The 57,671-nt window shown below is 49.1% G+C and carries 52 protein-coding genes and 1 tRNA gene (2 of these 53 running past the window's edge); 42 read left to right on the top strand and 11 right to left on the bottom strand.

Going from position 1 to position 57,671, the window contains the following annotated elements; translation table 11 throughout:
* The 12 genes from JT719_RS05455 to JT719_RS05400 form a co-directional block, all read left to right on the top strand.
* On the top strand, window positions 1-319 hold the 3' portion of the coding sequence (locus tag JT719_RS05455; protein ID WP_207431477.1) for a hypothetical protein. It extends 185 nt beyond the left edge of the window; 319 of the gene's 504 nt are visible here — the last part of the coding sequence; its start codon lies off the left edge, out of view; it ends in the stop codon at window positions 317-319.
* 102 nt (window positions 320-421) lie between these two features.
* Window positions 422-838: a hypothetical protein gene (locus tag JT719_RS05450; RefSeq protein WP_207431476.1), complete on the top strand. Its 417-nt coding sequence runs from the start codon at window positions 422-424 to the stop codon at window positions 836-838.
* A 109-nt stretch (window positions 839-947) separates the two neighbouring features.
* Window positions 948-3,272 carry a glycoside hydrolase gene (locus tag JT719_RS05445; protein ID WP_207431475.1) on the top strand — a complete coding sequence of 775 codons (2,325 nt, stop codon included), beginning with the start codon at window positions 948-950 and terminating at the stop codon, window positions 3,270-3,272.
* An 86-nt stretch (window positions 3,273-3,358) separates the two neighbouring features.
* On the top strand, window positions 3,359-3,916 hold the full coding sequence (locus tag JT719_RS05440) for a hypothetical protein (protein WP_207431474.1): 558 nt from the start codon (window positions 3,359-3,361) through the stop codon (window positions 3,914-3,916).
* A gap of 124 nt (window positions 3,917-4,040) precedes the next feature.
* Window positions 4,041-4,415 carry a VOC family protein gene (locus JT719_RS05435; protein WP_242693079.1) on the top strand — a complete coding sequence of 125 codons (375 nt, stop codon included), beginning with the start codon at window positions 4,041-4,043 and terminating at the stop codon, window positions 4,413-4,415.
* A 207-nt stretch (window positions 4,416-4,622) separates the two neighbouring features.
* Window positions 4,623-5,471: an alpha/beta fold hydrolase gene (locus JT719_RS05430; protein WP_207431473.1), complete on the top strand. Its 849-nt coding sequence runs from the start codon at window positions 4,623-4,625 to the stop codon at window positions 5,469-5,471.
* Window positions 5,472-5,634: 163 nt separating this feature from the next.
* Window positions 5,635-6,234 (top strand): hypothetical protein, encoded by a 600-nt coding sequence (locus JT719_RS05425; RefSeq protein ID WP_207431472.1) that lies wholly within the window; start codon window positions 5,635-5,637, stop codon window positions 6,232-6,234.
* Window positions 6,235-6,334: 100 nt separating this feature from the next.
* Entirely contained in the window at window positions 6,335-7,159 is an 825-nt protein-coding gene (locus JT719_RS05420) for a WG repeat-containing protein (RefSeq protein WP_207431471.1), read from the top strand.
* Between the two features lie 97 nt (window positions 7,160-7,256).
* Entirely contained in the window at window positions 7,257-7,853 is a 597-nt protein-coding gene (locus JT719_RS05415) for a hypothetical protein (protein WP_207431470.1), read from the top strand.
* 58 nt (window positions 7,854-7,911) lie between these two features.
* Window positions 7,912-8,442: a DUF6896 domain-containing protein gene (locus JT719_RS05410; protein WP_207431469.1), complete on the top strand. Its 531-nt coding sequence runs from the start codon at window positions 7,912-7,914 to the stop codon at window positions 8,440-8,442.
* 43 nt (window positions 8,443-8,485) lie between these two features.
* Window positions 8,486-9,676: an alpha/beta hydrolase gene (locus tag JT719_RS05405; protein ID WP_207431468.1), complete on the top strand. Its 1,191-nt coding sequence runs from the start codon at window positions 8,486-8,488 to the stop codon at window positions 9,674-9,676.
* A gap of 33 nt (window positions 9,677-9,709) precedes the next feature.
* Complete coding sequence (locus JT719_RS05400; RefSeq protein ID WP_341350756.1) at window positions 9,710-10,204, top strand: SMI1/KNR4 family protein; 495 nt, start codon at window positions 9,710-9,712, stop codon at window positions 10,202-10,204.
* Window positions 10,205-10,622: 418 nt separating this feature from the next.
* Here JT719_RS05400 and JT719_RS05395 read toward each other — a convergent pair.
* Window positions 10,623-10,697 (bottom strand) — tRNA-Arg (locus tag JT719_RS05395).
* Window positions 10,698-10,879: 182 nt separating this feature from the next.
* Here JT719_RS05395 and JT719_RS05390 point away from each other — a divergent pair.
* Window positions 10,880-11,299, top strand: coding sequence for an organic hydroperoxide resistance protein (locus tag JT719_RS05390; protein ID WP_207431466.1), 420 nt, complete (start codon window positions 10,880-10,882; stop codon window positions 11,297-11,299).
* Window positions 11,300-11,380: 81 nt separating this feature from the next.
* Here JT719_RS05390 and JT719_RS05385 read toward each other — a convergent pair whose 3' ends face one another.
* Both JT719_RS05385 and sucC read right to left on the bottom strand, forming a co-directional pair.
* Window positions 11,381-12,223 carry a transglutaminase-like domain-containing protein gene (locus JT719_RS05385; RefSeq protein WP_207431465.1) on the bottom strand — a complete coding sequence of 281 codons (843 nt, stop codon included), beginning with the start codon at window positions 12,221-12,223 and terminating at the stop codon, window positions 11,381-11,383.
* Window positions 12,224-12,350: 127 nt separating this feature from the next.
* On the bottom strand, window positions 12,351-13,550 hold the full coding sequence (sucC, locus tag JT719_RS05380; RefSeq protein ID WP_205502200.1) for an ADP-forming succinate--CoA ligase subunit beta: 1,200 nt from the start codon (window positions 13,548-13,550) through the stop codon (window positions 12,351-12,353).
* A 387-nt stretch (window positions 13,551-13,937) separates the two neighbouring features.
* Here sucC and JT719_RS05375 point away from each other — a divergent pair, with 387 nt between their 5' ends.
* A complete protein-coding gene (locus tag JT719_RS05375) occupies window positions 13,938-14,624 on the top strand; it encodes an ABC transporter ATP-binding protein (protein WP_207431464.1) in 687 nt (228 codons plus the stop codon).
* 134 nt (window positions 14,625-14,758) lie between these two features.
* Here JT719_RS05375 and JT719_RS05370 read toward each other — a convergent pair whose 3' ends face one another.
* On the bottom strand, window positions 14,759-15,988 hold the full coding sequence (locus JT719_RS05370; protein ID WP_207431463.1) for an MFS transporter: 1,230 nt from the start codon (window positions 15,986-15,988) through the stop codon (window positions 14,759-14,761).
* A 114-nt stretch (window positions 15,989-16,102) separates the two neighbouring features.
* Here JT719_RS05370 and JT719_RS05365 point away from each other — a divergent pair, with 114 nt between their 5' ends.
* From JT719_RS05365 to JT719_RS05350, 4 genes are all read left to right on the top strand, one after another.
* A complete protein-coding gene (locus JT719_RS05365) occupies window positions 16,103-16,411 on the top strand; it encodes an HNH endonuclease (protein ID WP_207431462.1) in 309 nt (102 codons plus the stop codon).
* A gap of 110 nt (window positions 16,412-16,521) precedes the next feature.
* On the top strand, window positions 16,522-17,595 hold the full coding sequence (locus JT719_RS05360) for a DUF6687 family protein (protein ID WP_207431461.1): 1,074 nt from the start codon (window positions 16,522-16,524) through the stop codon (window positions 17,593-17,595).
* A 124-nt stretch (window positions 17,596-17,719) separates the two neighbouring features.
* Window positions 17,720-18,118, top strand: a complete 399-nt coding sequence (locus JT719_RS05355) for a hypothetical protein (RefSeq protein WP_207431460.1) — start codon at window positions 17,720-17,722, stop codon at window positions 18,116-18,118.
* Window positions 18,119-18,223: 105 nt separating this feature from the next.
* Window positions 18,224-19,078, top strand: a complete 855-nt coding sequence (locus JT719_RS05350) for a universal stress protein (RefSeq protein WP_207431459.1) — start codon at window positions 18,224-18,226, stop codon at window positions 19,076-19,078.
* A 171-nt stretch (window positions 19,079-19,249) separates the two neighbouring features.
* Here JT719_RS05350 and JT719_RS05345 read toward each other — a convergent pair whose 3' ends face one another.
* Entirely contained in the window at window positions 19,250-20,032 is a 783-nt protein-coding gene (locus tag JT719_RS05345) for a transporter (RefSeq protein ID WP_207431458.1), read from the bottom strand.
* A 176-nt stretch (window positions 20,033-20,208) separates the two neighbouring features.
* On the opposite strand from JT719_RS05345, the gene JT719_RS05340 reads away from it, so the two are divergent.
* Both JT719_RS05340 and JT719_RS05335 read left to right on the top strand, forming a co-directional pair.
* Window positions 20,209-21,060, top strand: a complete 852-nt coding sequence (locus JT719_RS05340) for a M28 family peptidase (protein WP_207431457.1) — start codon at window positions 20,209-20,211, stop codon at window positions 21,058-21,060.
* Window positions 21,061-21,310: 250 nt separating this feature from the next.
* Entirely contained in the window at window positions 21,311-22,270 is a 960-nt protein-coding gene (locus JT719_RS05335) for a WD40 repeat domain-containing protein (protein WP_207431456.1), read from the top strand.
* An 88-nt stretch (window positions 22,271-22,358) separates the two neighbouring features.
* Here JT719_RS05335 and JT719_RS05330 read toward each other — a convergent pair whose 3' ends face one another.
* The 3 genes from JT719_RS05330 to JT719_RS05320 form a co-directional block, all read right to left on the bottom strand.
* On the bottom strand, window positions 22,359-23,417 hold the full coding sequence (locus JT719_RS05330; RefSeq protein WP_207431455.1) for an NAD(P)-dependent alcohol dehydrogenase: 1,059 nt from the start codon (window positions 23,415-23,417) through the stop codon (window positions 22,359-22,361).
* Between the two features lie 229 nt (window positions 23,418-23,646).
* Window positions 23,647-24,498 (bottom strand): metallophosphoesterase, encoded by an 852-nt coding sequence (locus JT719_RS05325; protein ID WP_207431454.1) that lies wholly within the window; start codon window positions 24,496-24,498, stop codon window positions 23,647-23,649.
* A 167-nt stretch (window positions 24,499-24,665) separates the two neighbouring features.
* Complete coding sequence (locus JT719_RS05320; protein ID WP_207431453.1) at window positions 24,666-26,285, bottom strand: catalase; 1,620 nt, start codon at window positions 26,283-26,285, stop codon at window positions 24,666-24,668.
* A 530-nt stretch (window positions 26,286-26,815) separates the two neighbouring features.
* On the opposite strand from JT719_RS05320, the gene JT719_RS05315 reads away from it, so the two are divergent.
* Window positions 26,816-28,261 carry an NAD-dependent succinate-semialdehyde dehydrogenase gene (locus JT719_RS05315; protein ID WP_207431452.1) on the top strand — a complete coding sequence of 482 codons (1,446 nt, stop codon included), beginning with the start codon at window positions 26,816-26,818 and terminating at the stop codon, window positions 28,259-28,261.
* A gap of 5 nt (window positions 28,262-28,266) precedes the next feature.
* Window positions 28,267-28,932 carry a hypothetical protein gene (locus JT719_RS05310; protein WP_207431451.1) on the top strand — a complete coding sequence of 222 codons (666 nt, stop codon included), beginning with the start codon at window positions 28,267-28,269 and terminating at the stop codon, window positions 28,930-28,932.
* Between the two features lie 248 nt (window positions 28,933-29,180).
* Here JT719_RS05310 and JT719_RS05305 read toward each other — a convergent pair whose 3' ends face one another.
* Window positions 29,181-30,440: an exonuclease SbcCD subunit D C-terminal domain-containing protein gene (locus tag JT719_RS05305; RefSeq protein ID WP_242693078.1), complete on the bottom strand. Its 1,260-nt coding sequence runs from the start codon at window positions 30,438-30,440 to the stop codon at window positions 29,181-29,183.
* Window positions 30,441-30,601: 161 nt separating this feature from the next.
* On the opposite strand from JT719_RS05305, the gene JT719_RS05300 reads away from it, so the two are divergent.
* From JT719_RS05300 to JT719_RS05250, 11 genes are all read left to right on the top strand, one after another.
* Entirely contained in the window at window positions 30,602-31,234 is a 633-nt protein-coding gene (locus tag JT719_RS05300; RefSeq protein ID WP_207431450.1) for a hypothetical protein, read from the top strand.
* 257 nt (window positions 31,235-31,491) lie between these two features.
* Window positions 31,492-33,042 carry an amino acid permease gene (locus JT719_RS05295; protein ID WP_207431449.1) on the top strand — a complete coding sequence of 517 codons (1,551 nt, stop codon included), beginning with the start codon at window positions 31,492-31,494 and terminating at the stop codon, window positions 33,040-33,042.
* A 208-nt stretch (window positions 33,043-33,250) separates the two neighbouring features.
* On the top strand, window positions 33,251-36,304 hold the full coding sequence (locus tag JT719_RS05290) for an amidohydrolase family protein (protein WP_207431448.1): 3,054 nt from the start codon (window positions 33,251-33,253) through the stop codon (window positions 36,302-36,304).
* 57 nt (window positions 36,305-36,361) lie between these two features.
* Complete coding sequence (locus JT719_RS05285; protein WP_207431447.1) at window positions 36,362-37,669, top strand: amidohydrolase family protein; 1,308 nt, start codon at window positions 36,362-36,364, stop codon at window positions 37,667-37,669.
* A gap of 331 nt (window positions 37,670-38,000) precedes the next feature.
* Window positions 38,001-40,988 (top strand): PAS domain S-box protein, encoded by a 2,988-nt coding sequence (locus tag JT719_RS05280; RefSeq protein ID WP_207431446.1) that lies wholly within the window; start codon window positions 38,001-38,003, stop codon window positions 40,986-40,988.
* Between the two features lie 234 nt (window positions 40,989-41,222).
* Window positions 41,223-41,789 carry an RNA polymerase sigma factor gene (locus JT719_RS05275; RefSeq protein WP_341350743.1) on the top strand — a complete coding sequence of 189 codons (567 nt, stop codon included), beginning with the start codon at window positions 41,223-41,225 and terminating at the stop codon, window positions 41,787-41,789.
* Window positions 41,767-43,176, top strand: coding sequence for a porin family protein (locus JT719_RS05270; RefSeq protein WP_207431444.1), 1,410 nt, complete (start codon window positions 41,767-41,769; stop codon window positions 43,174-43,176). Before JT719_RS05275 ends, JT719_RS05270 begins: the two co-directional genes overlap by 23 nt.
* A gap of 102 nt (window positions 43,177-43,278) precedes the next feature.
* Window positions 43,279-43,746 (top strand): CHRD domain-containing protein, encoded by a 468-nt coding sequence (locus JT719_RS05265; RefSeq protein ID WP_207431443.1) that lies wholly within the window; start codon window positions 43,279-43,281, stop codon window positions 43,744-43,746.
* 73 nt (window positions 43,747-43,819) lie between these two features.
* The gene (locus tag JT719_RS05260; protein ID WP_207431442.1) at window positions 43,820-44,206 is read left to right on the top strand and encodes a c-type cytochrome; all 387 of its coding nucleotides are present in this window, start codon (window positions 43,820-43,822) and stop codon (window positions 44,204-44,206) included.
* Window positions 44,207-44,219: 13 nt separating this feature from the next.
* Entirely contained in the window at window positions 44,220-44,789 is a 570-nt protein-coding gene (locus JT719_RS05255) for a YceI family protein (RefSeq protein WP_207431441.1), read from the top strand.
* A complete protein-coding gene (locus JT719_RS05250) occupies window positions 44,786-45,679 on the top strand; it encodes a DUF5777 family beta-barrel protein (protein WP_242693077.1) in 894 nt (297 codons plus the stop codon). The genes JT719_RS05255 and JT719_RS05250 overlap by 4 nt, the downstream gene beginning before the upstream one ends.
* 109 nt (window positions 45,680-45,788) lie before the next feature.
* On the opposite strand, the gene JT719_RS05245 is transcribed toward JT719_RS05250, so the two are convergent.
* Window positions 45,789-46,718 (bottom strand): alpha/beta hydrolase, encoded by a 930-nt coding sequence (locus JT719_RS05245; protein ID WP_207431440.1) that lies wholly within the window; start codon window positions 46,716-46,718, stop codon window positions 45,789-45,791.
* A 285-nt stretch (window positions 46,719-47,003) separates the two neighbouring features.
* Between JT719_RS05245 and JT719_RS05240 the strand changes: the two genes are divergently transcribed.
* A complete protein-coding gene (locus tag JT719_RS05240; protein ID WP_207431439.1) occupies window positions 47,004-49,370 on the top strand; it encodes a TonB-dependent receptor in 2,367 nt (788 codons plus the stop codon).
* A 93-nt stretch (window positions 49,371-49,463) separates the two neighbouring features.
* On the opposite strand, the gene JT719_RS05235 is transcribed toward JT719_RS05240, so the two are convergent.
* Window positions 49,464-50,720, bottom strand: coding sequence for a PQQ-dependent sugar dehydrogenase (locus tag JT719_RS05235; RefSeq protein WP_207431438.1), 1,257 nt, complete (start codon window positions 50,718-50,720; stop codon window positions 49,464-49,466).
* 349 nt (window positions 50,721-51,069) lie between these two features.
* On the opposite strand from JT719_RS05235, the gene JT719_RS05230 reads away from it, so the two are divergent.
* The 8 genes from JT719_RS05230 to JT719_RS05195 all read left to right on the top strand — a co-directional run.
* Window positions 51,070-51,612, top strand: coding sequence for a hypothetical protein (locus JT719_RS05230; protein ID WP_207431437.1), 543 nt, complete (start codon window positions 51,070-51,072; stop codon window positions 51,610-51,612).
* A 240-nt stretch (window positions 51,613-51,852) separates the two neighbouring features.
* A complete protein-coding gene (locus JT719_RS05225) occupies window positions 51,853-52,377 on the top strand; it encodes a hypothetical protein (RefSeq protein ID WP_207431436.1) in 525 nt (174 codons plus the stop codon).
* A gap of 171 nt (window positions 52,378-52,548) precedes the next feature.
* The gene (locus JT719_RS05220) at window positions 52,549-52,926 is read left to right on the top strand and encodes a DUF3592 domain-containing protein (protein ID WP_207431435.1); all 378 of its coding nucleotides are present in this window, start codon (window positions 52,549-52,551) and stop codon (window positions 52,924-52,926) included.
* 736 nt (window positions 52,927-53,662) lie between these two features.
* Window positions 53,663-54,010, top strand: coding sequence for a hypothetical protein (locus JT719_RS05215; protein WP_207431434.1), 348 nt, complete (start codon window positions 53,663-53,665; stop codon window positions 54,008-54,010).
* Between the two features lie 130 nt (window positions 54,011-54,140).
* On the top strand, window positions 54,141-54,479 hold the full coding sequence (locus tag JT719_RS05210) for a hypothetical protein (RefSeq protein ID WP_207431433.1): 339 nt from the start codon (window positions 54,141-54,143) through the stop codon (window positions 54,477-54,479).
* A gap of 393 nt (window positions 54,480-54,872) precedes the next feature.
* Window positions 54,873-55,316, top strand: coding sequence for a hypothetical protein (locus JT719_RS05205; RefSeq protein WP_207431432.1), 444 nt, complete (start codon window positions 54,873-54,875; stop codon window positions 55,314-55,316).
* Between the two features lie 428 nt (window positions 55,317-55,744).
* Window positions 55,745-56,830: an FUSC family protein gene (locus JT719_RS05200; protein ID WP_207431431.1), complete on the top strand. Its 1,086-nt coding sequence runs from the start codon at window positions 55,745-55,747 to the stop codon at window positions 56,828-56,830.
* 304 nt (window positions 56,831-57,134) lie between these two features.
* Window positions 57,135-57,671, top strand: partial view of a serine hydrolase domain-containing protein gene (locus JT719_RS05195; protein ID WP_207431430.1) — the start only. Its footprint extends 831 nt past the window's final position; the window shows 537 of its 1,368 coding nt (coding positions 1-537); it begins with the start codon at window positions 57,135-57,137; its stop codon lies beyond the right edge, outside the window.

The raw sequence follows: 57,671 nt of genomic DNA, 5'->3' as shown, positions 1-57,671 counted from the left end.
TTTCAAAAAATGTGAATATGAAGTCTTTTTGAATAATATTCATGTAGATGACTACTTCAAGCATCTCAACAGTGAATTAGAGTACTTACCTATTGGGCTCAAGTTGGCGAAAAGACTACAGCAAAAATTGACCTCCAGCTTTGACGCCGACTTTAGAATCATAGTATCCTTCTGCGAGACAACTTTATTTGGGGAAGAGATTGATGTTTACGGCGGGTGCGTAGTCAAATTCCATAAAATACGACCATCCGCAGATGATAAGTTTAAGTTCTCGAATTTGGAGGACTTTGAATCAGAAGCGGTAATAACAATAGAATAACAGCAACTAACACTGTATAAACATCAAGCTACGGCCGACGGCCTTGCTCGTTGTTTATACTAGTCCGTTGGGTGTAATTAATAAAAATTTAGAATTGCCTTCATGAGCTTTAAAAACTCAATCCTATTATTATTTTGTACAGCGTTATTTGGATGCTCTAATTCGCAGGATTGTAAATGCCTTGGCAATAATGAAGTATTGATACAGGAGTTAAAATCGACTGCGAATATAATTAAACTTACGAAAGTAGAACAAGGAGCTTTTGGTAGTACTATAAATTTAAAAGTATGCGATTCTTCTAACATATTAATAGAACAAATTGGATTAAGAGGCGAGGATTATTTGCCGACAGTTGATAGTATTACTGGAAAAAAAATATTTATACATTATTCATTTCCAGAAAACTGCAATTCAGGTCCAACAGAAAAAGGTTTAAAGTTTGAAAGTGTAGTTTTGGGTGAGGCATTACTTGATAGTAGTTCTCTGAAGTTCAGCTATACCTTTATGAATAAAAAATAACTCCACCCAACACTGCATAAACGCCAGCATCGGCCGACGGCCTCGCCGCCGTTTACACTAGTCCGTTAGCCAAAATTTAAGGAATATAAGTCTAAATTTTTAATGCAAAATGATAAAATCTATTAAAGCTATTTGCAGCTTCCTGAAATTTTTAATTGCTGGCATCTTAGCGTTAATAGCATGTCTTATCTCACTAAAATCGCAATCCGAAACTTGTCAGAAAGAAGTAAAGAGCATAGTGCATCTTCCTTTAAAGGATTTCCAGTTTAATGTTGATCCGGAAACTTTTGCCATAAAAGTAACTCATAATGGCATTGAAGAATCAGTGAGTACACCTTTTCCTAAAATGGCTATTAATGGGGTGCAGCGCTCGGCCTCCAGCGTTTCCTGGTTTTTACCCAATAGAAATATTTCCATAAAAGTTGAGAAGAAAAAAGATTTTTTAGATGTAACTATTCATTCGGAGGGGGCAGAAAATTTTACCTGGCCCAAAGTAAAGGCAAAGAGCTATATGCTTCCTTTATGGGAGGGGAAATATATTCCGGCAAACGATTCTTTGTGGCAAGCCTTCCTAAATGGAAAGTCATTCAATTTCATGCAATCATTTTCTATGGGCTTTTTTGCATTAAATAAATCCCGATATACTATTTTATATGTAGCTAAAAACACCTTTAACAACACTATCCGGTTTGACACTGGTCCTGAAGTAAGCTTTTCCTTTTTTCATGAATTCCCCCGCATAAACAAAGAGAAAAATTATGGATTTAGGATTTACCTGACAGAAAATAATCCTGCTGCCATTAGTAAGGTTTACAAGGATTATATCCAGGAAATAGGCAGGTTTAAAACACTGGAAGAAAAGGCGAAGGAAAACCCCAACATCCGGAAATTATATGGAGCCCCCCAGATTTACTTTTGGCCCCATGGTTTGATAGCAGAGAAAAATATTCACTGGAAAATACTACAGACTTCCTGGAAATCTCAAGAATCGCTTTTTAGTTGGATGAAGTATTTGCTAATGACCTATGATGAAGTGGATGCTGCGAATCAGTTTAACACCGTTTGGCAGGAAGCTAAATCACAAACCTACATTAATGAATACCAGAAAAAAGTCATAGTAGGAGCCTTAAATAAAGTTTTGGCTATGAAAGAACTTTATAATCCAAAAGTATTTAATAATACCAAACCTATATCCAATATAAATGAATTAGGCGAACAAAAACTGTATAATTTAAACAAAACACTATTAAAAAGTGCCTTAAAAGAAACAGTTGATGCTCCGCAGGAGTGGGGTAAAAGCAATACCGCGCTTTTAGATGAAATGTATCAATCAGGTATAAAGAAAGCTTGGATTTGCTTCTCGGATTGGGCAGATGGGTTAAAAAATCCAGGATTTGTGGCAAAGGCAAACCAATTAGGCTACCTAATAGGACCTTATGACTCCTATCATGATATCCATAACGAAGAAGATAAATCCTGGCGGGCACCTTGGTTTATGGATACTACTTTATTTGAAAATGCTACCATCACCAATGCTTTTGGAAAAAAATACGAAGGTTTTCTTGGCCGGGGACGGTTATTAAGCCCAACGCTTGCCCTGCCATCTGTAAAACAGAGGGTTCAGGCTATTCTGCAAGGTGGGGTTGCTTACAATATGTGGTTCTTGGATTGTGACGCAACAGGTGAAATATTTGATGATTACACTCCTGGCCATTTAACTACTCAAGAAGAAGATTTTAATGCCCGCTTAAGCAGAATGGATTATATAGCAAATAAGCACAACATGGTAATCGGGTCAGAGGGTGGAAATGACTATGCGAGTCGTTCCTTAGCTTATGCGCAAGGTTTAGAGATGCCGGTATTTGATTGGAGTGACCCGGATTTTCGAAAGAATAGAAACAGTCCATATTATTTAGGTGATTATTGGGCTCCACCTGGAAACATTCCATCCAAATACATTAAAGTAGTACCGGTTAAAAACTTATATCACCACATTTACCTGGAACCTTCCTATTCCTTACCTCTATTTCGCTTAGTATATAATGATGCAGTAATTACAACACCGCACTGGGAATCAGGGTCGTTACGATTCAAAAATGAAGTTAGTACCCGCATGTTAGCAGAGTTACTCTACAATTCTCCACCTTTGTATCATCTGGACCAAGACCAGTGGATAGTAAATAAGGAGCGGATTGTAAAACATTTGAAAGTTTGGAGCCAAACTCATGAAAAAGCAGTTTTGGAGCCTATGACTGCTTTTAATATCTTAACAGATGACCGGCAGGTTCAGCAGACCACTTTTGGCAATAGCTTAAAAATCACTGTTAATTTTTCAGATGAAGACTTTACATTCGAAGGGAAAATTATTAGGCCAAAATCTGCACTTATTCAAAATGGTTCTTCTCAAATAATTTATACGGTAGGCGAAATATAGGCTATTGAACATCCGCTTAATGTGGATTAATTCTAATTTCCAAGAAATTATTAAGCACAACAAGTGAAAATTTAATTATAAAAACTTTGGCTAACCACACCTATAGCACATTAAAACGTGCCATAGCTAAGTACGTTAGCAGTAAGTTAAATATGAAAAAAGCTTTACTACTATTGTTTTGGCTTCTAAATCTAACAGTCTGTCAAGGACAGTCGGATTATGTAATATTAAAAGACCAATCAACAATCTTCGACTTAATAACAACTTATAAAATCCTTCCTCCATCATCGACAACTACAGAGCTATCTGACGCTGAGTTGAATTTAGTGAAGAAATCTTCTCAAGATTATATTAAAGACTTCAATAAAGTAATAAGCGAGGGATTTAGAAAGCGAGGAGAAAAGAAGAAATATGCCAGAATGCATCAAATAATGAATTTAAGTAACTACAAGATCCAATACGTTCCTTATTTGAATGAAAAAGGTGAGAAAGAAATTTGGATAAATGGGTTTTGTAACGACTTTGATGAAGATTGGCGGAGAAAAATTATTCATGTATTTGATGGTGGAAACTGCTATTTCACAATTAGACTAAACCTAACGACAGGCGAACGTTTAGGAATTGGAACAAATGGATACGCATAAAAAACCAGCTGCCAACGGTTAAGCTAAACGCCAGCTAGGCCGACGGCCTTACACGTCTTTTATACGAGACCGTTATTGGCAAGCGCCGAGCGACGAACTCAAATTAACATACATATTAATTATCGTGGAAGAAAACAAACCAACATTCAAATCAATAAGAACCTTTATTGGTTCTGTAAATTTTCAAATTTCCCAATCGTTTTATAAAGATCTAGGTTTTGAGGAAAGAATCATTTCGGAAAAAATGTCTTTATTTATTACGAATGGAATAAGTTTTTACCTTCAAGATTATTATGTAAAGGAATGGCTTGAAAACACAATGGTTTTGCTGGAAGTTGATAGTGTTAACAATTTCTATAAACATTTACAAGAACTTGAACTTGACAAAAAATACCAAAATATTAAAGTAATTCCTGTGCGACAAAACGATTGGGGAAATGAATGTATGCTTATTGATCCGTCAGGTGTACTTTGGCATTTTGCCGAATTTAAAAGCTAGACTTAAAAGCGCCTGCCGGTAACGTTGCATTTACGCAAGAGCTGGTTTAGAGTAAGTTGAACGTTTGTCCTAACCAAGAAAATTCTATCTTAGCGGAGAATACTCTGCTCCTATTTCCGCTCCTGCGCAAATGCAGGGAACGTTGGGTCCTATTTGGAACAGACTATTCAAATACACAAATCAATCAAAACAATTGGTTTAAAAGACTTGAAAAAAACTAATAGAACAAACTACAGGAACAACCTAATTGACAAAATAGAAGGAGTAGTCGAACAAAGAGAGATAACTAGTGGAGGTATTAAAACTAGCTACTTATCAGCAGGGAACGGCAAACCCTTAATTTTTCTACACGGCGCCGGTGCGGGTGCTGTAACTTGGTATCCATCTATTGGTCATATTGCGAAAAGTTTTCAGGTAATTGTGCCAGACATTGTTGGATATGGTGAATCTGATAAACCCGATGGTCCTTATGACCGCCCCTATTTCTCGCAGTGGCTCAAAGGCTTTCTAACAGAATTGAAAATACCAAAGGCTCATGTTGTTGGATTATCCCAAGGAGGTGCTATTGCCTTACAGTTTACCTTAGACAATCCTGAAATGGTTGATAAGTTAGTTTTAGTTAACTCTGCTGGTTTAGGTGCAAAAGTCTCTTTTTGGCCTCTTGTTGGAATGTTAGGGATGAATACTTTTCCATCTTCTTGGGCAAATCGTTTTAATTCTCATTATATCCTTCATAATCCCTCAAACAGAGACCCAAACCATAGTTTCTACTCCATAGCAGTTCTTAAAGATAAAGGTGGAAAAAAAGCGTTTAAACAAGGAAGAGGATCTGCTGTATCGAAAATATCAGAAGTATTATTACAGCAGATAAAAAATGAAACACTTATCGTTTGGGGAAAAGAGGATAAATTGTTTTCTGTTGAATATGGAGAAGCAGCCGCTAAGATAATTCCAAATGCAAAATTTCATATAATTCAGGATGCCGGGCATTTACCATTGATGGATCAGCCAGAACTTTTCAATAAGATTTTGGCTGATTTCTTAAATAACCGATAAAGCGGTATACAACATTGGCTTTGCGTCATGGCGGGTGGAAATATATTCGGCTTTTTGATAGCTATTTAACACTTGCTCCGGATGACCAAACAAAGAATGAGGGAATGGACGCATAGCCCTTGACCGTTATCGGTCAAGCAGACAATTAAAAGGAAGATAGAAAATGATGATAAATCAAGAGATTGCTCGAAGACAAAGCAGGTCAAATATCAATGTCCTTCTTACAGGTATTGTAACTGTTTTTGTTCTCTCCTTACTTATCTGTGAGCATTTTCATGGTGGTGTCGCCAGTCATCATATTCTACAACAACAAAACCTGCCTGCTATCTCCAACTGGTGGAACGGATTGATACTTCCAACTCTTACATGGTTTCTTATAGACAAGACGGAAAAGAGAATTGGCAAACAATCTTCACAGGGACAGCCAACGAACAATCTGCAAAGACAGGCTTTAAGACTTTTTATAACAGGTTTGGGCTTAGGGGTTTTGATAGCAACTTCATTCACGAATGGATACACTGCCTTTTTAGATAATGTTCCTTACATCATATTAGTGCTCAGCTTAATAATTCCAATATATTACGCTGAGTTCATCTTAGGCTTCATTCTTGGCATGACCTATACATTTGGAGCAATATTACCCACCTTTTTTATTCTCATATTGGCAGCTATTGGAATTCTTACCTATGGATTTATCAGACCGGTGATTATGAAGCTGACAATGAAATTGAAAAGTAGTTTGAATAAAGGCCCGAACCGATAACAATGTGTATGGGTAATAGTGGGTGAAGTAATAAATCAAAAGTCTTCGCTTTTAATCAGCTACTGCCCATACACGAGACCGTTACATGTCATAACAAGCAATGAAAAATTTGTTCCTAATTATGCTCCTTTTTATCATCGCTTCTTGTAGCGTAGCAGATGATAAAGAAGTGGAGTTTAGACGGGTAATAGGTGGCATAAGTGAGAGTATCTACATCTACGAGGATAAGGGAAAACAAGGGCTTGTTGATTCAAGCGGAAATGTGATATTGAAGGCGCAATTTGATTTTATAGAAGATTGGCAAGAATACGGGTTAATTCTGGTGGACTCTGGCGGAAGAAGTTATGAAGGAGACGCTGTAGGCCATGAATTTAACAAGTATGGGTTAATTGATGCCAAAGGCAGGGTGCTGTTCAGACCCCAGTTCGATGATGTGAAAATTTCTGATAACTCTGCATTAGTCTTAAAGGATTCGCTTTATGGGTTTGTAGACAATAAGGGGAATTGGCTTGTTGGGCCTAAATACCAATTTGCAGCCCCTTTTTACAAAGGAACAGCTATTGTAAAGCAGCATGATAAATTCTACCTGATTAATAAACAGCAAGAGCCGATTTCCACCATTCCTTTTGACAGCATATGGGAGTTCAAAAATGATGTGGCCGTAATAGAGAAGGGGGAAAAATATGGGTTTATCAACTATAAAGGAGAAATAATAGCACCTTATAACTATAGGGGGATAGGAGACTTTAACTGGTACCACGGATTGATAATGAAGGAAGATGAGAAGTGGTACGTAGTTGACACGACAGGTGCTGTTGTCATTGAGCAACGCTTTGACAAGGTATCAGTTGACAGTGAGCAGGGGGAGATATTTGCCGAAGGCATAGTTGAAGGCAAACCCGTAAGAGTTAAGCTAAAAAATTAAGTCATGTAGCAAAGGGCAGCCTTTACCCTCGCTACGCTTCGGGCTTCGGCTGCACCATACCTTAGCGGTAATGCATAAATAGAATATTGAAGAATCAATGGGGTTATTTTACAAATCTACTGATAAAGAACTTCTGACAATTCGGAATAAGATAGTTACTGAAAGCGCAATTCCTTCTTTAGAGAAGCTTGGATTTAAGAAGTCCCCTTTTTCAACCGCATGGTACGGGAGAAATGAACACGGAGATTTTAATTATGAATTATGTCGGTTTATTGATGGAGAACTACAAATTGTAGATTTGTATGTGGCAAGGGGCGATAGGTATATAAAAGTCCATTTAAATATCTTCAATCTAACCCCAGAATTAGATTCAATTGACCAACTAAATGGTTTGGATGGGGCTCAGTTTCATATTCCACCAAACAGTATTAGCAATATGCACTGGCGTTTGGATGACATTAAAGGCATTCCTCTTTTTAGTTTAAATTATATGTCTGGCCATAAACTAGGAGGCTATTGGACCAAAAGCGGATTAACCAAAGCGAAGGAAAAGCTCAGAAAAACAATCATACATGATATAGCCAACTTTGAATATTTTCACAAATGCTGGCATGCAGAATACTTCCCACTGACCACAACATGGGAAGGCATGAAAATAGAATTGACAAAAAGCACTACCGCTAACAACTTGTAAACGCCAACATCGGCCGACGGTCTAGGCCGCAGGTTAGTTTAAGTAACTAATTATTTAAATGACGAACATTACCCTTGTAGACATAATTAGGGACTATCAGATAGGCGCTGATAAAGCCGTTCACATTTTCAAAGACAAATACCAAGTCAATGATATTCTTGAAGGTTGGCATAACGGAGTTTATGAACAGACAGGAAAATTATTGGACGAAGGACTTTACTTTTATGCTTTTCATGGAATTGGTTTAGCTGCGCATTTTAAAGACAAGATTGTGGACTTTGACTTCGCATATTTTCCAGAACCAAGACACGATGGGTTTGACTTATGGAGACTAACAAAATTTATCGAAAATCAGCGCAATAAGTATCCAGCATATAAAGACAAAGAGAGAATTGAACGCGAGTTTTATGAGCTTGTAAAGGATGGGGTTATTGCGAACCCTAAATTAGAAAACTCAACGACACTTTATTTTTTCAAAAATACGATACCTACTGTCTTACTTGACGAGGCGGAAAGAAAAACTACTGATACCAGAAACTTGCCAAAAGGGGGGCGGACGTGGTGGCAAAAGCTTTTCGGCTCTTCATAACCACTAGTACAGTTTCACAAGTTCGTGCTTCTACAGCCTCAGCTTGTGCAAGCTGAAAAATGATGTAGCCAATTTTTTAACTTGTAACCCGCAATCCCTAATTATCTATTCAGGAACCCAGTACAATATGAAGAATGCCACTTTTCTGATTCTACTTCTTTGCTTCGTTGCAGGCAGATTGGCCGCGCAAACAAAATCCATTAATGAAGAAAAATTCGTTACCATTGGCGGTATAGGGCAGTGGGTTACCATCAGCGGAGAAGACAGATCTAAGCCTGTTATTCTGTTCCTGCATGGCGGACCGGGCAGCACCATGAGCCAGTATGATGACGCTATCTATGGCTCCTGGAAAAAAGAATTTGTGCTGGTGTATTGGGATCAGCGGGGAGCAGGAAGAACCTTTGGCAAGAATGCCCCCGATCCGGTAACCGAAGAGTACTGGATGAAGACCCCTCTGACTGTTGAGCAAATGACAACCGACGGGATTGAGCTTTCTGAGTACCTTATAAACCACCTCAGGAAGAAGAAAATAACCCTTATAGGGACATCCTGGGGTTCAGTGCTGGGAGCCAACATGGCCTTAAAGCGCCCGGACCTTTTTGATGCCTATATAGGCCATTCACAAGTAGTTGATTGGAAGGAAGGATTTCTAAACGCGTTTAATACCGTGTCTAAATTAGCTCAGGCGGCCAAAGACCAGGAATCTTTAGACAAATTGGCAACATTGGGTCCTCCTCCATATGAGGATGCCAGAAAATCAGGCCAGCTCATGCGCATCATCAAAAAGTATGAGCGGCAGAATTCTGTGCCTGCCCCTGCCAATTGGTGGAAAGTAACAAGTGCTTACGACAATGAGAAAGATGCCAACGACAGGTATAACGGGGATGATTATTCTTTTCTATACTTTGCCGGCCATAAAGCAATGGGAATTAAACCCATGGAGGCTGGCGTAAATTTTATGAAGGATGGGTTACACTATAAAACTCCGGTATACTTCATCCAGGGAGAGGAAGATATCTTAACCGCTAAAGAGCTTACCCAAGCGTATTTTGACAAAGTGAAGGCTCCGAAGAAAGAGTTCGTGTTGGTACCGGGTGCTGCTCACGGGCATAACCAGGCAGTCATTGACGCGCAGTATAAAGCTGTAAAGAAGGCTTTAAACCTTCAGGATAAAACTGTTAAGCAGCCTAAAACGGCTATAACATCACCTCAAAAGCATCATAGCACTTTGTAGCCCGATTGATATAAGCCATTTTTATTGAAAAAAGTGCGTCCAGAAACACTAGACATATTAAAGGCTCTATTTGAATCTAATAAGAAGGTAGAAAACTTTGAAGGACTTGAAGTTAGCTTTACTAATAAAGCAGGTGCATCTGAAGAAGAACTTACATGGCATGTTAACATAGATGAAGTAAGTATCCCAGAGGATTATATCTCCTTACTAAGGAATTTCAACGGGTTTACATTATTCCAGTTTGAAGATATAGGTGGATTCAGTTTCTACGGAGCGGAAGAGGTAAACAAAGAGACTAGATTTCTGAAAGAATCATATGAGGAAGATTGGGATAGCTCTTTGATAGTATTCTGCAGCATTATTGGAAACGGTGACTTCATTGCCTTCAGGACATATCCTAAGGGAACCTATGATATCCTTGATTGCTACCATGATGATGTACCTGCAAACTGGATGAAAATATGTGACTCACTTGAAGAGTTTATCGAAAAGCTAATAAGCTCTAAGGGGAACTTATATTGGTTATGATAGAATAGGCTTATCTAATCATGTAGACACTATGCATCGGCCAATGGTCTCGCCGCCTTTTAGCTAATCTTTCGGTAAGAAAGCCAACCGTATGCATGATTTTCTGATTTTTCAGAATACTGGTGATGAACCGAGGAAGATAAACAGCGGGTATACAGGCTTCATCTATGGCTGCTTTTAAGAAGTTTGGATGTACAGTTCTCAAGTAACAGGACATTCATCTAAGCCTAACCCCTCTGAGCTTCTACCACGGCCGAGAAACCGCTGCTCTATAGGTGGAGTAACTTTAGCATTGGTAAACGTATAGGCTTTCTTTGCGTCCTTACCGGCCTATACCGCCCTCCCAAGATTGGGCAATCCCTATCACTGTATCAGCAAAAAAGCCCTCCCAGCATTAAACTGAGAGGGCTTTCTGTTGTGGTGGCCACGCCTGGAATCGAACCAGGATCGAGAGCTTCGGAAACTCCAATACTATCCGTTGTACTACGTGGCCCGGAATTGCGAGGGCAAATGTAGGAAATGCCCGTAAAGAAAGAAAGTACTGTGGGTGTTTTTTGCCTGCTTTTTCAAAAAGCAGGCAAAATCAGAGAAGAAAGGAAGGGCGGGGCTAACATTTTCGGACTGAAATAGTTTAGCATAAGATACTGTGTCAGTTTATCACCAAAGAAACTAACTATGAAAAGAGTGTACACGGCGGAGGTAACCGCCACCGGAGGCCGCAATGGCCAGGTTAAATCAACAGACGGAATCATTGACATGCCCGTGCGCTTGCCCGAAGGCTTGGGGGGTAAAGGCGGAGCCACCAACCCCGAGCAATTGTTTGCGGCAGGGTACTCCGCTTGCTTTCAGAGCGCCCTTCAGTTGGTAGCCAGCAAACAGCAGATCAGATTAGATGAAAACTCAACCGTAACCGCGCATGTAGGCCTGGACCAGTTTGACGACGGACGCTATGGTTTGTCTGTACAGCTAGACGTGAAAGTAGACGGCGTAGACCGCGCCAAAGCCGAAGAGTTGGTAGCCCAGGCGCATGAGGTGTGCCCTTATTCAGTGGGTACCAAAGGCAACATAGATGTGAAACTGAACGTGCTTGACTAAAGTTTTAAGCCTGTTTCCACTAAAATAAATCAAAAACGGGAGCCCTGTTCAGGAGCTCCCGTTTTTGATTTATAGCCGTTCTTACTTCACGGTAGGGTAGAAGTCTGCAAGAGAGTGCGTGTAGGTAAAATCAGTGAGCGGTCTGATGCGCTGGAAAACCGTTATTTTCTGGGCTCCTGTTGGTACTAGAATTATGTTCCCGGGCTTCAGCTCTATGCCGTAGCGGTTATCAAGACGGGTGTCAAAGTAAAAGGGGTACGGAGCAATCCACTGGAAATAGTCGGTGGCTTGCGTGCCTGAGAAAGAAACTACCTGCAGGTTTGGAGAGCCTGCGGCAAGGGTCTGGTGCATTTCTACGGCATTCAGGGGTTTTCCTTTGAGGGTAGGAATGACGTCAAACTGCCCATCTACCAGAATCCATTTTTTCTGGTCGCGCAGGTAAGCTTCTGCCACCACGTGCCCGGCCCCGTACTGAATGGTGTCTGCATGTTCCATTTTCAGAGCCAAGGTGCGGGCTGGTATTCCCAGCGAGTTCAGCGCGCCATTCAACACTACCCCGTACTCCACACACCGGAAGCTCTTGCCGGTAGCGGCTTCTTCCAAGATGGTGATAGGGTCATTTTTAAGGGGCGTATTGATGCCGTTGTGCTCCCACAGCTTTCGGACCCAGGCACAGACGGCTTGTACCCGTTCAAAATATGTTTTCTTGCCGGAAATCAATTTGTCTAACCCGTACGTGGTGCGTAGTTGAGTAAGGTAGGGATTGTCTGGGGTACTACGCAGGTATTCTGGTTTCACCTGAGGGGAAGAGTCAAACCTGAGCGTTCTGGCTTCTACTCTGTCTTGGGCCTCGGCAAGGGAAACGCAGCCAAAGGAAAGCAGAAGAGAAAAGAGAAACGGGGAGAGGGTACTTCGTTTTTTCATAGGTAAGGGTTAAGTAGCAGATGGTTTAGGGAAGGAGCTTAGTAAAGGAGCAAAAGTTGCACCAGACAGCAAAAAAAATGCCCTCCTGTTACCAGGAAGGCATTTTGATGTGATAAGTAGGTGATGCTTAGGCTAGTTCAGCCAACACGTCTTTTACTTTCTGAGCAGCTTCTTTCAAGGCTACGGCAGAGTATACTTTCAGGCCAGACTCGTCAATAATACGAGCGCCTTCCTCGGCGTTGGTTCCTTGCAGACGCACGATGATTGGAACGTTGATAGTGCCTATGTTTTTGTAAGCCTCTACCACCCCATTGGCAACGCGGTCGCAACGTACGATACCACCGAAGATGTTGATCAGGATAGCTTTTACGTTAGGGTCTTGCAAGATCAGACGGAAACCAGCTTCTACAGTTTGCGCGTTGGCTCCACCTCCTACGTCTAGGAAGTTAGCCGGCTCACCGCCAGAAAGCTTGATGATGTCCATCGTCGCCATGGCCAGACCAGCACCGTTCACCATACAGCCAACGTTACCGTCCAGCTTCACGTAGTTCAGGTTGCTTTTGCTCGCTTCTACTTCCAAAGGATCTTCCTCGGCTAAGTCGCGCAGGTCAGCTAAGTCTTTGTGACGGAACAAAGCGTTGTCGTCTAAGTCTACTTTACCGTCAACGGCCAGGATCTTGTTGTCTGAGGTCTTCAACACAGGGTTGATCTCAAACATAGAAGCGTCGGTGTCCAGATAAGCGTTGTACAGGCTGGTCAGGAATTTTGTGAATTCTTTGAACGCCTCGCCTTGTAAACCAAAGGCAAATGCAATCTTATTGGCCTGAAACGGACGAAGACCAACTGCTGGGTCAATCCACTCTTTGAAAATTTTCTCAGGGGTGTGCTCCGCCACTTCTTCAATGTCCATACCGCCTTCGGTAGACGCCATGATCACATTTTGGCCTTTGGCTCTATCTAATAAGATAGAAACATAATATTCTTTAGGCTCAGAGTCGCCTGGATAGTATACATCCTGCGCCACCAGCACTTTGTTTACTTTTTTGCCTTCTGGTCCGGTTTGGTGCGTAACCAACTGCATGCCAATGATCTGGCTTGCAATGTCTTTCACCTGCTCCAGGTTTTTGGCCAATTTCACCCCGCCGCCTTTACCGCGACCGCCCGCATGAATCTGGGCTTTGATTACGTGCCAGCCAGTGCCGGTTTCCTCGGTTAAACGCTTAGCAGCGGCTACCGCCTCTTCGGGGGTCTCTGCCACGATGCCTTCCTGAACGCGAACGCCGTAGCGTTTCAGAATGTCTTTCGCCTGGTACTCGTGTATATTCATGAGGTTAGGTTGATGTTATTAGGTGCACGAAAGTAAGAGATACGGCTAACTTTTCAAAGCAGACACCGCTTTGCGGTTAGTTCTGAGTCCTGAGTCTTAAGTTCTGAGTGAATATTCAGTGAAGGTGATGCTCCATTTATGACCTGTATTTCGGAGAATTGGCCAAATGTAGCGGCGTAACGCCGTGGTGCTATGGAACTATCTAAGCTCAGCTCCCCATCTTCTTGGCTTTGATACAGCACCTTCTGCTAAGGGTATGTAATCGGAACCTCCACCACGGCGTTACGGTGTAACGCCGCTACGGTTAACTTTAAATGGGATGCTTCGTTTCATGCAAACAAGCCAACCGTTTGCAATTACCGTCCCTTCGTTTTTGTTTTGTAATACATGAGTATAGAGAAACCAGTTTTATTGGAGGCCCGTGGGCTGCATAAATCGTACGGGAAACTGCCCGTGCTCAAAGGAATTGACTTAACCATCGGCGAAGCCGAAGTGGTTTCCATTGTAGGGGCCTCTGGTGCCGGTAAAAGTACCCTGCTGCATCTGCTTGGCACTTTGGACACGCCAGACTCCGGCGAGGTGTACCTGCACGGCCAGAAAATATCGGGGATGAGCAACAAAGAGGTGGCCCGGTTCAGAAACCGCAACATTGGGTTCATCTTCCAGTTCCACAACCTGCTGCCCGAGTTCTCTGCGTTGGAAAACGTGAGCCTGCCCGGTTTTTTAGCTGACCGTCCTGAGAAAGAAGTGGAAACCCGCGCCCGCGAGCTGCTCCAGATGCTGAACCTGGGCCACCGCCTGGACCACAAACCCTCAGAGATGAGCGGGGGAGAACAGCAACGCACCGCCGTGGCCCGCGCCCTCATTAACTCGCCCAAGCTGATCTTTGCTGATGAGCCCAGCGGAAACCTGGACTCCAAAAACGCCGAGGAACTGCACCAGATCTTCTTCAAACTCCGCCAGGACCTGGGCCAGACTTTTGTGTTAGTGACCCACAACCCCGCCCTCGCCGACATGGCCGACCGCAAACTCACCATGAAAGATGGGTTCTTGCTGCAGCCGGAAGAGGTCTAGAATTCAATTAAGTTTCTACTAACCAGAAAAGCCGATTAGCGCCTGTTTTCTGAAAACAAGCCCTAATCGGCTTTCAATCTTTTAGACTAGGTAGCTAGACTCAGAACTCAAGACTCAAGACTCAGAACTACTGGTTAGCTCACCTGCCGAAGCTTCATCACTACGCCCATGGAAACAAAGGTGAAGACCGTGGCAATGATACCTACCGTTCCGAAATGGAGCAGTTCCTGGGAGCCGGGGGCGTTGGTGATTACCAAGCCGGAAAGAAAAGCGGCTAACCCGGAGGCCAGTTGCTGCACCGATGAGTTCACGCTCATGAAGGAGCCGCGCAGGCGGGGTTCCACGCTGGAGGTGATGAGAGACATGGCCGGCACAAACCTCGCCCCGAAAAAGATAAAGAAGAAGGTAGTCACCACAAACGCCTGCCAGTGGGGTACCCGGGTCAGGTGCGTTACCACCAGGATGGGAATAACGGAAACCAAAGCCGCTAACTGAAACACCCTCTTTTTTCCAAACCGGTCCGAAAGCCGTCCGGCCATCTGGGAGGTTACTACGGTAGCCAAGCCCCCAAATAAGTAAATATAGCTCAGCTCGGCTTCCTCAAAGCCCACATTGGCTACCATGTAGGGGCTCAGAAAAGGTACCACCGTGAAGCCCGCCAGGGAAAGCGTTACCATTAAAACGAATGCCCACAGGCAATTAGGCTGGCTGAAGATAGTGAGCAGTACCTTGGCCGGATGCTGGGGAACGTGTTGCAACAGGTGTTGCCGCATGGGAGGGAGCATTCGCCAGGTTAAAAACAGAACCAGCACACTCAGGCCCGTCAGGAGATAGAAAGGCGCATGCCAACTGGCATGACTGGCCAGGTACAAGCCCACCGGAATCCCCCCGATGGATGCCACCGAGAATGCCGCCATCACCCGGCCGGTTGCCGCACCGCGCCTTTCCTCGGGGATGGAGTCGCCGATGATGGCCAGCACCAGGGCACCTAAAACGCCACCGAAGGCACCGGCCAGTACCCGCGCAATAAGTAAGAAGCTGAACGTGGGGGCCAGCGCACAGGCAAACGTACCAAGCGTGAAGCCCAGGTACAAACCCAGTAAGGCACTCTTGCGGTCAAACCGGTCAATGAAGAAGGCGCTGAGCACACCCGAAATGGCGGCGCTGAACGTGTACGCCGATACCAGAAAACCGAACTCGCGCGGGCTGATCTGAAAAACCCGCATCAACTGGGGGCCCAGCGGCATCATGATCACAAAGTCCATGATGTGCGTAAACTGGATAGCCGCCAGAATAAAAAGCAGCCAACTTTCCCTGAGAGCAGGAACGGTAGCCTGGGACGTAATTGGAGATGGTGCAGCCATAGGTGTCTGTACTAGAAGGCATAAGCCGGAAAAAAGCTTTACGGCGCACAACCGGCTAGGTTTGTCTATCCACGACAGCCAGCGCCAGGAGAAGCGTTAGTTGCAGGTAGAACAATGGCCAGAAAAAGGAAGAAAAAAGAAGAAAGTGCAGATCCGGTGTGCGCGTTGTGCGAACGGGAGGTGGGTTTCACCACCTTACACCACCTCATTCCGCGCGAGGAAGGAGGGAGGCACGGCCCCACCGCGCCCCTTTGCCAGCCCTGCCACAGCACGGTGCACCTCACGTATTCCAACAAAGAACTGGCGGTGCTCTACAACTCCATTCCGGCCCTGCGCGAATCTGAGGGACTGCAGAAATACCTGAACTGGGTGCGCACTAAACGGCTAGACAAAATCACCAACCGGCGCGGAAAACGGAAATAAAGAGTAGGTTTGCGTTTACAGGCTGTTTCAGGCAAAACAACCTTAAACCAAAGCTTCGGTCATCACAGGAGCAGGCTTTCCCGTAACGTATACCTACTAGCACCAGAATCATGCATTCGTTTGAGTATCTTCCTTTCCCCCAGGTAAAAAAGACCCCGGCAGTAGTAGTAGACAGTTTTCACCCCAACGGGTTGGTCTTGTCGCATTGGCGGGAAGCCCCAACCCCTCCGGAACTCAGGGAAGACACCAGCGCAGGCATGGTGCTGCAAGCCCTCAAACAAAACTGGCCCGATCTGGCGAAGTACCGCTATGTTACCGCCAACCATTTTGACATAGACGCGCTGGTGGGCATTTGGGCATTGCAGAACCCAGAGCTGGCCCTGGAGCACGAGGAAACCCTGCGGCAGATGGCAGTGATCGGCGACTTCCGGGAGTTGGATTTACAGGCTCCTTTTGCCGAAAAAGCCCTGAAACTGGTGTGTTGGATCAATGCCGAAGAGAAAGCCCGGTTCTATCCGCCCTTCGGGGCCGAGGACCTGGAAGAGAACGAGGTTATCGCCTCTATCCCTAAATTCCACTATTTCCTGGCTCAATTCATAGAAGTGTTGCAAAATCCTGAATTGTTCAAATCTGTGTGGGAGCAGGAAGTAGAAGAGGTAAAGCGAGGGTATAGCCAAATACATAGCGGTTCAACCAGAAGAATACAATATCCTGAGTTGGGCCTGGTGGTAGTGGAAACCACAGAGCCGGTGCATTACTATGCCTTGTTCAGCCACACCACCGGGTTTGATATTGTGCTTTCCATGTACTCAGGGCAGCGGTATGAACTGGAGTGCAAGTACACTACCTGGGTTGATCTGGAAAGCCGGCCCGTACTGCCACGACCAGATCTGCGGGTTCTGGCCCAACTTCTCAATGAAGTTGAATCCTCCGGGCTTACCTGGTCTGCCGATGGCATCACCGATACCGGGCCTTTATTGCGCCTGAATGGAAAGCGGTTAAGCAAGGCGCAGCGGTATGGAAACCCCCAGGAACGGGAGATATATTCTTCATCTATCTCCTCAGAAGAACTGGTTTTCAGGGTAACCCAATATTTGCAGAATACATTTTCTGGAGTAGCACCCAGGAAGCGGTGGACCTGGGAAGAAGTGAAGAAGTTTAATATGCAAAATAGTAAATTATAAAGGTGATCATACTTTGGGAAATGCCGTATATTCCTTAAATTTAAGTAATTAAGGAATATTACTGCCTCTCTTCAATTTCCCCCGCTCTGGAAGGGTTGCTTCTGCAGTATCAGTTAACACTGCTATGGTTACTATCGCCAATAATGGCTTCTACCTGTTCAGAGTAGACCCAGCCAAGAATACTATTTACATGGCCATCACGGGTATTTGGCCCGGCGGGGAGGAGATAGCCCAGTATCTTTCGCATCTGAAAGAGGCACTGGCATTGGTAAGGCCCGGATTTGCCGTGCTGGCAGACTTGCGCGAGATGGAGGAAGCCCCCATGGCGGTGCAGCAAATGCACGTGCAGGCGCAGAGACTAACGGTGGAAGCCGGTATTTCCCAGTTGGCCGAGATCCATGAACTAAACAACCCGGGCAGTGAGCAAGCCATTGCCATGGCCCGGGAAAGCAACATTCCGCTCAATATTTTCGATGATCCCGCCGATGCGGAAGCCTGGTTGTCTGACCTTCGGGTGAAGTAAGCGGCCCTGCGGTTCACGTCCTGAAGTATAACCAAAGTACTATATTGTCCGTTTTGTAAGGTAACCGGTGTTTATACTGAATGCCACCCATAAGCCTTGCGAACTATGAAAAAGATCCTTTGTCCTGTAGATTTCTCTAAGACCTCAAACAAAGCGGCCGAGTATGCCGCCCATATAGCCCAACGGACCGGCTCGTCCCTTACCTTGCTGCACGTGCTGCACTTGCCCGTGATGGACACCACTGAATCTGCCTTGATGGCCAGCCAGGTGCTGGATGAACAGCGTCGCAAAGCCTCTGATAAACTGCACTCCTTGTCCATGCACCTGCAAAACCTGTTTGGCGAAGTGGGCGGGGCCACTTTTGTCACCGATTCTAAAGTGCATGAGGCGTTTCTGGCCGATGCCGTGGAACGGTTGGTCAAGGAAGAAGGCTATGACTTCATTGTGTTGGGCACCAACGGCGGTGGCAATACCCTGGAAGAAATCATGATTGGCAGCAATACCGAAAGCGTGATCTCCCAGGTGAAATGCCCGGTGCTGGCCATTCCGCACAACGCCACGTATCCAGATATCCACCGCATTGTGTATGCCTCTGATTACCAACCCGAGGACTCCAGAGCCATAGGCCAGGTGATTGCGCTGGCAACCGCTTTCCAGGCCGAGGTGGAAGTGGTGCACGTCACCAAACACACCGGCTCAGACGAATCCCGGAAAGCCCAGACCTTTATTGACCGCCTCACAAACGAACTCAACGGGTTTCCGGTGCATTTTCAGGAAATTGTGCATCCAGAGAAAGACACGGGCCTCAAAGATTACCTGAGCCGTACGCACAGCAACATGCTGGCTATCCTGAAAAAGCGCCGCAACTTCTTCAAAGACCTGTTTGGCATGAGCTTGGCCGAGAAAATGACCTACCAGACCAAGCTCCCGTTGCTGGTGCTGCACGCAGACGCAGACTAAGTTTTGAACTTACTTGCAATAAACAGGAAAAGCGGCTATTGCCGCTTTTCCTGTTTTAGAACTTTTGCAGAACCCAAGGTTGAAAACAGGCTACTTTCAGGAAAACAGGCCTAAAACCCCGTTGTGTGGCGTTGAGAGTTTCTGCAGGTTTTTTGACTGAACAATCTGTTTCTATCTGGGCAACCGCACGCTGATGCCTCCGCCGGCAAACATCTCCGGAGCGTGGGAAGAAACGCCGGTACCCACAACGGCGTCTAACTGCAGGTTGGGCAGCACCATAAACTGTATTCCACCGTCTATCTGGTTTTCGGCGGGGCTGCCTTTGGGTTTATCCCCGAAGAACTCGGCAAACAGCATGAATTTCTGGCTTAGTTTACCGGTAAGGGTAGCGCTGTATTCCAACTGGTTTTCCATTTCGCCCTCTTCTTTTTGGCGGCGGAATCCGGCGTTGTACTGGAACTTCACTTTTTCGGTGATCTTATTGGTGAACAGCAGCATTACCTCTGGCACCACCTGCCGGGGCTCAAAGGCATCCCGTCCCCAAGGGGTTTCCAGCATGCCCAAAAGGGACATTTCGGGCCAGGCGCCCTGGGAGTCCAGCACCTTTATCTTGGTGCCCACGCGTACGGTGCTAAGGCCTTCGTGGTGCTGCACCAAAGATTCGCCGGAGCGGTAATCATCCTGCCGGAAAGTGGCCTCCAGGCGCAGCTCCGCAGACTTCAAAACCCCAATCCGGAGCAGGGCCTGCGGGTAGAGCCATTGTTTCCGCTCAAATCCGTCCACTTTCTTTTTCTGGTACTGGAAACCCGTTTCCAGTTGGTAATAACCCCGGGGCACCACGCTGGATGCTTCTGTGAAGGAAGGTCTATCGGTTTCAAATTCTGGTTCAGATTCCTGGGCGTACGCCCCAAACTGCAAAAGCCCGAGGGAGAAAAGTAGTACAAGTTTTTTCATAGGTGTCAATAGAAGAAAGCTAAGAGTACGGAACGTTAAAAAGTTGGTTAACATAACTTGGCTATCCTTGAAAAATGCAGTAGATAACTGCTAATAAACCGTACTAATTCTTGCCGGGCTTAGCAACTCCCGCAATCGGAAACAGTACATAGGAGGGTTCACTAACCTTGTCTGCTATGCCCGTAAAACGCGACCGACTCTACGCCGATGTGCAGTACCTCACCACCCTAAACCCGCCCCGTAGCATTGGGCACCCAGAATCATTGCGTAAAGCCGCCGCCTATATTGAGGCCGAATTCTGCAAACTGAGCGGAAGGGTAAGCAAGCAGGCCCTGCACCAGGGCTTTGATAACGTTATTCTCTCGTACGGACCCGAGCAAGGGGAGCGGGTGATCATTGGCGCACATTACGATGTTTGCGATGACACGCCCGGTGCCGATGACAACGCCAGCGCCGTGGCCGGTTTGTTGGAACTGGCTCGCATGGTGCACGAGGAAAAGCCCGAGGTGAAGCACCGGCTGGACTTTGTGGCCTTTAACTTTGAGGAGCCGCCCTACTTTGCCACCGAGAAAATGGGCAGCGCGGTACACGCCAAGTCCATGAAGAAAGACAAGGTAGACGTGAAACTGATGATCTGCCTGGAAATGATTGGCTACTTCACAGACAAGCCCAACTCGCAGGAGTTTCCGCATGAGTCTTTGAGAAAGCTTTATCCCAGCACCGGTAATTTCATTGTGGTAGTGGGCCAGGCAGGGCAGGAGCGCACGGTACAACGCGTGCAACAATTTATGAAAGAACACTCGCGCATAGACGTGCAGTCCATAGCGGCACCTCCGGGGCTGCCGGGCGTTTCGCTCTCAGACCACCGCAACTACTGGGCCCAAGGGTACCAGGCCGTCATGATCAATGATACCTCGTTCCTCCGGAACCCGCATTACCACCAGAAATCAGATACCATTGACAAGCTGGACTTTGACAAAATGGTGGAGGTAGTGCGCGGTGTCTACGCGGCCATGCTCAACTTCTAACCGTTTCGGTTTTCAGTTAAAAGATACCCAAAAGGAGGCTGAACCCGTATAGGCAGCAAATTCATTAAAACCTTCACCCGGCAGGGAAGGGACATTTCTGACTTACTTTATGAAATCCACGCTTAAACTGAGTACTGCTTTTTACAACACCCTTTCTTACTTAAAATTAATTTCAACTAAAAACTATTATATTCTGTTAGCTTCTTTAGATTTGCTTTATATAAAATTATATAATTTAAATACAAAGAAGATGAAAAGAGGGTATACGTTATTGTTGGTAAGTAATCTTTTATTACTCAGCAACTTATCGTTTAGTCAATCCAAACTCAAGCCCATTGCCTCTCTGAAACACGAAGAAGACCTGCTGTTTCAGAACGCGGCTTTCTCCCCCGAGGGGAACCGACTGGTATCTGTGGGAAGCAAAGGCATGCTCTACCTGTGGGATGTGGCCCAGGATTACCCCGTGAGTTTGAAACAAGTGCACAAAGGAACAGTGCTTGCCTGTGCCTACTCCAAAGACGGGAAGTTCATTGTTACCGGGGGCGATGATAAAACCATCAAAATCCTGAAGACCACCGACCTGGAGGTAGTCAAAAGCTTAGACGGCTTACCGGCCCCGGTGAAAGACCTGGCCATGGCCGGAAACCGATTGGTGGCATTGCTGCAGAACAACGAAGTCAGGGTTTTCAATACAGACACCTGGCAGCCGGTGGGAAAACCCCGGGTTGGCGCCCATGATTCCAGGATTGTGTTCAGCAACAGCGGTGACCGGTTCTACGTGTGGTTCGCGAGCCGCATTTATTCTATCTCCGCCAAAGACGGGGAACTGATCCAGATGTTCAACACCAATTACGCTACGCCCAAAGACCTGGCCATTAGTGCCGATGATCAATACCTGGCGGTAGGATTTGGGCAGGCAGACGAGATTCTGCGCATCTACAACACCAAAGACATGAGCCTGGTGAAATCGGTGAAGAACAACGGAAAAGGCGATTACGCCACCGGGCTCTCGTTCTTCCACAACAGCAACAAACTGCTTTACCACTCCCAAGCCGACAACTCCAACAAAATCTTTGACCTGGAGAAAGGAACCAACACCTCGGTGCTCAAGTCAAACGGGGCGGCCAAAACGTCTATCTCCAAAGATGATTCCAAGGTGATTCTATCGGCCAAGGCCGCCAAAGCCATTCAGTTAATGTCTGTCATTTAGTTTTGAGGCTGATTTAGGAAAAACCGGCTTAAAACAGAAGCGCCAGCCCTATGAGAGCTGGCGCTTCTGTTTTAAGGCCTTATCAAGCTTAGGCACTGGTGTTTTCCAGGCTGCTCATGTCAATCACGAAGCGGTATTTCACATCACCGGCTAGCATACGGTCATACGCCGTGTTGATCTGGTTGATGTTGATCACCTCAATGTCTGACAGAATGTTGTGCTGCGCGCAGAAATCAAGCATCTCCTGCGTCTCAGCGATACCGCCAATGAGGGAACCGGCAATTCTCCGGCGCCCGAAGATAAGCGTAGCGGCATGCAGTTCCGGGGCTTCCGGCGGAACGCCCAGCAGAATCATGGTGCCGTCGCGTCTCAGCAGGTTGGCGTACATGTCCAGGCTTACCTTTGCAGACACGGTGTTGATGATGAAGTCAAAGTACCCGCGTACCTGCTTCAGGGCTTCCTGGTCTTTGGTGACCACAAACTTATGCGCGCCCAAGGCCTGGGCATCGGCTTCTTTGTTTGGCGAGGTGCTGAGTACGGTTACCTCGGCACCCATAGCGGCGGCTAATTTAACGGCCATGTGGCCCAGTCCGCCCAAACCAACTACGCCTACTTTGTGGCCTTGCCCTACGTTCCAGTGGCGAAGGGGAGAATAGGTGGTGATACCGGCACACAGCAACGGAGCCACCCGGGCCAGATCCTGATTTTCCTGGATGTGCAGCACAAACTCCTCGGCCACTACAATCTGGTTTGAGTAACCGCCATAGGTTGGGGTGTCTAAACCGGCCTCAGGGCTGTTGTAGGTTCCAATGAAACCTTTCTCGCAGTACTGCTCCAGACCATCCTGGCAGCTGGAACACGTACGGCAAGAATCTACCATACAGCCTACCCCGGCAATTTCACCTACCCGGAAGTTCTTCACGTGATCGCCCACGCGCACAATGCGGCCCACAATCTCGTGGCCGGGCACCACGGGGTACATGGCGCCACCCCACTCGCCTTTGGCGGTGTGCAGGTCTGAGTGGCATACGCCGCAGAACATGATTTCAATCAGCACATCATGCGGACCCACGTCCCGGCGCTGAAAGTTGAAAGGGGCCAGCGGTGAGTTGGGGTCAAACGCGGCGTATCCTTTGGTTTCTAACATAGTCTTATTTTTAGTAGTACAGAAATGCAGTTTACTTCAAAGATACGGGAAGTACGCCGGTAAGATGTGCCACTTTGTGGCGGCTACCGGTAACCAGGGCCTAAGCCCCTCAACTTCAGTTGCTGACTTTTAGGAAACCGTGCTTCGGCTTGCTTTCTGTTTCAGCCGTGTTTTCAGGAAAACAAACCCGAAACAAGCCGTCAGGCTTATGTTTCTGAGGTTTCCTAAGCTAGACGTTGTAATGGAAAACGGTGATCTCTGCCCGGGCGAAGAACCGGAAGGGGAGCCGGGAGGTGCCAAATCCTTTGGACAGGTACAGAAACGGAGCCTTTGTGTTGTACCAGCCATTGATGTAAGAGCCAGACTTTTTAGGAAGCACCGGCACGTAGCCGGGGAGCCTTACCTGCCCGCCGTGATTATGCCCGGCAAAGATGTAGCGGATGTTCAACTGCTCAGCGATTCCTCTTTTCTGGTTGATCCTCTCAATTGCTTTCCTGGCTTCTTCCTGCTGCAGAGGACTATGGATCAGTAGCAGGTGGTGGTCTTCATGGCCTACCTCTTTTACGGCAGCGGCCAGGTTTCCCTCGCTTTCCACAAAGTCATCCAACCCGGTGACCATGATTCTGGTCCCCCTGAAGGTGAAGGCTTTTGACTCATTCACCAGCAGGTGGCCGTTATGCCGCTCAAAAGCTCTTTTTAGGTCAGTAACAGAATCGGCGGCCAGGTAGTCATGGTTGCCGGGAATGGCTACTTTGATGATGCCGGGGGAGAGCAGGCCCAGGAATTGCTCTGCCGGCGGAACGTGGCCCGAGGAATCCAGGGTATCACCGCTAAACAGGAGAAGGTCTGGCCGCAGTTGGTTTATCTTGGAGGCTAGCTTAAAATGTTGCGGGTGCAGGTGCTCCTTGAAATGCAGATCAGTCACATGCACAAGTTTTATTTGCCTGCCGCTTTTCTTGTCTCCAAGATCATAGGTCTTGACGGCAAAGAAATATTTCTCCAGGAAAAACGCGTCTACCAGAACACCCACCGCCCCGGCCGCCATTACTCCCAAGCCCCATTTTAAGTACTTCTCCTTCATCTTGATTTTGCTTCTGTTTAATCTAATCTATCAGTTCTTGTACAGGAACGGGAAGGCGCTGGCTTGGTTCACCGGTACTAAGGTCTGTTCCCTTTGGGGTGGGCCATTCAAACAAAAAAGCCACCTCAATAGAGGTGGCTTTTAGGTGCGTTTTTCAAAAAGTAAGCTTAATACGGTTTTGCCTCGTGGGATTTCTCCTTCGCGGCTTCCACGCCTTCTTTAGGCGAAGTAGCTCCAATTGGTCCTTTGTCTGATGGGTCTTTGATGTTAGCCCGCAGACCTTCGGCTACGCGTCTGCCGTAGTCTTCATCGGCTAAGGTGAAGTGCTCAATCATTTTGTCCTGAATGCGTTTGTCGCAGGTGCTCAGGGTAGTCACCAGGTTGAAGATCAAATCATCACGCTCCCAGTCTTCAAAGTTGCGGTAGGTCTCACCGGCTTGCTTGAAGTCATTGGTACGGTCAATTTTCTGGCGTACCAAATTAGCCTCATAGCGTGGCGAATCGTCTTTACCAGCCTTAGGTGCTTCTTTCAAGCCGCCCAGGAAGGATGGCTCATAGTTTACGTGCGGGTTCTGGCCTTCGGCGAAGTCGGTTTTGTAAGACATCTGGCCGCCCCGCTGGTTGGTGGCCACGTGGGTTCTTGGCGCGTTGATAGGCAGTTGCAGGTAGTTAGGTCCTACGCGGTACCGTTGGGTATCTGAGTAAGAGAACGTACGGCCCTGCAGCATTTTATCATCAGAGAAGCCCAGGCCGTCTACCAACACCCCGGTACCAAACGCCGACTGCTCTACCTCGTTGAAATAGTCAACAGGGTTGCGGTTCAGGGTCATTTTACCAACCGGCAGGAATGGGAATTGATCTACCGGCCACAGTTTGGTGTCATCCAGCGGATCGAAATCCAGTTCTGGGTGCTCATCGTCGCTCATGATCTGCACGCACAGCTCCCACTGCGGGAAGTTTCCTTCTTTGATGGCTTCAAACAGGTCCTGGGTAGCGTGGTTGAAGTTCTTGGCCTGGATGCTTTCGGCCTCGGCCTGGGTCAGGTTCCGGATGCCCTGCAACGGCTCCCAATGGTATTTCACCAGCACGGCTTCGCCGGCTTCGTTGATCCACTTGTAGGTGTTCACGCCAGAACCTTGCATCTGACGGTAGTTGGCCGGAATACCCCATGGCGAGAACAGGAACGTTGCCATGTGGGTAGATTCTGGGGTATTGGCGATGAAGTCAAAGATGCGCTCACCGCTTTGGATATTGGTTACCGGGTCTGGCTTCTGAGAGTGAATCAGATCTGGGAATTTCATGGAATCCCTGATGAAGAAGATCTTCAGGTTATTGCCCACCAAGTCCCAGTTACCGTCCTCGGTGTAGAACTTAACGGCAAACCCACGCGGGTCACGCAGGGTTTCCGGGGAGTGACCGCCGTGGCCTACGGTAGAAAACCGAACAAACACCGGAGTCTGCTTTCCTTTTTGCTGGAACAATTTGGCGCGAGTATACTTCGCGATGGGCTCATTGCCCACAGTACCGTACGCTTCAAACACTCCGTGAGCCCCAGCGCCACGGGCATGCACCACGCGCTCTGGAATCCGCTCCCGGTCAAAGTGAGAGATTTTTTCAATGAAGTGGTAGTTCTCCATGGTGGCCGGCCCGCGGTTACCTACCGTTTTGATGTTCTGGTTGTCGGTTACGGGGTGGCCTTGGCGGGTGGTCAAGGTAGAGTTGCCGCCGGTACCGTTGCTTTGTCCGTTACCGTTTTGGCCTGGAGTTTGATTTTGTTCGTTCACCATGCTTGGTTAATGGTTTGGTTGGATGAATGTGTTGAATGGTACTCCAATACTTCAGGATTCTGGAAGCCTTCTTCAAAAATCCTTTAAAAGGTTTTACTGAAAAAATAAGCAGATCCAGAGGGTTGCTTCATCATTACTTATACTCAAAGGTGGCCGCTAGGTTGCTGTAGTTCAAATTGATAATATTTATATCATAATAGGATTTGTCTATCAAGCCGGACTCCTATCTGCCAACTTCCTGATTTGAAATCAAGTTTAAATTGATCAAGCTCGGTTGTTGCCAAACCCTTTCAGGAGTTCTCCTCCACCTGCGGGTCTAATGAAGAAGAGGGCTGCGGATTTAAGCGTGATTTTGCCATAACTCTGCTAAAACAGAAAGAGTATTGGAAACTAGGTGTAGTTTTGGCCTGACCGGTTATTGACTTGTTGGGGAAAGAAGGGACACCGGCTTTCTTATAAGGTAACCTGGCCGAAGCCTAAGGCCAACACCAGTTAGAAGCGCTGCTTCAAACCATGCAAAAAGCAACACAATGGAAACAAATAATCTGATCAGAACCGAGGCCTACGTTAACGGGCAGTGGACCAAAGCCGCCAGCGGGAAAACCTTTGATGTCATAAACCCTGCCACCGGAGAAGTAATTGCCGCCGTGCCCGACATGAACCGCGAGGATGTTCGCCAGGCCATTAACGCCGCCGATGCCGCCTGGCTCGCCTACCGCGACCTGACCGCCAAGGAACGGGCGGCTTTGCTGCGGAACTGGTTTAATCTCATCATGGAGCACAAAGAGGAACTGGCCCGCATCATGACCATTGAATCTGGCAAGGTAATGGCCGAGAGCCTGGGCGAGGTGAACTATGGCGCCTCTTTTATTGAGTGGTTTGCCGAGGAAGCCAAACGCGCCTACGGCGATGTGATTCCCGCCCATACCAAAGACCGCCGGCTGGTGGTGATCAAACAGTCAGTAGGGGTGGCGGCGGCCATCACGCCCTGGAACTTTCCGCTGGCCATGATCACCCGCAAAGTGGGCCCTGCGCTGGCCGCCGGGAGCCCCGTCATCGTGAAAGTGCCTTCCGAAACGCCGCTCACCGGTCTGGCCATTTCGTATTTAGCCGAGAAAGCCGGTTTCCCGCCGGGCGTCTACAATACTGTCACCTCCACCGACAGCAGCGAAGTGGGCAAGGAACTCTGCGAGAACCCTAAAGTGCGCAAACTCTCCTTCACCGGCTCTACGCCCGTGGGCAAGATCCTGATGAGCCAGTGCGCTTCCACCTTAAAGAAATTGTCATTGGAACTGGGCGGTAATGCCCCCTTCATTGTTTTTGACGATGCCGACCTGGACGCCGCCGTGAAAGGGGCTTTGGTTTCCAAGTTCCGGCACAACGGACAAACCTGCGTCTGCGTGAACCGCATTCTGGTGCAGGACAGCGTGTATGATGCCTTTGTGGAGAAATTCACCCAAGCCGTGCAGGGCCTGAAGACCGGCAACGTGCTGGACCCCGAGGTACAGGTTGGTCCGCTCATCCATGACCGGGCCGTGAAGAAGGTGAAAGAGCACATCCAGGATGCCGTTACCAAAGGCGCGAAGATTACCACCGGCGGCGAAAGTATGGAAGGACTGTTTTTCCAGCCCACCGTAGTAGCCGGTGCCACGCCCGAGATGCTGATTGCCCGCGAAGAGGTCTTCGGACCGGTAGCACCTATTTTCCGGTTCAGCACCGAGGAAGAAGCCATCCAAATGGCCAACGATACTGAGTACGGCCTGGCCTCCTACTTCTACAGCCGCGACGTGAACCGCTGCTGGCGCGTAGCCGAGGCCCTGGAATACGGCATGGTAGGCATCAACGAAGGCTTGATCTCCACGGAACTCGCCCCGTTTGGAGGTATCAAGGAATCAGGCTTCGGTCGCGAAGGCTCCAAGTACGGCATGGACTATTTCATGGAGATCAAGTATATGTGTTTTGGGGGTGTTTCCTGAAAAACATGAAGAAACAGTACGCTCACAAGCAAAGAACCCAAATGAGTGCCGAAATTCTTGCATCCACCCCACCGTCAGGCTATTATGCGGAGCGCCATTTTGGAGAAGCATTCGTCTCTCCACTTTGGGTGAAGTTCACAGACAATGACTATGAAGAATGGGTAGGGTGTTTCTCCAGACAAAATGAACCCTTAGATGCTGTCCTAACTGATACAGTGAATGAAACCTCGCTTGTGGTGGCAGGTGGAAAAGGGGTTCTGGTGGACGTACATACTAAGGAAGTTGTATCAGAACTTGAAAACGTTCCCCTGATCACGAGCGCAATCCATACCATTCACCCCGAGTACTTTTTAATTGGTACATCGGACTGTATCTATTCTATTGACAGCGGCAGAAACATAAAGTCCATAAAGCCAGACTTTTGGGTAGATGGGATTTACTTTACGGAACAGAAAGGTGACTGTGCAATTGGCCATCTGTCATCGTATGAATACCACCAGGATGTTAATGTTGGCTTTGAGCTAGATCTCCGGACTAACGAGATAACCATAGATACCACGATCAAAATAAGGCGGTTTGGTCTCTTTGAATTGATACATGTAACTAAGAAAGACGCAAAGGTATCTGAGGGTTTATTTACTAGATTGTTGAGACGTTTTATTAGAAGCTAGTTAATCCTTCCAGACTATGGCGCGGAAGTTACTTCCGTGACTTCCTGAAGTTTCTAAAGGCGAAATGACCTTCTATGGCGCGGAAGTTACTTCCGTGCCTCTCTAACATGCTAAAGGCACGGAAGTAACTTCCGCGCCATAGAAGGGGCCATAGAAGGTCCATGGAAAGTAAAGCCAAGCTTCCGCCAGGAACTTCCCGTTTCAGGCTTGTTTTGCAGAAAGCAGACACGAAACGCTCACCGACCTCATTACAAGTTGATCTCTAGCTGGCTTCCGTTGATAAGCGCTTCTTCTTTCTGTGGCATCAGTTCCAGCAGTTCGTCAAAGGTGGAGACCAGGTCTTCAAAGGTGCCTTCGTCCAGGGCCTCTTCGCATTTCTTCAGGAATACCTCCTTCGGTTTCAGGTCGGCCAGGTCCTGTTCTGGTTGTACCTGTTGGTCCAGGCTCTGGGAGGTGATGGTGCGCAGGGGGCGGTGGATGAGCAACTGCACGTTGGGCTGCAGGGCGAAGGCCTCGTGGAGTTTGGCAGTGTGGTCGTGCAGGTTGTGTTCGTACTGGAGCTGCACCTCGGCCCAGGCGGGATAGGAGAGATCGCCGTTGTCGTACGCGATGATCTTGGGGAACACTTCGTCAATGGTGCCTTTGAACCGGACCAGTTTTCGCCAGCAGGGGATGGGCTTCTCGTGGATTTGCGTCAGCTTGCCGTTTTCCAAATCCAGAATGACGATCTGCTTGCGGTCGGTGATCTCGGAGAAGCTCAACGGAATGGGCGAACCGCTGTAGCGGATGTGCGGCATCTGGTTCACTACCTGCGGGCGGTGCAGGTGGCCCAGGGCTACGTAGTCAAACTCTGCGGGGAACTGATCTCCGGCAATCTGGCCCAGATTTCCCACGTGGATTTCCTTCTCGCTGTCTGAGGCGCTGCTGCCGGCGGCAAACAGGTGCCCGGTTGCCAGCACGGGAATACCCTGTTGTTTGTACTCCTGAATGTGGGGCACCAGTTGGGTGTAGTGGTCGCAGATGCCCTGTTTCAGGCGGAGTTCCCGTTCCTCAGAAGTCTCGCCGGGCACGGAGAGGCGCACGTCTTTGTCGCGCAGGAACGGGACGGCACACACCACCAGCTGCGGCTCGCCGGCCTCAGACGAAATCACAATCACCTGGTCCTGGCAGTTGGCGGGCGCACCGCCTACCACGTGCACTTTGTAGTGTTTCAGGAACTCAGCCGGAGCGTTGAGGGTAGAGACCGAGTCATGGTTGCCGCCAATGATCACCACCTCCTGGCAACAGGTGTCTTTGACCTCGCGCAGGAAATCATAGTACAGCTTCAGGGCGGTGTTAGACGGGAAACCCGTGTCAAACACATCGCCGGCAATGAGCAGCAGGTCAATCTTCTCGTCGCAGATGGTCTGGCAGAGCCATTTCAGGAAATTGCGGTGTTCTTCGGTTCGTTCCTGGTTGGCTAAACGCTGTCCTAAGTGCCAATCTGCTGTGTGTAATACCCGTATCATGCCGTTTCTGTGCTGCCCTTGCTGTATAGATCAGACGAAGATACAAAAAGCCGACCGTATCCCTAGCCCTGCTGGGCCGGTAAATTGTTTGAGGTTGATTTTCAATATGGTTGAGTCTCAGGTTTATTGAATATCTTGAGCAAGGCAAATTCTCCCGATTCATGACCCTCCGCAAACCTCTGCTACTGCTTGTTTTTGGTGTCTTTTTCCTGTTCATCGGTCAAAACAGCAAAGCCCAGGAGGCGCCGCCAGAAAGGAGAAATCTTTTACAAGTTGGCTATGTGACGCTTTCCCTGCAGGAGATCTCCACCAGGTTAGATAATTCCTTTACTTTCTTGTTCCCCGTTGAGGCGAGGGTCAGGCCCCTGGTGGGGCCGGTGCTAGTGACTTACTCCAGAACGGTCCATCCCAAATGGAACATCGGCGGAGCGGCCTCCTATACCTACATTCGTGCCGTGGCCGATAGGTTGTCCCGGGATCAGGCGGGAAATGTGCAGAGCACCATAGCCCAGGAAGAAAGAGCCCGGTTTTATACCCTCATGCCTACGGTGCAGTTCACATGGGCGCGTTCTCATAGGGCAAGGCTGTACTCCGGAGTATCCCTGGGGCTGGTACTGTTTCAGGAGGAAACCAAATCAATAGAAACCGCCGAAACCTGGCATCAGTTAGAGGCCGGTTTCTTAGGACATCTGAATGTGTTTGGCGTGCAGGTAGGGAAGAAGGTAGGAGGATACCTGGAGGGAGGTTTTGGCGTGCATGGCCTGGTCACGGCCGGTCTTTTCCATTCTTCCTGATTTTCAGGAAGGAAGAGTTCAAAACTGTATTATTTAAAGCGAGGCAGGAGTGCCGCACACAAAGGGCCGTGTTTTTGACTTCTTTTCAGGAAAGGGGCCTGTAAACACCAGAGCCCAATTAGGCTAGCAGATCAATCCAAAACCGTCCTAAAATGTTTTGGCGGCATGGGTTCTAGCGAAAAGTACTTATATTAGCCCCTTCAAGCCTTTTACAAAGCGAACAACAAACAAACTATTCCCTAACTTTTACGCATTTTATGGCAAACCAACTTTTCGCTAGGAAGTCAATTGACAAGCTTAGCGCAGACGCCTTTAGTGAAGGGGCGCACAACCTGAAACGGACCCTGGGTCCGGGTAACCTAGTAGCCTTGGGGGTAGGGGCTATCATTGGTACTGGTATTTTCGTGTTAACGGGTAGTGCTGCGGCGCAGTACACCGGGCCAGCCATTGTGCTGGCGTTTATCCTGGCAGGGGTTGGCTGTGCATTCGCTGGTCTTTGCTACGCTGAATTCGCTTCTATGATTCCAATTGCGGGATCTGCTTACACGTACGGCTACGCCACCCTGGGTGAGTTTGTGGCCTGGATCATCGGGTGGGACTTGATCCTGGAATATCTCTTCGGGGCGGCTACGGTGGCCGTGGGTTGGTCTGGTTACGTGGTGTCCTTCCTCCGCGACTTAGGCATCAACATTCCGCCACAGTGGAGCAATGCCGTGGGCGTGGAAATGGTACAGTTACCAGACACTCATTCCTGGGTACGTATTACCGAGCAATTAACTTCTTCCCTGGCCGAGCAAGGCATTGATATTGCCACGCTTCCGCACGCAACCGGTATCTTCAACCTGGTAGCTACCGTGGCTATCGCGTTGGTAACCATCCTGTTGGTGATTGGTATGAGCGAGTCTGCCAAATTCAACAACCTGGCGGTAATGATCAAAGTGGGCGTGGTGTTGCTGTTTATCCTGGCGGGTGCCAATTACCTGTTTGGCCACAGCGCAGAAGCCGCTGAGAACTGGACTCCTTTCATCCCTGAAAACAAAGGCGGTTTTGGCGAGTATGGCTGGAGCGGTATTGTGCGGGCATCTGGGGTAATCTTCTTCGCCTACATCGGGTTTGACGCCGTTTCTACTACTGCCCAGGAAGCCAAAAACCCCCAGAGAGACATGCCTATCGGTATCCTGGGATCTCTGGTGATCTGTACCATCCTGTACATCTTGGTGTCTGGTATTCTGACTGCCATGGTGCACTACAGCCAATTGAACGTAGCCGAGCCGATTGCCGTGGGTATTGAGAAAACCGGTTACACGTTCCTGCGTGACCTGATCAAAATTGGTGCTATCGCGGGTCTTTCTTCCGTGATGCTGGTGATGCTGATGTCTCAGCCGCGTATCTTCTACACCATGTCTAAAGACGGGTTGCTGCCTCCGGTATTTGGCAGACTGCACCCTAAATTCAAAACTCCGCACGTGAGTACTATCTTAACCGGTGCTATCTGCGCGGTGGTGGCTGGTGCTTTCTCCGTGGATGAACTGGGTCACCTGGTATCTATCGGTACGTTGCTGGCCTTCGTGATTGTGTGTGCCGGGGTTTGGTACCTGCGCGTGAAAGAGCCAAACCGTCCGCGTCCGTTCAAGACGCCGTTGGTGCCGTTGGTGCCAATCCTGGGTATTCTGGTGTGTCTGGGTATGATGGCTGGTCTGCCGGCTGAAACCTGGTACCGACTCCTGGGCTGGATGGCCATTGGTATTGTTATCTACTTCACCTACGGCAAAAAGCACAGCGTGATCAGAAAAGAGAACAACCTATAATTGCTGTAAAAATCACTCCATAGAAAAGCCCGGTCCGCGCAGGATCGGGCTTTTTGTTTGATAAATTGTTTGTGTTTCTGGGCTGTTTTTGCCAGAATATTAAAGAAACAGAATATCTGGTGGAGTTCTTTTTTTACGGGTTTGTTTTCCTTATTTTTCCTGTTCCATACAACTACATTCTCACAAACAAACCTTTACACAAGCTCTCATGAAAAAAGTATTTCTCTCCGTGCTGGTGGTAGCGGCTATGTCGCTGCAGAGCCGGGCACAGGAGACCTTCCCGCGCAATGGGGTGTACGATGAACGCTCCGGACTGCGGGCCTTCACCAACGCCACCATTTTCGTGGATTACCAAACCAAGCTGGAGAACGCCACGCTGGTCATCAAAGACGGCAAAGTAGTGGCCGTGGGCACCAAAGTAGCCGTTCCCCAGGGCGCCATGGTCACCGACCTGAAAGGCAAAACCGTGTACCCGGGCTTCGTGGATCCGTTCACCAGTTACGGTGTGCCTACGCCGCCGGCTCGTTCGTTCAGCTTCAACAGTCCGCCGCAGGCAGAGTCTAAAAAGGAGGGAGCTTTCAACTGGAACCAGGCCATCCGGCCCGAGACCAACGCCGTGGAGCTGTTCAAGGTTGATGCCAAAGCCGCTGAGGAACTGCGCAAACTAGGCTACGGAGCCGTGCTCACCATCCACCAGGACGGAATTGCCCGCGGAACCGCCTCCCTGGTGGCCTTAGCCGATAAGCGCGAAAACCAGGTGGTGCTGTTGGACAAAGCCGCCGCCGCGCTGTCTTTGGACAAAGGTTCTTCCACCCAGGAATACCCCAGCTCATTGATGGGCTCCGTTGCCTTGCTGCGCCAGACGTACCTGGATGCCCAGTGGAACGCCAAAAACGCTGACAAAGAGCAGAACCTCTCCCTGAAAGCCTTCAACGAGGCCAACAGCCTGCCCCAGATTTTTGAAGTAAGCAACAAACTGAACGCCGTTCGCGCCGACAAGGTAGGCGATGAATTCGGGTACCAGTACATCTTCAAAGGCCAGGGCGATGAGTACCAGATGTTGCCCCAGATCAAAGCCACCAACGCCGCCTACATCCTCAACCTGAACTTCCCCGATGCCTACAACGTGGAAGATCCTTATGATGCCCGCCGCGTGGGCATTGAGGAAATGAAGCACTGGGAAATGGCTCCGGCCAACCCCGCCTTGCTGGTGAAAGAAGGCGTTGCCATCGCGTTCACTTCCGCGGACCTGCGCGACAAAAGCCGTTTCTTACCTAATTTGCGTAAAGCAACCCTATACGGTCTGCCCGAGCAGCAGGCTTTGAAAGCCCTGACCTACACCCCCGCCAAGCTGCTGAAAGCCGACAAATACGTGGGCAGCCTGCGCGAAGGCATGCAAGCCAACTTCGTGGTGGCTTCAGGTAACCTGTTCGATCCTACCACCTTGCTGTTGGAAAACTGGGTACAGGGCCAGGGCTATAAAATCACCGAGACGCCCGGCGATTTCCGGGGCGTGTACACCCTCAAAGTAGGCAACCAGCCTGAGCGCCGCATGCTCATCAGCGGTACGCCAGAGAAACCAGAACTGAAAGTAGTAGCCCAGGATACCCTCAAAGGCTCTCTTTCCCTGAGCGGCGAACTGCTGACCATGGCGTTTGCACCTGCTAAAAATGGGAAAGAAAGCATTCGGTTAACCGGCTGGTACACGGGTAAAGGTTTCCAGGGTGAGGCCCAGTTGCCCGATGCCCAAACCGTAAAATGGACTGCGCTGCTTTCTGAAGCCGCTACCCAGCAAGCCAAGCGCGACACCGCCCGTTCCCGCCCCAACAATGCCCTGGACATGGGCAAACTTACCTTCCCGTTTGCCGCCTTCGGTAGAACCGAGTTGCCGAAAGCGGAGACCGTGCTTATCAAAAATGCCACCGTCTGGACTAACGAGAAAGAAGGCAAACTGGAGAACGCCGATGTTTTGTTGAGAAACGGCAAAATTGCGCAGGTAGGTAAAAACCTGTCGGCCAACGGGGCCAGAGTGATTGACGGAACCGGCAAACACGTGACGCCGGGCATCATTGACGAGCACTCGCACATCGCGTTAGATGGTGTGAACGAGGGTACCCAGGCCGTAACCGCCGAGGTACGCATGGCCGATGTGGTGAACCACGAGCAGGTGAACATCTACCGCCAGTTGGCCGGTGGGGTGACCACTTCGCAGCTGCTGCACGGCTCGGCTAACCCCATCGGAGGGCAGTCGGCCATCATCAAATTGCGTTGGGGACAGGCTCCGGAGAAACTCCTGTTTGAGGGGGCAGATCCGTTCATCAAATTCGCGCTGGGTGAGAACGTGAAGCACTCTAACCGCTCACCGCAGTACAACGTGCGTTTCCCGCAGACCCGTATGGGCGTGGAGCAGGTGATGGTAGATGCGTTCCAGCGCGCCAAAGAATACCAGAAAGCCTGGGCCAGCTACAACAAACTGTCCAAATCTGCGAAAGCCAAAACCCCGGCCCCGCGCCGCGACCTGGAACTGGAAACCTTGTCTGAGATACTGAAAGACGAGCGTTTCATCACCTGCCACTCTTACGTGCAGTCTGAGATCAACATGCTCATGAAAGTGGCCGACCAGATGGGCTTCAAAGTGAACACCTTCACCCACATTCTGGAAGGCTATAAAGTGGCCGATAAGATGAAGGCCCGCAACATTGGCGCTTCTACTTTCTCTGACTGGTGGGCCTACAAAATGGAGGTGAAAGACGCTATTCCGTACAACGCCGCTATTATGCACAACGTGGGCGTAACCACCGCCATCAACTCAGATGATGCCGAGATGGCCCGCCGCCTGAACCAGGAAGCCGCCAAAACCATGAAATATGGCGGAGTTTCTGAGGAAGACGCCCTCAAAATGGTGACCCTGAACCCAGCCAAACTGCTGCACCTGGATGACAAAGTAGGCAGCCTGAAAGCCGGAAAAGACGCCGACGTGGTAATCTGGAACGAGCACCCGCTGTCAATCTATGCTCGCCCCGAGAAAACTTTTGTGGATGGCATCGCTTACTTTGATCTGGAAGAAGACCAGAGACTGCAGAATGAGCAGGAGAAAGAGCGTTTGCGCCTGATCAACAAAATGCTGGCCGCCAAAGCCCGCGGGGAGCGCACCCAAACCGCAGCGCCTTCACGCCGCGGAGTTGCCCAGGTACTGCACTGCGAAGACCTGACCACCGAGGGTGAAGAAACCTACCAAGAATCTGAATACAGCCAAAAATAAGGAGACCCAGCTATGTCAATTGTAAAGAAATCTGTGGTAACCCTTACCTCTAAAAACATGCAACATCGTCTATTGCTCGCGGCGGCTTTGTTCGTGAGCACCACGGCCGCCTGGGCGCAAGTTCCGGTGCCGGCTGCCAAACAAACCAAGGCCACATTGCTTACCGGGGCCACCTTGCACGTGGGCAACGGCCAGGTAGTGGAAAAAGCCGCCGTGGCGTTCACTGACGGCAAAATCACCTATGCGGGTCCGGCCTCCGGGTTCAACGCGGGTGGCACGTCTTACGAGACCGTGAACGTGAGTGGCAAGCACATCTATCCGGGCATGATCCTGCCCAACAGCCAGATCGGGTTGAATGAGATTGAGTCAGTAAGGGCTACGCTGGACCAGCAGGAAGTGGGTTTGTTCAACCCCAATGTGCGCTCGGTGGTGGCTTATAACACGGATTCAGACATCACGCCCACCTTGCGCTCCAACGGGGTGCTGATGGCGCAGGTAACACCCGTTGGCGGTATGATCTCCGGGTCTTCCTCGGTGGTGCAGCTGGATGCCTGGAACTGGGAAGACGCCCTGGTGAAAGCCGATGGCGGGGTGCATCTACGCTGGCCAGCCATGGTGCAGGCGGGTGACAACTCGCCCGTGATGGCTCAACGCCGCCAGGCCCGCCAAAGCAGTCTTAATGAACTGGAGTCTCTGCTGGCCGAAGCCAGGGTGTACAAAGACCAGAAACACGACCGCGAGAACCTGAAACTGGCCTCCTTGGTGGGCCTGTTTGATGGTTCTAAAAAGCTTTTCATCCACACAAACTACGGCAAAGAGATCGTGGAATCGGTGCGGTTTGCGCAGAAAGCCGGCGTGAAGGACATGGTGATCGTGGGCGGCGGCGATGCTCTGGTGGTAGCCGATTTCCTGAAGGAGAACAACATTCCGGTAGTGTACTCCGGCGTGCACGCCCTGCCTACCCGCTCCGGTGATGATGTGTATCTGCCGTACAAAATGCCGGGCCTCTTGCAGCAAGCCGGTATTCTGTTCTGCCTGGACTATGACGCCAGCTTGCACGGTTCACGTAACCTGCCGTTCATTGCCGGTACAGCGGTGGCCTTTGGCTTACCAAAGGAACAAGCCTTGTCCTCGGTGACCCTGAATGCCGCCAAAATCTTAGGCGTAGACAAGCAGATTGGCTCCGTTGAAGTAGGCAAAGACGCCAGTTTGGTAGTGTCTGAAGGCGATATCCTGGACATGCGCACCAACAAAATCAGCCACGCATTCATACAGGGCCGTAAACTCAACCTCACCGACAAGCAGCAGTACCTGTACGAGAAGTTTGACGGCAAGTACAAGGCTGAGAAGAAGCAAGTGCAATAGAACTCTCTTTTTTACCCTTATGAGAAGAACCACCTGAAAACAGGTGGTTCTTTTTTTTCGGCCTGTTTTGAAGAAAATAAGCCAAAAAGAAGCCTCTGTAAAGTGACATTCTTTTCCTGAAAATTCTGGTAAGCAGAAGTTGTACATCAGTTTAGGCTTATTTGTAGTTGAAATCCTGTTGAGGTGATGGAATTAGTGTTTCAGCTTGAAATTAAAGTAGATATCTTTGTAAGATGTGTAAGCAATCTGTGGGGCAAAGCAGAAAGGAAATGACTTTTATGCGTTGTTGTCAAGGCACACCAGGATTGCGTCAAGTTGAGCGAAACAGACAGTGAAAACAAGTTCAGGCGAGCGAGAGGATACCTTCATTTCAGAGGACGCGGTGGGCGGCGAATTGAATCTTTGGCAGTCCATGATTGAGCACAGCATGGAACCCATGTTGCTGACGTACGTGGACGGGCAGGTTATTTACGTGAACAATGCCATGTGCGCCCTGATTGGAAAAGATAAAGCCACCCTGCTGAAAGAAGGCAGACCCGGCATTATGGACCTCTCTGACCCTCGTTTGCAGGTGTGTTTGGAGACGCGCAAAAGAACCGGCCATTTCAAGGGCGAACTGCTGTGCAAGCACGCCGATGGCACTATCTTCCCCGTTGAGGTGAGCACCAGCGCCTTCAAAGATCCCTGCGGAAGAATGGTAGCCAGCATCCACATGCGTGATCTCAGGCCTGAAAAAGCCGCCAAGCAGGAAATCTGCCTACGGAAATCAGAAATGGAAATGGCCCTCTCTGAGCTGCAGATGGTCATGGACAACACGCTGGATGTTATCTGTATCATCAACTCAGAGGGAAAAATCACCCAGATCAATGCCGCCGGCTCCAGAATATGGGGGTACTCCCCCGAGGAGTTAAAGGGCCTGAACATCCTGAACATTGTGCACCCTGAAGACAGGGAGAAAACTCGCAATGCCGGCAGAAATGTCTTGCAAGGCGCCTCTTACCACCACTACCGCAACCGGTACCTGCACAAAAACGGCTCGCTGGTGTACATGGACTGGTCTACCGTGTTCTCCCATGAACGGCAGGTGATGTACTGTATTGGGAGGGATATTTCCCTACAGGTAGAGGCCGAGCAGCAAAAGGCAATGGCAGAAGAAAAGCTTAAGACCATGCTGCAAGCCGGGCCAGACACCGTTTTCATTGTGCGTCAGGACGGAACGTACGCCTACCTGGGGCCAACGGTGTCAGAGACCATGGGCGTGCCTGAAGAAAGCTTATTGAACAAGTACGCGTTTGATTTTTTCACCTTCCCAGAAGACCGGGCGGCGGTAGAAGCAGATTTCAGAAAGGTATTACAGGGCGGCACGGTCACCACCAAACCCTACCGTTTCCCGTCTGTGCATCCCCAGGGGTGGAGTTGGTACGAGGCGGTGCTCACCAATTGCCTGGACAACCCCACCATTCAGGGAATAGTGGCGAGCGTGCGCGATGTCTCAGAGCGGTACTATGCCCAGGTAGAACTCCATAAAAGCGAACAGCGCTACCGGTCTTTATTTGACCACAACCCAGACGCAGTGTATTCTTTAGACACTAATGGGTTTTTCACCTCTTTAAACAAAAAAGCCATTGAAATGGTGGGCTTGCCCGAAGAGCAGATCCTGAACCGGCATTTCAATGACTTTGCCCATCCAGACTTCATAGAGCATAATAAGCAGAAGTTTAAGCAGGTGTTAACCGGCGAGCCGGTCTATACAGAAACCTCTATCATTGACGGCAAACAGCAGGAACGGTATTACACCTTCACCGAGATCCCCATTCTGGTGAACGGCGAGGTGGTGGGCGTGCACGGGCTTGCCAAAGACATTACCCAGCAGAAGCGGCAGCAGCAACTGCTGGAAGAAACCGCCCAACGGCTGAACAATACCCTGGAGAGCATCCGGGATGCCTTTATCACCATTGACCGGGAGTGGCGCGTCACCTATCTGAACCAGGAGTTTGAGAAGGTGCTTCTGGTAAATAAAGAATATTTGTTGAACCGTGACATCCGGGAGATTTACCCCGAGGAGGATTTCGTTCCTTTCTATGAAAACTGCCGGAAATCCCTGGAAACACAGGTGCCTGTTAATTTTGAGGAGTATTCTGCCCACTTAGAAGAGTGGGTGGATGTGCGGATGTATCCGTCAGAAAACGGGATCTCCGTTTTCTTCAAGGTAATCACCTCTAAGAAAAATGCCGAAGAGGAACTGAAAAAGCTTTCCTGGGTAGCCAGCAAAACGGTGAACTCGGTGTACATCACAGATGAACTGGGCCGGATTGAGTGGGTGAACGATGGTTTTACGCGCATTACCGGCTTTACACTGGCAGAAGTGAAAGGCCGCCGCCCCGGCGATCTCCTGGCCGGCCCCGAAACAAACTCCTCCAAGATAAAGCAGATCCGTAAGAAGCTCTCTTTTGACAAACCCTTCACCCAGGAGGTCCAGAACCGGAGAAAAGACGGTGAGTTGTACTGGTCAAAGCTGGACGTAACGCCCATCCTGGACGAAAAAGATGCCAGAAAGAAGAAGTTCATAGTGATTGAAACCGTGATCACGGAACAGAAAAGAGCAGAGCAGGAGCGCATTCAGTTAACCGAGGAACTCCTGCGCCGCAACCGCAACCTGGAGCAGTTCACGTACATTGTCTCGCATAATCTGCGCTCCCCGGTGGCCAATATCCTGGGCTTAACCGATCTGCTGAACACGGTGGAGAATCCTGAGTTGCAGGTTGGCATCACCTCGCGGCTGCGGCAGACTGCCCAGAATCTGGATCAGATCATCCGCGACCTGAATGAGATGCTTAGCTTACAGGCGGGGGTCCTGCAAAACAGCGAGCAGGTGGTGTTGCCAGACGTGGTAGAACAGGCGCTGCAAGTATTGCCCACCGATAGTTTTGCCTCAGTGTCGGTGAACCTGAATGGGGTGCATGAAATCAGATCCATCCGGGGCTATGTGAGCAGTATCTTGAACAACCTGCTTACCAACGCCGTGAAATATAAATCGCCGGACAAGCCCCTGGAACTCTCCATTATTGCCGAGGCCCTGCCTGAAACGGGGATGGTATGCCTCTCTGTCACCGATAACGGTTTGGGCATAGATCTGGAAAAAGAGGGCAAAAACCTGTTCGGGCTGTACAAACGGTTCCATTTCCATGTATCCGGCAGGGGGCTGGGGTTATACCTGGTGAAAACGCAGGCCGAGGCGCTGGGAGGAACGGTAACCGTAGAAAGTAAACCCAATGAAGGCTCAACGTTCAGGGTCTGGCTCAAGAACCTGAATGAATAGCAAAGGGAGGCGAAAGCCTCCTTTTTTTGTTTCCGGCCTCTGCCATCCCGGCTGATCTGCTCCTCCAACTATCCGCTTCCTGATTTCCTTCACCTTCACTCCGTTCTGTTTTCAGGCTGTTTTAAGCAAACGGGAACATAAATGCCCATAGGTGAAAAAAAATCATTAAATTTTTACAACAGGAGGCAACCCTTTTTTCGGGGCCTCCGTGATGGGGACGCTAAATCGGAATACGTGCCAGGAACGGAAAGCAAAAGCGTGGTAGAAATGCTCCAGGGTTGCATGGATAACAACCGGGACGCCCAAAGAAAGCTGTATCAGCATTTCTACGGGTATGCTATGAGTGTTTGCGTGCGGTACTCCAAAGACGCCGAGGAAGCCCGGGAGGTGCTCAACGATGGGTTCATGAAGGTATTCACCCGCCTGGAGCAGTATGACCGCACCAAGCCTTTCAAAGGGTGGATCCGGCGGATCATGATCAACACCGCGCTGGATAACTTCCGGCACAACCTGAAACATTACCACGCGGCAGACCTGGAAACCACCCCGGCTCCGGCCGATACCGCTGATGTGGTAAGTGATTTGAATTATGAGTATTTGATGAGTTTAATTCAGCAGTTGTCCCCCGCGTACAGAACCGTGTTCAACTTATATGTCATTGATGGCTACACCCACGAAGAGATAGGCGAGATGCTGGGTATTTCACCGGGTACCTCCAAGTCAAATCTTTCAAAGGCCAGGGCTAATTTGAGAGAAGTATTAAAAAAAAATAGAGTAGATGAAGTTGAACAATATATCTGACGAAGAGCTGGACCGCCTTTTCAAGGACTCAGCAGACAACTTCGATCCGCCTTTTGATCCGGAGGCCTGGGTGGCCATGGATCAAAAGCTGGAGCAGGTGCAGCCGCGCCCCAGATGGTTCAGAAGATTCTACCCGGCCCTGCTGCTGCTTACCCTGGTGGGTTTAGTGATTGTCACCAAAGTAACCCAAGATTCAAACAAAACACAGCCAGCCCAGGCCCAGATGGCTGTTCAGCAAAAAGAGAGTAGAAGTACTCAGGCAAACACAAGTAACCAGAAACGCACCCAGGTTGGAGTTGAAGCACTGAGTTCTGCTAAAGCAAGAGAAGAAGCGGTTGCAGGCGGTAAACCCGTTTCGCGCCCAAATCCAGAAAAGAAGCCCCAAAACGGCTCTGCTACTCCTGAGGAAACGAAAGAAGTCGCAGCTGGAACAGAAAGAGATAACAAGTTTACGTCCGCAGATCACCGGAGAAGTACCAGCAACAGAAACGCCGTTAAAGTGACCATAGCCTCAGGCGGAAGCAGTTTGCAGAGCACGCCAAATAGAGGGAATGTAACCAAAGGAGAGCAAATGGATGACCGGGTCGGGGAACCTAACGCTGGCTCAGCCGGCGCCGTCACGCTGTCAGAGCCAGAACGTGAAGAAACGTTGCTTCAACCAGGAGGAGAGTTGAGGTTTGCCTTACCTGCTTTAGCTCTGCCAGAAACTCTTGAAAAGGCTACTATCGGAGCATTGACCGTAACCCAGCAAGACTCCGGCACTACCGGCAATAGTAAGCAGGAACTGCCCAAAACCAGCCACTTCTTAAGCTCGGTTCAGGTAGCGGTGGCTTTTGCGCCGGATTTGACTACGGTGAAATTCAAGGACCCCGGCTCTATGAGTGCGAACGCGGGAGTGTTGGTTGGGGTGCCGCTTACCAAAAGACTGAGTCTGGTGTCTGGCGTGGTATGGGCAAACAAAGTGTATTCTGCCCAGCCTGAGGAATATGATTTCTCCTCTGGGTACACCTACCACTCACAGATTGATGCTACCTGTAAGGTGTTGGATATCCCCCTGAACCTGCGCTACACGGTGCTGGCTTCCCAGAAAAATTCACTTGCGGTGCAGGCGGGGCTTTCTTCTTACCTCATGCTCAAAGAAGAATATACCTCGGGGTCTGGGTATGGCTACTACACTTATCATTACGAGGTAAAGAATGAGAACCAGCACTGGTTTAAGGTGCAGAATGTGTCTCTGGTGTATACCAGGGCTATTTCGCCGGTTTTCTCAGTGGGAGTGGAGCCGTTTGTGAAAGTGCCTCTGTCGGGGATAGGGGCCGGAAAAGTGAAACTGACGAGTGCCGGAGTATTTTTCTCCGCCGGATATACCCTCAAGCGAAAGCCTTAGAATAATCATAACGCCCTTCTGTGACAGCACACGTGCACTGTGCTGGGTTGTACCGTATTGCCTTCCTTTTTCAGCCCATTTTCCCAAAAACCATTCAAAACAATGAAAACTCAAAACCTATTTACCCGCTTTGTACTTGGTCTTTTGTTCATGCTGCCTTTTGTTATGGTAAGCTGCGGCGATGACGACGAGGATGACCAACCCTCCAACATTGTGCAGTTCCAGAATATAAGCATCACTGGTCCGCAGGAAACACCACCAAACAACTCAACGGCAACTGGCACCTTCTCGGGTTCCTATAATCGCGACACCAAAATCCTTACTTACACCATTACCTTCACGGGCATTTCGCCCACCAACATGCACTTTCATAAAGCTCCGGTGGGTGAACCAGGACCAGTGGTGATCCCAATTGGGTCAGCTCCTTATACCAGCCCTATCAATGCGCAAACTCCGGCGCTCACCGCAGATCAGGAAGCCGATCTTCTGAATGGCCTATGGTATGTGAATATCCATAGCGCGGCATTTCCGCCAGGTGAAATAAGAGGGCAGGTAGTGCGCCAGCAATAGCCTTTGCTGCTTAAGGCTTGGCCTGTGTAGTCATTTCTAAGCTATCGGTTTATCAACTTAAATTTCTGCTTCTATGAAAAAGAATTTCCGCTTCAGCCTACTGGTGGTTACCCTGTTGTTCTCGTTGGTTGTCTCCTGTAAAGATGACAAGGAAGAGGACATCACCCCCAATAATCCGCAACAGCAGCAGTGTGACACCAATGCCGTCACGTACTCCAACACCGTGGCAAGTATTATCTCTTCCAATTGCTTGTCTTGCCACAGCGCGGCCATGGCCAGCGGCGGAGTTATCCTGGACACCCATTCCCGGGTGAAGCAGTTAGCCGATAATGGTAAACTGATGGGGGTGATTACCCATGCCAACGGGTTTCCGGCCATGCCCCAGGGCGGACCTAAACTCTCAGACTGTAACATCGCTAAAATCAAGAAATGGGTAGACGCCGGCGCTCCCAATAACTAAAACCAGCTTTCCTATGCGTAAATGCTTTGTAGTGCTGGGTGTGGCGCTCCTCGGATTCCTTGCCCCGGCAATTGGTCAGACCAAACTCTATACCCGTACCGGGTACATTTCCTTCTTTTCCAAGGCTCCGCTGGAAGACATTGAAGCGCACAACAAGCAGGTGGTTTCTTTTCTGGATGTGAAAACCGGCGACATGGTTTTCTCGGTGCCCATGAAGGCGTTCCAGTTCAAGAAATCCCTTATGCAGGAGCACTTCAATGAGAACTACGTGGAATCAGACAAGTACCCCAAGGCTACTTTCAAAGGAAAGGTGGTGAACATGCAGGCCGTGAACCTGGCCCAGGACAACGTGTACAAGGTGCGCATTGAGGGAGTCCTGACCATTCACGGGGTAGACCGGCCGGTACGCACAGATGGCACCCTGGACGTGAAGGGCAAGCAGGTGACGGGCAAATCCACGTTCTCCGTCACGCCCCAGGAGTTCAACATTGAGATTCCGTTTCTGGTGCGGGAGCACATTGCCAAGCGCATTGATATTACTGTGAATGTGTTGTATGTCCCTTACGTAGAGAAAAGCCTATGAAACGATGGATGAAAATTCTGGGGATGGCTTTTCTCTGCGTTTGGGCAACCCCGACGGCGTTTGGGCAGGAAGACCTGCTAAAACTGGCCCAGGCCGATGATACGCTCCAGACCGATAAGGTAACCGCCACCTTTAAGACCACCCGCCTCATCAACGGGCACTCCGTGGAAACCAACGGCGCCGGAACGCTGCTTTTCCTGATCTCGCACCGGTTTGGCACCCTCAACAGCGGGGCCTACAATTTCTGGGGGTTGGACCAGTCCACCATCCGGTTAGCGCTGGAATACGGCGTTACCGATAGGTTTACCCTGGGCGTGGGCAGAAGCTCGCTGGAAAAGACCTTTGACGGTTTCCTGAAGTACAAACTCCTGCAACAGCAAACCAACGGCTTTCCTGTAACGGTTACCGCCTTCACCAGTGCCGCCCTCAAAACCCTGGAGTGGCCCGATGAGGAAAAAGCCTATGTCTTTGCCCACCGGTTAACCTATGCCTACCAGTTGTTGATAGCCCGCAAATTCTCTGAAAGGTTCTCTCTGCAGGTAGCGCCCACCATGGTGCACCGCAACCTGGTGGAAACGGGCTTTGGCGAACCCAACGTGTATGCGGTAGGGGCTGGCGGCAGGTTTAAACTGTCTAAGCGTACGTCTTTCAACGCCGAATACTTCTACCTGCTGGAAGGTGCCTCTGACCAATTTGAAAACAGCCTGTCTCTGGGGTTTGACATTGAAACCGGTGGCCACGTCTTTCAGCTCATGTTCACCAACTCACAGGGCATGATTGAGAAGTTCTTCATTCCCCGGAACGCGGGTGGCTGGTCTTCCGGCGACATTTACTTCGGCTTCAACATTTCCCGGGTTTTCAACCTCGGGAAAGACAAACGGGATTGGTGATGAATGAAGGCTGTCTTGGAAAGGACCCCTGATGTTCAGGGGTCTTTTTTTGTATGGTGCGTCTTGAGAACCTAGCCAGTTGCTGGTGGGGCGTGTTAAGCCTGTTTTATCAATCAGAGGTCAGAAACCGGATCTGCGATTTAATGGCTTTTCGGCTTTCTGGCAGGAAATAGAGCAACTGGAAAACATGGAACATGTCTTCGTATTCTTCATACTGCAAAGGAACCCGGGCCTTCAGCAATCTTTGCTGGAACGTGCGGTTGTCTGAAAGGAAAATCTCGGCGGTGCCAATCTGGATGAGCGTGGGCGGCAGGCCTTCCACATCCCCGAAGAGGGGAGAGATCAGCGGGTTCCTGGGGTCGTGGTTGGAGGCATACTTAGCCGCCGCGCCCATAATGGCCTCATAGGTCAGCATCACGTCTTTGTCGGCGGTTTGCTTGTAAGCCGTATCAGACATGTTGATGTCCAGCCACGGAGACATGAGCACCAGTTTTCTGGGCAGCGGCTGCTGTTGTTCCCGTAGGCGGTAACAGGTGGCCAGGGCCAGCCCTCCACCGGCACTGTCGCCCAGCAGATAATAGTCATTGGGGAGCTCGCCGGTAGCTTGCAGGGCGGTGATGATGGTCATTACGTCTTCTAGCCCTTGGGGGAACGGTGCCTGCGGAGCCATTTTATAGTCTATCAGAATAGCGGCTTTGTCTGTTTGCTGGCTCAGGCGGGCAATGTATTTCCATTGGTATTTTACCGGCCCAAACGCATAGCCGCCGCCGTGCAGGTACACCAACACCCCGTTGCTGGCTTTCTCTTTGTTAATCCAGTACCCCATTGCGCGGTTTATGGTAAACTGCTCAAATTTATTCTTCAGGCTAAGGCTTTTGGGCGGATGGGGCAGGGATTTGATGAAACGGGCGCTTCCCTTCTCTCGTCCCCGCCTGATTGCTTTTTTTACCACCTTTGTAGGCCATTTTCTGGCTCTTTTCGCCAAAACTCCTAAAAACAGGAGCGCTGCTCCGGCGGCAATAATGGTCTTGAGTTGCATGGGACCTGTGGCTTTGGGTAGAAAATTTCTGGTTCTCGGTTCTACGGGGCTGGCAACCGGGTGTTCAAAATGAATAAGGAAGTAGGTCCTCAAAGACAGGGCTTTACCTGTTTTAAGTTTGTTTTTAGAAAACCGGGGTAAAAATGGAGGGAAAAGAGATACCACAGTTTGGTTAAAAACTTTTATTTATCTTTCAGCGACTGTTGGGGAAGGGTTTGGTAAGTGGTTGGAAACCAACAGTGTTTCAGTTCTCTGATGGTATCTTTCAATACTAACCCCTTAGATATGGTGAAGAATCTTCTTTTCTTACTTTTACTCATTTGCCTGAGCGTGACCGTGGCCAGCGCCCAGGACATGCTGGTGCTGCAGGGCCGGGTGCAGGACAGAAACTCGGCGGGCATTCCCGGGGCCACGGTGCGGCTCCTGAACACCAACCTGAGCACCAGCGCCGATGGACAGGGAAATTTCAGGATAGACAACGTGCTGAATGGTCTGTACACCGTTCAGGTAAGCGCCCTGGGGTACGCCACCATTACCAAATACGTGAACCTGCAGGAAGCCGGGGAAACGGTGACCATCCAACTGACCGAGTCGGCGAGCCAGCTGGATGAGGTGGTGGTAAGCGCTCAGAAACGTGAAGAAGACCTGCGGCGCGTGCCCATCAGCATCACGGCCTTGTCTTCCCGGCAGGTGCAGGAATTCCGCCTCTGGAACCTGCGCGATGTCACGGCTATTTCGCCCAACACCTTCGCCGCGGACCCCGGCGACAACCGCAACGTGACCTCCATTAGGGGAATCGCCACAACTTCCTATGACCCTGCCGTAGCCACCTACGTAGACGGCGTCAACCAATTTAACCTGGATACTTATATCCCTGAGCTGTTGGATGTGGAGCGTATTGAAGTGCTGCGCGGCCCGCAGGGAACCTTGTACGGCCGCAACGCCATGGGTGGGGTTATTAATGTCATTACCCGGCAGCCCGGCAATACCGTGGGTGGGTTCGCTTCCATTGATCTGGGCAACTACGGGCTGCAGCGCTACAGCCTGGGGGTAAGAGCGCCTATAGTGAAAGACAAACTCTATTTTGGCGCGGCCGCCCTGTACCGGAAGCTGGATGGCTACTACACCAACGTCTTCAACCAAACCGATTTTGACCGCCTGAATGTGGTGGTAGGCAATTACTACCTCAAGTACCAGGTAAACCCCAGGCTAAGCTTAACCCTGAACGCCAAGCACAGCCTGAACCGCAACTGGGGCGCGTTTACCCTGGCTCCCAGCATAGAAGACGCGCTGGCAAACCCGTTTGAGGTAAACCAGAACCAGGTGGGTAAGATGAAAGACAACACGTTCAACACGTCTTTGGCGCTTTACTATACCGGCAGCAACCTGAACATTTCTTCCCAGACCGCTTACCAGTCAAACTACCGCATCTATGAGCAACCCGTAGACGGTGATTTCTCTCCCATTGACGGGGTTTCCATTCTGAACAACTATGGCCGCGACTGGAATAAGGTGCGGGTGGTGACCCAGGAAATCCGGATTTCTTCGCCTACCTCCGCTGCTTCGCCGTTCCAGTGGGTGGCAGGAGCCTATGGTTTCTACAACGACAATCCCGTGAAGCAGGGTACCTATTTTGGTCGGGATGCCGAGTTGCTAGGTGCACCGTTTACTAATTTCACCAGCATCAACGTGAACGAAGGAAAAAGCCACGGAGTGGCGTTCTTCGGGCAGGCGAGCTACTGGATTCAACCCAAGCTGGAACTGACCGCCGGTCTGCGCTACGACTACGAACGCCGCGAACAAGCAGTGCGGGGCGAGTTCCAGATGGATGGGGAGGAGCTTCAGGTAGTGGTTCCAGACACCTCGTCTGAGGCCAGTTTCAAGGCCCTTTCGCCCAAAGCCACGCTGGCGTACCACATCACCGAGAATTACCATCTGTTCGCCTCGTACAGCCGAGGCTTCAGGGCGGGTGGTATCTCGCAGCTTTCCTCAGATGAGTCGCAGCCGCCGCTGTTTCCCTATGACCCTGAGTACAGCAACAACTACGAGGTGGGCCTGAAGACTTCCTTTTTCCAGAACCGGGCCCAGTTGAATGTCTCGGCGTTCTATACCCGCGTGACCGATGCGCAGGTGCCTACCCTGGTTCTGCCAGAGGCCATTATTGTTACCCGTAACGTGGGGGAACTGACCAGCAAAGGAGTGGAAGTGGAGCTGAATGCGGCACCCGCCAAAGGCCTGGAAGTAACCTATGGCTTCGGGTTTACTGATGCCGAGTACAATAACCTGATTGTTGGCTCCGGCGAGGAAGAAGTGAACCTGGAAGGCAACAAGCAGATTTTCACCCCTAACGTTACTTCCATGCTGGCGCTGCAGTACGGCTATGACCTGGGGGCGGCGCAGAAGCTGCGGTTAGTGGCCAGAGGCGAATGGCGTTACCTGGGCAAGCAGTACTTTGACCTGGCCAACCAACTGTCGCAGGAAGGGTATGGTTTACTGAACGCCCGCGTAGGCGTACAGACCAGAAGACTGGAGTTGTTCCTGTGGGGCAGGAACCTCACTGACGAGAAATACATTGACTATGCCTATAACTTTGGGGCCGCCCGCCTGGGGAACCCGGCTACCTACGGGGTTTCCATCAGAGGGAATTTCTAGCCAGACTGTTTCCGGGCCTATTTCCCGGAAATACCTTAAAAAACGGAAGCCCCGCCTGAACAACTTCAGGCGGGGCTTCCGTTTTTAGGCTGTTTAGCGTTGAGGAGAGATTTTCCAGAGCTCGCCGTTGGATTGATCAGTGACCACGTACAAAGAACCATCTGCGCCCTGCCGTACATCCCTGATGCGCTGGCCCCGGTCTTTGAGCAGGTGTTCCTCGCCGGTTACTTTATCATTCTCAATCCGGAGCCGTACCAGCACCCTGTCTTTCATGCCGCCCACGAACAGATTTCCGCGCCACTCCGAGAAAGCCGAGCCAGTATAGAACTGCGCCCCTGATGGGGCTATCACCGGATCCCAATAATACACGGGCTGTTCAAAGCCTTCTTTGGCGGTAACCGAATTAGGGACTGGTTGCCCTGAGTATTCTTCCCCGTAGGTTACCAAGGGCCAGCCGTAATTCTTTCCTTTCTGTATCAGGTTCAGTTCATCGCCGCCCTGCGGGCCCATCTCCACTACCCAGAACTTGCCGTTGCTGTCAAAAGCCGAGGCCTGCACGTTGCGGTGGCCCGTTGTCCAGATCTCGGGTAAGCTGCCGGCTTGCCCGTTAAAAGGATTATCAGCGGGGGCGGTGCCGTCTGGGGTGATGCGGACTACTTTTCCCATGTGGCTGTTCATGTGCTGGGCCTGGGGCCGGATCTGCAGGTCTGAGCGCTCGCCTAAGGTGACGTACAGCATGCCATCGGGCCCAAACTCCAACCGGGAGCCATAGTGCATGGTGCCGTTGTACGTAGGCATGGCTCTGAAAATCACGCGTACATCTGAGAGGCTTTTGCGGTCAGAAGACAAAACTCCGCGGGCCACGCTGGTGGCGTTGCCGCCGCTACGGGGCTCCGAGAAACTCCAGAAAATGGTATTGTCTGAACTGAAACCGGGGCTTAACGCTACGTCCAGCAAACCGCCCTGGCCGCGGGCATCTACGGCGGGCACCCCCGAGATAGGCTGCCCCAAGGCACCGGTAGCCGAAACAATGCGCAAACGGCCAGGTTTCTCGGTGACCAGAAGCGAGCCATCGGGTAGGGGTTCCACCGCCCAGGGTTTTTCCAGCCCTTTGGTAAGCACTGTTACTGATATTCCGGTCTGCGTGGTGATGGCACAGGCCCGGGTTTGTCCGGCAAAAGCTGGTTTCTGGTCAGGGGCATTGGCTTGCCGGGTTTCCAGGGGAGAGCAGTTGGCGGGCGGATTGGGTGGGGTGGGGGTGTCATCCTGCGCTATCTCTTTCTGGCTGCAGGCGCTCCCCGCCATAGCCGTGAAAGAAACCAGAAGCAGAAACTTTCTGAATTTTGCCATAAGTGCCGTTTTAAGGGTGATATCTGTAAGGGTATTTACATCCTTCTCATTTTCAGAGCATTCTTCTAGGGTAATACTAAGCAAACCGGCAGAATGTTTAAATACCTAGGCCCTTATTGGTACAAATAGCAGGGGCTGCTTTGCATCCTGCTATCTTCTTACCTGGCAAACAGTCGCGGGGTTTTTCCGTTATTCTTTCTGGGTACTTCAAACAGGTAAAGCGGTGAACTTAAGGAAGGTAGGTGTTTGCGCTGGATGGATTTTGGTTTTTTTGCTGAAATCAGGCTATAATCAGCAGGTTTGGGCCCAAGGCTTAACGGCAGAGGTTTTTGCCGGTACTTCTTGGAGTTTGCCTACTACCCTTACTGTTGAGCAGCCCGGCGAGGCTCCCATCAAGTTTAGGGCCCGTTACCGCACCCGTCCCTGGACCGGTTCTCCGTATTACGCCTACCGGCTGGGGTACAAGCAATGGAGTGCCGAGCTGGTGCATCACAAACTCTACCTGCAAAACCCACCCTCAGAGATTGAGCATTTCGAAGTATCGCACGGGTATAATCTTGCCATGGTAAGCCGGACTATTCCGGTAGCCGTTTCTCCGGGCATTTTCAGGGTAGGCTTGGGATTGGTCATCGGGCACCCCGAAGGACGAATCAGGGGTAAGGCCATCAACCCGGTAAAAAGCCTGTTAGGAGGCGGATACCACATCTCGGGTCTTTGCCTGCAGGCGGCCATTGGTCCTAAACTGGGGGTGGCCGAGCATTGGTTTTTCAGGCCAGAGGCCAAGATCACCGCCGCCTGGGCGCGTATGCCTCTTGCTGGCGGTGGTACCGCCACCGTGCCTAACATAGCCCTTCATACGCTCTTCGGGTTTGGCTACAGAAGCCAGCGGTAATTTTTTCCCTTCTCTTAAAGGCTGATTTCTTCTAGAAATCAAATTTTAAGGCTGTTTTCATACGGATTTCCCATCTACTCTTCTGTAGCTCAGGATTAATTAGATGTGTGTAGGTGCTGATCGCTCTTATATTAGCTGCACCAATTAAAGGTTGAAGAATTACGTAGACGATTGCGTTCCTCTTTCATGCCAATAACCGGAGTTCCTCCTTAAATTCGGTAGTTAGACCAAATGTGAAATATGAAAAAGCCTTTCACCATTTTCCTTTTCCTCCTTATACTCTTGTTAAACTTTAAGCAGAAAGTCGGTAGTAAAGAACTTGGCCGAGAAATAATTTGCCAACAACTCAAGGCGGCATTATGGGACCTAAAGAATAATGACAAACTTAAAGGCTTTGAATTAAAATTCGACAATCGGATTAGAGACGGATGGGGCTTTGATGGCCCGATTGCTAACATATATACAGCCAAGAAGCTAAACGTAAAGCCTGAAGACCTGTGGAGCCAGGACAAAGACAAGATTGGTGAAATTTTCAAATCCTTTGAAGATAAGCCTTTTAAGTCTGGTTCCAAAGTAAAATTGGATTGTTTGCCTAAGTCCCGCCACACAAATACAATCATTTCCAAACTGGATAATAGTACCATGCTACTTCATGTGACTTATAGTAGGCTCGGAAATGAAGGTTTGTCAGGTGTGATTTATTTATTCTTTTTTGATGAATTCAACAATGTTGAATCGTTTTATGAAACTTCTTGGATAAGCTAAAAGAAACAATTGGTACAACAAGGTGCATAAGCCATGCTACGGCCGACGGCCTTGCAAGCCTCATGCACTAAGCGTTGGACTTAATCTTAAATATCAAAAATGTGTTAATTTTTCATTTGTAAGGTTTTTACGTTGCAAACTAGACCGATAGAAGAAGTTGTGCCGACTTTGATGAAATCAAAAATTAAAAACAAGAAATCAGGAAAGTCCTGGAATATCACTGAAATATTCGGAGCCATTATTATCATTTACATGTTAGGTGATTTTATTTATGTTGGCTTAAGACAGTGGTTGGAAGACAAACTACTCGACAGAGGAGCTGAAATTTCTAAAGCAATCATTATTAGCGAAAAGAATTATTTGGGGAACAGTCCTGTATCTCAAGGCTTTACTTTCTCTTATAGATTTGAAGTAAATGGAAAAACCTATAAAGATGACTCTCACGACTCCCGTTTAGGTATAGGAGATTCTGTAGAAGTTGAATATTTACCTTCTTTTCCAAGCTTTAATAGAATTTCAATTAGAAAAGGTAAAGAAATGAAGAACTAAGCCCAACATTCTCGTGTAACCGACACCTTCGCCCAGTAACCACCGCTGGTTGCTTAACAAGTACCCTGTGACTCATTTTACAATCATGAAATTATTTCCATACCACAATTACGTTATTGAGTTAACCGACGAAAGTTCCTTAGCTTTAGACTATTTAAGACAAAATACCAAACCCAGTGATTTGCTTGTATCTGAGGTGACAGAAAAGGCATTTATTGGGCAAATTCAAAAAACAGTTTCAAAATAATTTCGTCAGCACCAGGATATGGAGCTTTTTGTGTCCTTAGTGGTGAATTACAAGGCAAAGAAGGAGCAATCAAGGTAAAGATTCACAATGCATTTAAAATATTGTCCACTATTTTGATGTTGCTTCCAATTATTGCTGTAGTGTTAACATTATTACAGAAAGAAATAGAAAGTACGATTGGAATTATTCTTCCTGCCTTAATAGGAATCATATTTGTGCGGTTTGTTATCGTGGAACTGAATTTTAGAATAATATCAAAAAAAGCAATGAATAGGTTAAATGGAGTCATAAGAATAAACGCAATAAAAAACGTGACATAACTAGGTGGCTAAGCCATACCACCTTGCATTGCAGTTATCAAACAGTTCTCAGGTTTTCATTTTAATGTTGATGCCATGAGCAGACATTTACAATAAATTGTGAGTGTCCTTTCTAATGATATGAAGATTCAAAATGGAATAAGAAATAGGTTTATTGGCTTTAAATTAGATGAAACTAACAGATTTTAATGCTTTTCTAGAAGAGCTCTCCAGCCGATTAGATTTGGTGACCATAGCGGAAGAACATTGCAAGCGGCTTTTGGAGGAAAGAACTAAGGATAGCCATAGCGAATGGAATGAATATGGTTTAGATAATTTTGTTTTTCGATTGATTGAACAAGTATTTGTATTTAACCACATTCTAAGACCGACGCCACACATCAGGACAAGGATTGGGATTTACATCAAAGACCCAGATAAAATCCACTTTATGGACTTGGAGCAAATTGGTTATTACCAGTTCGACACAGTAGAAGACGGTGAAGTTATTGATGATTGGCTTGTCTTTGAAAAGTAAGTGATACTTGGAGAACACCCTAGAACTAATCATCGCAAAACGTTAGCCTGCAACCAATGGCCTATGCCGCTTACACAAGGCTGTAAACTAACTTGAAAATTCAAATTTAAGAACTATCCTGTTTAGGATTATGGCAATCAGAAAGAAGAACACCCGACTTATAGAATGTGCTGAAAAAAAATTCCAATGGACGATTTCTCCTGCTTCCCATTTTGTAAGGTTCATTGCCGTTAGTGAGGAGAATAGTGGAAGTAAAATTGAGGTTTGCGTTCAATCTGACATTAACCGGCTTTGGATTGAATTTCCCTATGTTTCTGATTTGAATCTAAAAGTTATAAAGCCTAAAGATGCAGCTTCATTCATTTTACAAGCATTGAGTGACGGTTGGAATCCAGAAGAGAAAGGAAGCACAATTAAATATCGGTTAGTTGGAGAAGAACTTAAACGGGAAGGAATAATTAATAGTTAAAAGCAACTTCTGCCAACCTCATGTAAGCGGCAGCATAGGCATCTGTAAACTTTCTTAAAACGCCAGTTCAGTCTAACTCCATACCTCAATGCCATCGGCATTTGTCTGTTCATCGCAAGAGGAAAGAGTTGTTGTTTCTTACCTCTCGCTTCATCTATGTCCCCATCTCTGTTGGTCTGGTAATTAAGTTTGTTTGATAGTGCACAAGGGATAAAGTCGTTCATAAAGCTTCTGACCAGGTAAAATTATGCTTTGGTAAGTTTGGCTAGGAGCGGGGTGGTTGCATATTCTCAAAAATATATCTTTATTGAACCTGGGATAGGTGCAGGTAGAGAAATTTACACGCCATCCCCCGTCGTTTCCCCCGGATCGTAAGGGTACACAAGTACTGAAATGAAGACTCTTTTACTACTTTTTCTTTTTTCGTTTCCCCCATCAGAACCTATCCTTCCAGATCAAGACATACCCGTCTATAGCCAGGTAAACCCTTACGCCCTGTCTTATGTGGCCGAAGACCCAGGCAAGAAAAAGAAGCTTCTGGAGAAAGTATCAGAGCAGGCGCTGGTAGCCCTTACCAATAACAAGAATGTGGGCATCAGGTGCTCTGCTTTTTTAGGGCTGGTGAAGCTGGATAGTGACAAAGTAAAAGAGATCTTCCTTGATCACCTGGAAGATGATGAACGGCTCGTGCTAGGTGGATTATGGAACTACGTGGCCGACTACGAGAAAGTAAACCAATTCATGCTGGAGCAACTTCACCCAGAGCGGTCAAAAAGTAGTTTCAAACTGACTACCCAGGAGTATGATAAATACAGAAAGCTCTTGTATGAACAATAAGCGGGTTGTTTAGGACAGCTTTCAGGCATAGGTGTTTCCCAACTGCTTTGTGTTGTCTCTATCTTAAGCAGTTCTTTTCCGGTGGTGGTTACTCGTTTCCGAGCCAGGTTTTAGAAACACCTAACCCATATTTTGCTGATTGGTACGCCCTGTTTACGAAGTAACCAATGGCCCTTGGGCTAATTAAACCCTTCCCTCAAATTCACCTCTGCTACCAGAAAGCAAGCTTCTATCCTTCATTTCTTTATGAGTGAAAAAGTGTTTTAGGCTTATTTCCTGAAAATTGCTCTGAAAACGGATGATCAGTTTCAGCAGATATTCATTGGCCTGCTGTGCTTCTCATTTCTTTGGCGGCAATGTTTGTCTGGTTGACTACTTTTGGCTTGGAGAGGCTAACATAACCTCAGCCCGAGAAGTAAGAATATCCTGTGAATAGATTCATAGACATAGCCGGGAAGTTTGGGCCCACCCTGCAGATTCTGAAGACGGCGTTTGCGGCGGCTTTGTCGTGGTTTATTGCCAGTACCATTCTGAGCTCTGAGTACCCGTATTTTGCCGCCGTGGCTGCCATTATCACGGTGCAGGTAACCGTGGCAGACTCGGTGGACAAAGCCACGCAGCGCATCATCGGGATCATTGGCGGGGTTCTGGTGAGTATGCTGCTGGGGCACTGGTTCAAGGTGGGGGCTATTTCCATTTTTGTGATCATTCTGGTGGGCATGAGCATTGCCCGGGCCTTGCGCATGAACCCGCATATAATTTCCCAGGTGGCCATCAGCTCATTGCTGGTGCTGGCGTTTGGGCAAACCCGCGAGGGGTACGCCTATGAACGGATCATAGAAACCGTTCTGGGCTCGGCCATTGCGGTGCTGATCAATGCCCTCATTGTGCCCCGCAACGCCGTGCCCGATGTGGAAAGAAGTATCCTTACCTACAGCAATCTTTCGGCCCAGACCCTGTCCAGCCTGGCCGTACTTTTAGATGATCTGGGGATTAACCGGAAAACCGGACGGTCTGAGGTGGATGCCCTCATCAAAGAAGCCCAGGAGTGCCGAAAATCGCTTAGTTTAGCCGAACAAAGCCTGAAATACAATCCATTGCTGACGCATAAGCGCGTTCGGTTAAGCCAGTTAACCGAGAACATCCAACAACTGGAAAGTGTCACCATCCAGATCAGGGGCATCAGAAGAAGTCTGGCCGATATTCAAATAAGTGAGCATTTTCAGCCTGGTTTGCTCAATGTACAGCAACTGAAACTGGCCATGGAGGCTACTGCCAAATGTATTGCCGCCTACGGGCTTACTGCGGTTGATGCCTCAGAGGAAAACCTGGCCAAACTACGGTCGGTAATCCAGGAAGCGCAGGCCGCGCAAGCCCATTGCCTGGACGGCCTGCATAACGTCAGTTCCCTAACCACCCTGCGCGACATCGGGAGCATTCTCACTGATCTGGGCCGGATTGTCTCCGAGACCCAGCCGCAGCATCTGCCGCAGGAGATAGCCGAGGCTGTTTAGTTTCAGGCACCACCACCGTGCTTTTATCTTTTCATTTGGCCGGAGCCATGCCTGAAAGAAGCTGACAACGCTGCGTTTTGGCGCTGTTATTCAGAAAGCAGGCGTAAAACAAAAGGCTGAAGAATAGCTGCGTTTTCTGTGTTTTTGGCCCTCAATTCTCCCTATAACGCTCTCAATTCTGGTAACCCGGTCCTGTTTGTCACATTTTTCAGGCCTTCCATCACATTTAGTTTCTGTAAAGTCGAAGGCTTCTTAACCTTGTCTCAGTTACTGCTGGAAATCACTTTAGTTAACAGGAAAAGTCATGGAAGCTTTCAACCCAAAAGGATCACTTTCCGCCGTCGCCCTAAGGGCCGGCAGGCAAATAGTTGCCCGTATGCTGCTCTGCTGGGGTGGGGCCGTTGCGCTCTCCGGCTGCGCCGCCAAAGCCCCGGAACACGAAGGCTCTTTTTCCACCTTTTCGCGATCAGAAGAAGAGGTGCAAGACCCGGCCCCAATTGAGACCCTGGCTGATTTCTTAGCGAATGAAGTATTGGCTGAGGGAAAGATTCCGGGAATCACCCTGGCCATTGCGCAACACGGGGAGTTGGTGTTCGCTCGCGGGTATGGCCAGGCCGATGTGGAACTGGAAGTACCCGTTGACCTGGAGACCGTGTACCGGGCGAATGCTATCACGCAGCAGTTTACGGCTGCCCTCATCCTGCGGCTGGTGGAGGCCGGGAAGCTGTCGTTAGACGATCCTATCACCCAATACCTGCCCGAGTTTCCTACCCAGGACCACCAGGTAACGCTCCGGCACCTGCTTAGCCACACCTCGGGCATCGGTAAGGATCTGACTATT

It is taken from the genome of Sabulibacter ruber (assembly GCF_017355955.1).
Taxonomy (GTDB): domain Bacteria; phylum Bacteroidota; class Bacteroidia; order Cytophagales; family Hymenobacteraceae; genus Nibribacter; species Nibribacter ruber_A.
This window is presented reverse-complemented; position numbering and strand designations above follow the sequence as displayed.

Coding starts and splice junctions, on each gene's coding strand:
- JT719_RS05450 (WP_207431476.1), top strand. CDS start 422: ATGAGCTTTAAAAACTCAATCCTATTATTATTTTGTACAGCGTTATTT.
- JT719_RS05445 (WP_207431475.1), top strand. CDS start 948: ATGATAAAATCTATTAAAGCTATTTGCAGCTTCCTGAAATTTTTAATT.
- JT719_RS05425 (WP_207431472.1), top strand. CDS start 5,635: ATGATGATAAATCAAGAGATTGCTCGAAGACAAAGCAGGTCAAATATC.
- JT719_RS05420 (WP_207431471.1), top strand. CDS start 6,335: ATGAAAAATTTGTTCCTAATTATGCTCCTTTTTATCATCGCTTCTTGT.
- JT719_RS05415 (WP_207431470.1), top strand. CDS start 7,257: ATGGGGTTATTTTACAAATCTACTGATAAAGAACTTCTGACAATTCGG.
- JT719_RS05410 (WP_207431469.1), top strand. CDS start 7,912: ATGACGAACATTACCCTTGTAGACATAATTAGGGACTATCAGATAGGC.
- JT719_RS05390 (WP_207431466.1), top strand. CDS start 10,880: ATGAAAAGAGTGTACACGGCGGAGGTAACCGCCACCGGAGGCCGCAAT.
- JT719_RS05385 (WP_207431465.1), bottom strand. CDS start 12,223: ATGAAAAAACGAAGTACCCTCTCCCCGTTTCTCTTTTCTCTTCTGCTT.
- sucC (WP_205502200.1), bottom strand. CDS start 13,550: ATGAATATACACGAGTACCAGGCGAAAGACATTCTGAAACGCTACGGC.
- JT719_RS05375 (WP_207431464.1), top strand. CDS start 13,938: ATGAGTATAGAGAAACCAGTTTTATTGGAGGCCCGTGGGCTGCATAAA.
- JT719_RS05370 (WP_207431463.1), bottom strand. CDS start 15,988: ATGGCTGCACCATCTCCAATTACGTCCCAGGCTACCGTTCCTGCTCTC.
- JT719_RS05365 (WP_207431462.1), top strand. CDS start 16,103: ATGGCCAGAAAAAGGAAGAAAAAAGAAGAAAGTGCAGATCCGGTGTGC.
- JT719_RS05360 (WP_207431461.1), top strand. CDS start 16,522: ATGCATTCGTTTGAGTATCTTCCTTTCCCCCAGGTAAAAAAGACCCCG.
- JT719_RS05355 (WP_207431460.1), top strand. CDS start 17,720: ATGGTTACTATCGCCAATAATGGCTTCTACCTGTTCAGAGTAGACCCA.
- JT719_RS05350 (WP_207431459.1), top strand. CDS start 18,224: ATGAAAAAGATCCTTTGTCCTGTAGATTTCTCTAAGACCTCAAACAAA.
- JT719_RS05345 (WP_207431458.1), bottom strand. CDS start 20,032: ATGAAAAAACTTGTACTACTTTTCTCCCTCGGGCTTTTGCAGTTTGGG.
- JT719_RS05340 (WP_207431457.1), top strand. CDS start 20,209: ATGCCCGTAAAACGCGACCGACTCTACGCCGATGTGCAGTACCTCACC.
- JT719_RS05335 (WP_207431456.1), top strand. CDS start 21,311: ATGAAAAGAGGGTATACGTTATTGTTGGTAAGTAATCTTTTATTACTC.
- JT719_RS05330 (WP_207431455.1), bottom strand. CDS start 23,417: ATGTTAGAAACCAAAGGATACGCCGCGTTTGACCCCAACTCACCGCTG.
- JT719_RS05325 (WP_207431454.1), bottom strand. CDS start 24,498: ATGAAGGAGAAGTACTTAAAATGGGGCTTGGGAGTAATGGCGGCCGGG.
- JT719_RS05320 (WP_207431453.1), bottom strand. CDS start 26,285: ATGGTGAACGAACAAAATCAAACTCCAGGCCAAAACGGTAACGGACAA.
- JT719_RS05315 (WP_207431452.1), top strand. CDS start 26,816: ATGGAAACAAATAATCTGATCAGAACCGAGGCCTACGTTAACGGGCAG.
- JT719_RS05310 (WP_207431451.1), top strand. CDS start 28,267: ATGAAGAAACAGTACGCTCACAAGCAAAGAACCCAAATGAGTGCCGAA.
- JT719_RS05305 (WP_242693078.1), bottom strand. CDS start 30,440: ATGATACGGGTATTACACACAGCAGATTGGCACTTAGGACAGCGTTTA.
- JT719_RS05300 (WP_207431450.1), top strand. CDS start 30,602: ATGACCCTCCGCAAACCTCTGCTACTGCTTGTTTTTGGTGTCTTTTTC.
- JT719_RS05295 (WP_207431449.1), top strand. CDS start 31,492: ATGGCAAACCAACTTTTCGCTAGGAAGTCAATTGACAAGCTTAGCGCA.
- JT719_RS05290 (WP_207431448.1), top strand. CDS start 33,251: ATGAAAAAAGTATTTCTCTCCGTGCTGGTGGTAGCGGCTATGTCGCTG.
- JT719_RS05285 (WP_207431447.1), top strand. CDS start 36,362: ATGCAACATCGTCTATTGCTCGCGGCGGCTTTGTTCGTGAGCACCACG.
- JT719_RS05270 (WP_207431444.1), top strand. CDS start 41,767: ATGAAGTTGAACAATATATCTGACGAAGAGCTGGACCGCCTTTTCAAG.
- JT719_RS05265 (WP_207431443.1), top strand. CDS start 43,279: ATGAAAACTCAAAACCTATTTACCCGCTTTGTACTTGGTCTTTTGTTC.
- JT719_RS05260 (WP_207431442.1), top strand. CDS start 43,820: ATGAAAAAGAATTTCCGCTTCAGCCTACTGGTGGTTACCCTGTTGTTC.
- JT719_RS05255 (WP_207431441.1), top strand. CDS start 44,220: ATGCGTAAATGCTTTGTAGTGCTGGGTGTGGCGCTCCTCGGATTCCTT.
- JT719_RS05250 (WP_242693077.1), top strand. CDS start 44,786: ATGAAACGATGGATGAAAATTCTGGGGATGGCTTTTCTCTGCGTTTGG.
- JT719_RS05245 (WP_207431440.1), bottom strand. CDS start 46,718: ATGCAACTCAAGACCATTATTGCCGCCGGAGCAGCGCTCCTGTTTTTA.
- JT719_RS05240 (WP_207431439.1), top strand. CDS start 47,004: ATGGTGAAGAATCTTCTTTTCTTACTTTTACTCATTTGCCTGAGCGTG.
- JT719_RS05235 (WP_207431438.1), bottom strand. CDS start 50,720: ATGGCAAAATTCAGAAAGTTTCTGCTTCTGGTTTCTTTCACGGCTATG.
- JT719_RS05225 (WP_207431436.1), top strand. CDS start 51,853: ATGAAAAAGCCTTTCACCATTTTCCTTTTCCTCCTTATACTCTTGTTA.
- JT719_RS05220 (WP_207431435.1), top strand. CDS start 52,549: ATGAAATCAAAAATTAAAAACAAGAAATCAGGAAAGTCCTGGAATATC.
- JT719_RS05215 (WP_207431434.1), top strand. CDS start 53,663: ATGAAACTAACAGATTTTAATGCTTTTCTAGAAGAGCTCTCCAGCCGA.
- JT719_RS05210 (WP_207431433.1), top strand. CDS start 54,141: ATGGCAATCAGAAAGAAGAACACCCGACTTATAGAATGTGCTGAAAAA.
- JT719_RS05205 (WP_207431432.1), top strand. CDS start 54,873: ATGAAGACTCTTTTACTACTTTTTCTTTTTTCGTTTCCCCCATCAGAA.